Annotated in this window: 49 protein-coding genes and 3 tRNA genes (1 of these 52 running past the window's edge); 44 read left to right on the top strand and 8 right to left on the bottom strand. The window is 67.4% G+C overall.

Annotated elements, in window-relative coordinates; translation table 11 throughout:
* Window positions 1-670, top strand: the 3' portion of a protein-coding gene (gene rimO / locus FJU31_RS14265; protein ID WP_108769489.1) for a 30S ribosomal protein S12 methylthiotransferase RimO. 692 nt of this gene lie to the left of the window's left edge; 670 of the gene's 1,362 nt are visible here — the last part of the coding sequence; its start codon lies off the left edge, out of view; the stop codon is at window positions 668-670.
* Window positions 667-1,488 (top strand): DUF3025 domain-containing protein, encoded by an 822-nt coding sequence (locus tag FJU31_RS14260; RefSeq protein ID WP_150455336.1) that lies wholly within the window; start codon window positions 667-669, stop codon window positions 1,486-1,488. The genes rimO and FJU31_RS14260 overlap by 4 nt, the downstream gene beginning before the upstream one ends.
* An 85-nt stretch (window positions 1,489-1,573) precedes the next feature.
* Here the strand turns inward: FJU31_RS14260 and greB are convergent, their stop codons facing one another.
* Together greB and FJU31_RS14250 are read right to left on the bottom strand one after the other, a co-directional pair.
* Window positions 1,574-2,080, bottom strand: coding sequence for a transcription elongation factor GreB (gene greB / locus FJU31_RS14255; protein WP_079222642.1), 507 nt, complete (start codon window positions 2,078-2,080; stop codon window positions 1,574-1,576).
* A 51-nt stretch (window positions 2,081-2,131) separates the two neighbouring features.
* A complete protein-coding gene (locus tag FJU31_RS14250; RefSeq protein ID WP_150455335.1) occupies window positions 2,132-3,637 on the bottom strand; it encodes a helicase HerA-like domain-containing protein in 1,506 nt (501 codons plus the stop codon).
* Between the two features lie 123 nt (window positions 3,638-3,760).
* On the opposite strand from FJU31_RS14250, the gene FJU31_RS14245 reads away from it, so the two are divergent.
* Both FJU31_RS14245 and FJU31_RS14240 read left to right on the top strand, forming a co-directional pair.
* Window positions 3,761-5,368 carry a transglycosylase SLT domain-containing protein gene (locus FJU31_RS14245; protein ID WP_150455334.1) on the top strand — a complete coding sequence of 536 codons (1,608 nt, stop codon included), beginning with the start codon at window positions 3,761-3,763 and terminating at the stop codon, window positions 5,366-5,368.
* Between the two features lie 18 nt (window positions 5,369-5,386).
* The gene (locus FJU31_RS14240) at window positions 5,387-5,734 is read left to right on the top strand and encodes a ribonuclease E inhibitor RraB (protein ID WP_150455333.1); all 348 of its coding nucleotides are present in this window, start codon (window positions 5,387-5,389) and stop codon (window positions 5,732-5,734) included.
* A 94-nt stretch (window positions 5,735-5,828) separates the two neighbouring features.
* Here FJU31_RS14240 and asd read toward each other — a convergent pair whose 3' ends face one another.
* Together asd and FJU31_RS14230 are read right to left on the bottom strand one after the other, a co-directional pair.
* Window positions 5,829-6,671: an archaetidylserine decarboxylase gene (gene asd, locus FJU31_RS14235; RefSeq protein ID WP_150455332.1), complete on the bottom strand. Its 843-nt coding sequence runs from the start codon at window positions 6,669-6,671 to the stop codon at window positions 5,829-5,831.
* Window positions 6,668-7,318 carry an SCO family protein gene (locus FJU31_RS14230; RefSeq protein ID WP_150455331.1) on the bottom strand — a complete coding sequence of 217 codons (651 nt, stop codon included), beginning with the start codon at window positions 7,316-7,318 and terminating at the stop codon, window positions 6,668-6,670. The genes asd and FJU31_RS14230 overlap by 4 nt, the downstream gene beginning before the upstream one ends.
* A gap of 122 nt (window positions 7,319-7,440) precedes the next feature.
* On the opposite strand from FJU31_RS14230, the gene prmB reads away from it, so the two are divergent.
* From prmB to FJU31_RS14155, 15 genes are all read left to right on the top strand, one after another.
* Window positions 7,441-8,370, top strand: a complete 930-nt coding sequence (prmB, locus tag FJU31_RS14225; RefSeq protein ID WP_150455330.1) for a 50S ribosomal protein L3 N(5)-glutamine methyltransferase — start codon at window positions 7,441-7,443, stop codon at window positions 8,368-8,370.
* Window positions 8,367-9,470, top strand: a complete 1,104-nt coding sequence (aroC, locus tag FJU31_RS14220; RefSeq protein WP_150455329.1) for a chorismate synthase — start codon at window positions 8,367-8,369, stop codon at window positions 9,468-9,470. The genes prmB and aroC overlap by 4 nt, the downstream gene beginning before the upstream one ends.
* Complete coding sequence (locus FJU31_RS14215; RefSeq protein ID WP_150455328.1) at window positions 9,463-10,500, top strand: 2-hydroxyacid dehydrogenase; 1,038 nt, start codon at window positions 9,463-9,465, stop codon at window positions 10,498-10,500. The genes aroC and FJU31_RS14215 overlap by 8 nt, the downstream gene beginning before the upstream one ends.
* A 91-nt stretch (window positions 10,501-10,591) precedes the next feature.
* Window positions 10,592-11,620 (top strand): aspartate-semialdehyde dehydrogenase, encoded by a 1,029-nt coding sequence (locus tag FJU31_RS14210; protein ID WP_150455327.1) that lies wholly within the window; start codon window positions 10,592-10,594, stop codon window positions 11,618-11,620.
* Window positions 11,621-11,780: 160 nt separating this feature from the next.
* Complete coding sequence (locus FJU31_RS14205; protein ID WP_150455326.1) at window positions 11,781-13,808, top strand: FimV/HubP family polar landmark protein; 2,028 nt, start codon at window positions 11,781-11,783, stop codon at window positions 13,806-13,808.
* Between the two features lie 23 nt (window positions 13,809-13,831).
* Window positions 13,832-14,191 (top strand): VOC family protein, encoded by a 360-nt coding sequence (locus FJU31_RS14200; protein WP_150455325.1) that lies wholly within the window; start codon window positions 13,832-13,834, stop codon window positions 14,189-14,191.
* Between the two features lie 35 nt (window positions 14,192-14,226).
* Window positions 14,227-14,997, top strand: coding sequence for a tRNA pseudouridine(38-40) synthase TruA (gene truA / locus FJU31_RS14195; RefSeq protein ID WP_150455324.1), 771 nt, complete (start codon window positions 14,227-14,229; stop codon window positions 14,995-14,997).
* Window positions 14,994-15,650: a phosphoribosylanthranilate isomerase gene (locus FJU31_RS14190; RefSeq protein WP_108747095.1), complete on the top strand. Its 657-nt coding sequence runs from the start codon at window positions 14,994-14,996 to the stop codon at window positions 15,648-15,650. Before truA ends, FJU31_RS14190 begins: the two co-directional genes overlap by 4 nt.
* A gap of 187 nt (window positions 15,651-15,837) precedes the next feature.
* Complete coding sequence (locus tag FJU31_RS14185; RefSeq protein ID WP_150455323.1) at window positions 15,838-16,509, top strand: OB-fold-containig protein; 672 nt, start codon at window positions 15,838-15,840, stop codon at window positions 16,507-16,509.
* Window positions 16,509-18,527: a flotillin family protein gene (locus tag FJU31_RS14180; protein WP_150455322.1), complete on the top strand. Its 2,019-nt coding sequence runs from the start codon at window positions 16,509-16,511 to the stop codon at window positions 18,525-18,527. Before FJU31_RS14185 ends, FJU31_RS14180 begins: the two co-directional genes overlap by 1 nt.
* Window positions 18,528-18,612: 85 nt before the next feature.
* The gene (locus FJU31_RS14175) at window positions 18,613-24,033 is read left to right on the top strand and encodes a DNA repair ATPase (protein ID WP_150455321.1); all 5,421 of its coding nucleotides are present in this window, start codon (window positions 18,613-18,615) and stop codon (window positions 24,031-24,033) included.
* Entirely contained in the window at window positions 24,030-24,737 is a 708-nt protein-coding gene (locus FJU31_RS14170; protein WP_150455320.1) for a hypothetical protein, read from the top strand. Before FJU31_RS14175 ends, FJU31_RS14170 begins: the two co-directional genes overlap by 4 nt.
* Window positions 24,738-24,781: 44 nt before the next feature.
* Window positions 24,782-25,891, top strand: coding sequence for a toxic anion resistance protein (locus tag FJU31_RS14165; protein WP_150455319.1), 1,110 nt, complete (start codon window positions 24,782-24,784; stop codon window positions 25,889-25,891).
* Window positions 25,892-26,118: 227 nt separating this feature from the next.
* A complete protein-coding gene (locus tag FJU31_RS14160; RefSeq protein WP_188115508.1) occupies window positions 26,119-26,805 on the top strand; it encodes a hypothetical protein in 687 nt (228 codons plus the stop codon).
* Window positions 26,806-26,853: 48 nt separating this feature from the next.
* Window positions 26,854-28,707, top strand: a complete 1,854-nt coding sequence (locus FJU31_RS14155) for a C40 family peptidase (RefSeq protein ID WP_150455318.1) — start codon at window positions 26,854-26,856, stop codon at window positions 28,705-28,707.
* A gap of 40 nt (window positions 28,708-28,747) precedes the next feature.
* On the opposite strand, the gene FJU31_RS14150 is transcribed toward FJU31_RS14155, so the two are convergent.
* Window positions 28,748-29,641, bottom strand: a complete 894-nt coding sequence (locus tag FJU31_RS14150; RefSeq protein ID WP_150455317.1) for a LysR family transcriptional regulator — start codon at window positions 29,639-29,641, stop codon at window positions 28,748-28,750.
* Between the two features lie 97 nt (window positions 29,642-29,738).
* Here FJU31_RS14150 and trpB point away from each other — a divergent pair, with 97 nt between their 5' ends.
* From trpB to glmM, 5 genes are all read left to right on the top strand, one after another.
* Window positions 29,739-30,956 (top strand): tryptophan synthase subunit beta, encoded by a 1,218-nt coding sequence (trpB, locus tag FJU31_RS14145; protein WP_150455316.1) that lies wholly within the window; start codon window positions 29,739-29,741, stop codon window positions 30,954-30,956.
* A complete protein-coding gene (locus FJU31_RS14140; protein WP_150455315.1) occupies window positions 30,953-31,642 on the top strand; it encodes a hypothetical protein in 690 nt (229 codons plus the stop codon). Before trpB ends, FJU31_RS14140 begins: the two co-directional genes overlap by 4 nt.
* Window position 31,643: 1 nt before the next feature.
* Entirely contained in the window at window positions 31,644-32,453 is an 810-nt protein-coding gene (gene trpA / locus FJU31_RS14135) for a tryptophan synthase subunit alpha (protein WP_150455314.1), read from the top strand.
* A gap of 226 nt (window positions 32,454-32,679) precedes the next feature.
* Complete coding sequence (gene accD, locus FJU31_RS14130; RefSeq protein ID WP_150455313.1) at window positions 32,680-33,555, top strand: acetyl-CoA carboxylase, carboxyltransferase subunit beta; 876 nt, start codon at window positions 32,680-32,682, stop codon at window positions 33,553-33,555.
* Window positions 33,555-34,919: a phosphoglucosamine mutase gene (glmM, locus tag FJU31_RS14125; RefSeq protein ID WP_150455312.1), complete on the top strand. Its 1,365-nt coding sequence runs from the start codon at window positions 33,555-33,557 to the stop codon at window positions 34,917-34,919. Before accD ends, glmM begins: the two co-directional genes overlap by 1 nt.
* 89 nt (window positions 34,920-35,008) lie before the next feature.
* Here glmM and FJU31_RS14120 read toward each other — a convergent pair whose 3' ends face one another.
* From FJU31_RS14120 to FJU31_RS14110, 3 genes are read right to left on the bottom strand one after another with little or no spacing between them, the layout of a single operon-like run.
* Window positions 35,009-35,866: a polysaccharide deacetylase family protein gene (locus FJU31_RS14120; RefSeq protein WP_150455311.1), complete on the bottom strand. Its 858-nt coding sequence runs from the start codon at window positions 35,864-35,866 to the stop codon at window positions 35,009-35,011.
* Window positions 35,859-37,004 (bottom strand): glycosyltransferase family 4 protein, encoded by a 1,146-nt coding sequence (locus FJU31_RS14115; protein ID WP_150455310.1) that lies wholly within the window; start codon window positions 37,002-37,004, stop codon window positions 35,859-35,861. The genes FJU31_RS14120 and FJU31_RS14115 overlap by 8 nt, the downstream gene beginning before the upstream one ends.
* Before the next feature lie 19 nt (window positions 37,005-37,023).
* The gene (locus FJU31_RS14110) at window positions 37,024-38,907 is read right to left on the bottom strand and encodes a DUF3413 domain-containing protein (protein WP_150455309.1); all 1,884 of its coding nucleotides are present in this window, start codon (window positions 38,905-38,907) and stop codon (window positions 37,024-37,026) included.
* A gap of 198 nt (window positions 38,908-39,105) precedes the next feature.
* Between FJU31_RS14110 and FJU31_RS14105 the strand changes: the two genes are divergently transcribed.
* From FJU31_RS14105 to FJU31_RS14010, 20 genes are all read left to right on the top strand, one after another.
* Complete coding sequence (locus tag FJU31_RS14105) at window positions 39,106-40,041, top strand: isopenicillin N synthase family dioxygenase (protein WP_150455308.1); 936 nt, start codon at window positions 39,106-39,108, stop codon at window positions 40,039-40,041.
* A 717-nt stretch (window positions 40,042-40,758) separates the two neighbouring features.
* A complete protein-coding gene (gene tpiA, locus FJU31_RS14100) occupies window positions 40,759-41,514 on the top strand; it encodes a triose-phosphate isomerase (protein WP_150455307.1) in 756 nt (251 codons plus the stop codon).
* A 33-nt stretch (window positions 41,515-41,547) separates the two neighbouring features.
* Window positions 41,548-41,985 carry a preprotein translocase subunit SecG gene (gene secG / locus FJU31_RS14095; protein ID WP_108769459.1) on the top strand — a complete coding sequence of 146 codons (438 nt, stop codon included), beginning with the start codon at window positions 41,548-41,550 and terminating at the stop codon, window positions 41,983-41,985.
* Between the two features lie 51 nt (window positions 41,986-42,036).
* Window positions 42,037-42,121 (top strand) — tRNA-Leu (locus tag FJU31_RS14090).
* A 110-nt stretch (window positions 42,122-42,231) separates the two neighbouring features.
* Window positions 42,232-42,588: an NADH-quinone oxidoreductase subunit A gene (locus FJU31_RS14085; RefSeq protein ID WP_079222613.1), complete on the top strand. Its 357-nt coding sequence runs from the start codon at window positions 42,232-42,234 to the stop codon at window positions 42,586-42,588.
* On the top strand, window positions 42,579-43,133 hold the full coding sequence (locus FJU31_RS14080) for a NuoB/complex I 20 kDa subunit family protein (protein ID WP_079222612.1): 555 nt from the start codon (window positions 42,579-42,581) through the stop codon (window positions 43,131-43,133). Before FJU31_RS14085 ends, FJU31_RS14080 begins: the two co-directional genes overlap by 10 nt.
* A gap of 33 nt (window positions 43,134-43,166) precedes the next feature.
* Window positions 43,167-43,916: an NADH-quinone oxidoreductase subunit C gene (locus FJU31_RS14075; RefSeq protein WP_079222611.1), complete on the top strand. Its 750-nt coding sequence runs from the start codon at window positions 43,167-43,169 to the stop codon at window positions 43,914-43,916.
* Window positions 43,917-43,924: 8 nt separating this feature from the next.
* Window positions 43,925-45,235, top strand: a complete 1,311-nt coding sequence (locus FJU31_RS14070; RefSeq protein WP_150455306.1) for an NADH-quinone oxidoreductase subunit D — start codon at window positions 43,925-43,927, stop codon at window positions 45,233-45,235.
* A gap of 97 nt (window positions 45,236-45,332) precedes the next feature.
* Window positions 45,333-45,860, top strand: coding sequence for an NADH-quinone oxidoreductase subunit NuoE (gene nuoE, locus FJU31_RS14065; RefSeq protein WP_108769456.1), 528 nt, complete (start codon window positions 45,333-45,335; stop codon window positions 45,858-45,860).
* Between the two features lie 4 nt (window positions 45,861-45,864).
* The gene (gene nuoF / locus FJU31_RS14060) at window positions 45,865-47,205 is read left to right on the top strand and encodes an NADH-quinone oxidoreductase subunit NuoF (protein WP_150455305.1); all 1,341 of its coding nucleotides are present in this window, start codon (window positions 45,865-45,867) and stop codon (window positions 47,203-47,205) included.
* Complete coding sequence (nuoG, locus tag FJU31_RS14055) at window positions 47,202-49,448, top strand: NADH-quinone oxidoreductase subunit NuoG (protein ID WP_150455304.1); 2,247 nt, start codon at window positions 47,202-47,204, stop codon at window positions 49,446-49,448. The genes nuoF and nuoG overlap by 4 nt, the downstream gene beginning before the upstream one ends.
* The gene (nuoH, locus tag FJU31_RS14050; RefSeq protein WP_150455303.1) at window positions 49,445-50,539 is read left to right on the top strand and encodes an NADH-quinone oxidoreductase subunit NuoH; all 1,095 of its coding nucleotides are present in this window, start codon (window positions 49,445-49,447) and stop codon (window positions 50,537-50,539) included. The genes nuoG and nuoH overlap by 4 nt, the downstream gene beginning before the upstream one ends.
* Window positions 50,540-50,542: 3 nt before the next feature.
* A complete protein-coding gene (gene nuoI, locus FJU31_RS14045) occupies window positions 50,543-51,031 on the top strand; it encodes an NADH-quinone oxidoreductase subunit NuoI (RefSeq protein WP_005410456.1) in 489 nt (162 codons plus the stop codon).
* Window positions 51,032-51,040: 9 nt separating this feature from the next.
* Window positions 51,041-51,700, top strand: a complete 660-nt coding sequence (locus FJU31_RS14040) for an NADH-quinone oxidoreductase subunit J (RefSeq protein ID WP_079222605.1) — start codon at window positions 51,041-51,043, stop codon at window positions 51,698-51,700.
* Entirely contained in the window at window positions 51,697-52,002 is a 306-nt protein-coding gene (nuoK, locus tag FJU31_RS14035) for an NADH-quinone oxidoreductase subunit NuoK (RefSeq protein ID WP_053519917.1), read from the top strand. Before FJU31_RS14040 ends, nuoK begins: the two co-directional genes overlap by 4 nt.
* A gap of 7 nt (window positions 52,003-52,009) precedes the next feature.
* Window positions 52,010-54,181 (top strand): NADH-quinone oxidoreductase subunit L, encoded by a 2,172-nt coding sequence (gene nuoL / locus FJU31_RS14030; protein ID WP_150455302.1) that lies wholly within the window; start codon window positions 52,010-52,012, stop codon window positions 54,179-54,181.
* 23 nt (window positions 54,182-54,204) lie between these two features.
* Window positions 54,205-55,713, top strand: coding sequence for an NADH-quinone oxidoreductase subunit M (locus FJU31_RS14025; protein ID WP_108769450.1), 1,509 nt, complete (start codon window positions 54,205-54,207; stop codon window positions 55,711-55,713).
* A 15-nt stretch (window positions 55,714-55,728) separates the two neighbouring features.
* Window positions 55,729-57,189 carry an NADH-quinone oxidoreductase subunit NuoN gene (gene nuoN / locus FJU31_RS14020; RefSeq protein ID WP_079222602.1) on the top strand — a complete coding sequence of 487 codons (1,461 nt, stop codon included), beginning with the start codon at window positions 55,729-55,731 and terminating at the stop codon, window positions 57,187-57,189.
* A gap of 127 nt (window positions 57,190-57,316) precedes the next feature.
* A tRNA-Met gene (locus tag FJU31_RS14015) sits at window positions 57,317-57,393 on the top strand.
* A gap of 83 nt (window positions 57,394-57,476) precedes the next feature.
* Window positions 57,477-57,553 (top strand) — tRNA-Met (locus tag FJU31_RS14010).
* The last annotated feature ends 118 nt before the right edge of the window (window positions 57,554-57,671 follow it).

The following is a 57,671-nucleotide window of genomic DNA, read 5'->3' as shown; positions in this document are numbered from 1 at the left end:
CATGCACTACGTCTACCCGTACCCGCACGTGGACGAAGTGGTGCCGCTGATGGCGGAGAACCGCATCCTGCCGTACCTGGACATCCCGTTCCAGCACGCCAGCCCGCGCATCCTGCGCTTGATGAAGCGCCCCGGCGCGGTCGAGAAGACCCTCGAGCGCGTGCAGAACTGGCGCCGCATCGCCCCGGACATCACCGTGCGTTCGACCTTCATCGTCGGCTTCCCGGGCGAGACCGAGGCCGAGTTCGAAGAACTGTTGTCGTTCCTGGACGAGGCACAGCTGGACCGCGTGGGCGCGTTCGCCTATTCGCCGGTCGAGGGTGCCACCGCCAACGACCTGCCCGACGCCGTGCCGGAAGAAGTGAAGCAGGAACGCCTGGCCCGCTTCATGGAGAAGCAGGCGCAGATTTCCGCCGCGCGCCTGGAAGCCAAGATCGGCACCGTGCAGCAGTGCCTGGTCGATGCCATCGAAGGCGATATCGCGGTGGCCCGTTCCAAGGCCGATGCGCCGGAGATCGACGGCCTGGTGCACATCCAGAACGCCGACCAGGTGCCCCTGCGCGTGGGCGAGTTCGTCGACGTGGAGATCACCGAGAGCGACGAGCACGACCTGTACGGCGACGCACTGGCCAGTGCCACGCGTCCGGCGTTCGACCTCAAGGTGCTGTGACCGCAGCGACGGCCGCCGGCGGCCCTCGTCGTTTCATCCCGCCGCTGCGTGCGGCGGTCGATGCGCGGGTGTTCGAGCATCCGCTGTTCGATGGCGTGCGCGGCTTTGCCGATCTGCTGGCGGGACCGGGTTGGCCGACCATCGCCGCGCTCGATGCCCGGCTGGCCCTGCCTGGGCTGCAGCTGGTCGAGCAGGATCCGGCGCTGCTGGCCGATGGCCTGCACTATGAAACCCGCATCGCCCGCGGCCGCCTCGCGACCCGCGCGGACAACTGGCACGACCTGTTCAACGCGTTGGTCTGGGCCACACTGCTGCCGCTGAAGCGTGCGCTCAATCTGCAGCAGTGTCGGCACATTGCCGCGATGGCGCCCGGCCAGCGCAACCGCGCACAGGCCGCGTTGACCCAGTTCGATGAGACCGGCGTGGTCGTGCAGGTGCGCGATGCGGCCGTGCTGGCCGCCTGGGATGCGCATGACTGGTGCGCGCTGTTCGCTCCTTCGCACTGGCAGGGCGGTGGCATCGCTGTGGTGGCGGTGTTCGGCCATGCGCTGATGGAGCAGGCGCTGCTGCCGGGCCGGCTGCTGGTCGGCAAATGCGTGGTGGTGCAGGGCGATGGTGAAGCGGGCTGCATCGAGACGGTCAGCCGAGCCATCGACGAGGGCAGGGTGCTGCGCGATCCGCTGCAGCTGCGGCCGCTGCCGTTGGCCGGTATCCCCGATTGGCATGAGGCGCAGGATGCCGTCTTCTACGGCAACGCGGAGTACTTCCGCCCGCTGCGCGCCGGCCGCCAGTACCCCGCGCCCCTACCGCTCTTGTAGAGCCGAGCCCATGCTCGGCTGGCCGTACCGCAGCCGAGCATGGGCTCGGCTCTACAAGTGCGGCGCAGTCGACCGACCGTCGACGTTACGGGGCCGCGTATTCCACCCCGATCACCGCGAACGTGAACTGCCCGCCGGGCAGCTCGACCGCGAACTCGTCATCGATGCGCTTCTTCAGCAGCGCCCGCGCCAGCGGCGAGTCGATGCTGATCCAGCCCAGTCCTGCATCGGTCTCGTCCGGGCCGACGATGCGGTAGCGGCTGGTTTCGCCACTGTCCACGTTCTCCAGCTCCACCCACGCCCCGAAGAACACTGCCTGCGGGTCGGTCGGCGTGGTGTCGACCACGCGCAGCGATTCCAGGCGCTTGGTCAGGTAGCGCACGCGGCGGTCGATTTCGCCCAGCTGCTTCTTGCGGTAGGTGTACTCGGCATTCTCCGAGCGGTCGCCCTCGGCGGCGGCGGCAGCCAGCGCCTTCACCACCTCCGGGCGGCGCACGCGCCACAGGTCATCCAGTTCGGCTTTCAGCCGGGCGTGGCCGGCGGCAGTGATCAGGGCAGTACTTTTTTCTGCGGGGGGACGCCAGCGGGACATGCGGTACGACTTCTTTTCTGGATGACAAATGGGGAGCGGGGCAGTAGCAGATCAGCGCTTGCCGCCGAAGATGCTGCCGAGGATGCCACGCACGATCTGGTTGCCCAGCTTGGTGCCGACGGTGCGTGTGGTCTGCTTGGCCATGGTTTCGATCATGCCCTGGCGGCGCTTGGTGCCGAAAATCGCATCCTTGATCGACTGGCCGAAGCCGCCTTCCTGTGCATCATCCTGTTCGCGGCTGCGGGCGGCCGGGGCTGCGGCCTTCTCGGTGGCCTTCTGCGCGCGCTGGGCCAGTAGTTCGGCTGCCGATTCGCGGTTCACCGCGGTGTCGTAACGGGTGCCGACCGGGCTGCCCGCACGTACCTGTGCGCGCTCGGCCTCGGTGATCGGCCCCATCCGGCAGCGCGGCGGGGCGATCATCGTCTGCTGCACCGGCATCGGCACGCCCTTGTCCTGCAGCGTGGAGACCAGTGCCTCGCCGGTGCCGAGCTGGCTGAGCACCTTGGCCACGTCCAGCTTCGGGTTCGGTACGAAGGTCTCGGCGGCGGTCTTCACCGCCTTCTGGTCGCGCGGGGTGAAGGCGCGCAGCGCGTGCTGCACGCGGTTGCCGAGCTGGCCGAGGATGTTGCCCGGCACGTCGTCGGGGAACTGCGAGCAGAAGTACACGCCCACGCCCTTGGAGCGGATCAGCCGCACCACCTGCTCGATGCGCTGCACCAGCGAGGCCGGCGCGTCGTCGAACAGCAGGTGGGCCTCGTCGAAGATGAAGACCAGCTTGGGTTTTTCCAGGTCGCCCACTTCAGGCAGCTGCTCGAACAGTTCCGACAACAGCCACAGCAGGAAGGTGGAGTAGAGCCTGGGCTTGAGCACCAGCTGGTCGGCGGCGAGGATGCCGACCACGCCGCGGCCGTCGTGGTTGACCCGCATGAGGTCGGCCAGTTCCACCGCCGGTTCGCCGAAGAAGCCTTCGCCGCCGTCCTGGGCCAGGCGCAGCACCGCGCGCTGGATGGCGGCGATCGACTGCGCGCTGACCAGCCCGTACTCGGTGGAGATGTCCTTGCGCTCCTCGGCCACCAGGCCGAGCAGGGCGCGCAGGTCATCCATGTCCAGCAGCAGCAGGCCGCGGTCGTCGGCCAGCTTGAAGACGATGTCGAGCACGCCGGCCTGGGTGTCGTTCAATTCCAGGATGCGCGCCAGCAGGGTCGGGCCCATCTCGCTGATGGTGGTGCGCACAGGGTGGCCGAGCTTGCCGTACAGATCCCAGAACACGGTGGGGCTGGCGGCCGGGGCGTAGTCGGCCACGCCGATCTGGGCGGCGCGCTGCAGCAGGGCATCGGCACCGGTGCCGGGTACGGCCAGGCCGGACACATCGCCCTTCACATCGGCCAGGAACACCGGCACGCCCAGCCGCGAGAAGCCCTCGGCCAGGGTCATCAGGGTCACGGTCTTGCCGGTGCCGGTGGCCCCGGCCACCAGGCCATGGCGGTTGCCGAGTTTCGGCAGCAGGGTGACAGCCACATCGTCGGTGATGCCTTTGCCGAGCAGAATCGGATCCATGGTCCAGCCCTTGTGGTGAATGCGCCCAATGTTAACCGCCGACGGTGGCGGGCCGACGGCCGGGTTGCCCCGACCTCGGCGGCACCGCTACTCTGCCTGCCTGTTTCGCACACAGTGCCACCAATGCCCGTTCCTGTCCTGATTTCCCGTGGTTGGCCGCTGCTGGCGCTTGCCGGCCTGGTATCCCTGGCGCCCGACGCCCATGCGCAGCGTGTTTCGGCACGGGACCAGGCCAAGGCCGATGCGCTGCAGCAGCGCATGGCCACCGCCGAGAAACGCTACAGCGATGCCCTGCTTCTGGTCGCCAATGCCGACCCCAAGGGCAGCAACGAAGCCGACGCGGCGCTGGAGGACATGGAAGATGTCATCAGCGAATGCGTGAAGCAGAAGGGCTGCCAGATGAGCAACATGCTGGTCACCTACAAGCGCCTGCTGAAGCGTGATGCCGACGCGGCCGCCAGCGACGACGTGGCCGAAGAGGGCGGTGACCGCCTTGAGGCCGACCCCGACCACGTGGGCCCGCTGACCGCCGACGTGCCCGAGGCCGCCCGCGCCGCGGCCCTGCTCAATGACAAGCGCCATGCCTTTGACAACATGGTCGAGTACAACCCGGCCGTGCAGGCGGGCATCCGCCGCTGGCTGACTGACATGCGTCCGGCGCTGTTGACCAGCTACGAGAACTACCAGAACCTGCGCGCGGTGATGTGGCCCGAGTGGGAAAAGCGCGGCCTGCCCGAGGCGCTGCTGTTCGGCATCATGGCCAAGGAATCCAATGGCCGCGTGCATGCCTCTTCGCGCGCCGGTGCGGCTGGCTTGATGCAGTTCATGCCGGCCACCGGCCGCCGTTTCGGCCTGGGCCCGGACGGCACCGGCTTCGATACCCGCTTCGACGCGCGCAGCGCCGCCGAAGCCAGCGCCAGCTACCTCAACGAGCGCCTGCGCGAACTGAACAACAACGTGGAACTGTCGGTGGCCGCCTACAACGGCGGTGAAGGCCGCGCCGCGCGCGTGTTCAAGCAAAGCGGCGGGCAGAGCTTCTGGACCGACAGCGTCTACAACCAGTTCCCCGGCGAGACCAAGGACTACGTGCCGATGGTGATCGCCGCGGCGTGGATCTTCCTGCACCCGCAGCAGTACGGCGTGGAGTTCCCGAAGATCAGTGCGCAGCCGGCCACCCTGCGCCTGGCCAAGTCGACCACCATCTACGAGCTGACCATCTGCCTGGGCAGCCACGGCACGCGTGACGGCTACATGCGCGCGCTGCGCAACCTCAACCCGCGCTATGAAGCCGATGGCTGGATTCCGGCCGGCACGCTGATCAACGCCACCACCCGCATCGCCGGCCTGTACCAGCGCAACTGCGTCAGCGGCCCGCGCGCGGACCTGGCCCGTACCCTGATCACCGCCGATCTGAACGCGGCCATCGTGCGCCCGACCGCCGCCAGCTACACCGGCAGCGTGGCCGTGGGCGGCGTGGTGCCGCTGGCCGACCCGAACGCCAGCGCCACGGTGCCGACCGCACCGACCGCGCCGGTTGCCGCACCGCGCCCGGCGGCGCCCAAGGCCAAGCCTGCCAAGACCTACAAGGTCGGCAAGGGCGATACCCTTGGCCGCATCGCGGCGAAGTTCCAGTGCGCCGTGCCGACCCTGGCGCGCGCCAACGGCCTGAAGGCCCCCAGCTACAGCCTGCGCCCCGGCCAGGTGCTGAAGCTGCAGGGCTGCGACAAGTAACCGAACCGGAAGAGAGCCATGGACCTGGAAGCAACCCGCGATCTGTTCGCCAACCTGCGCGAGAACACCGACTGGGATCTCGCCACGCCCCTGCTGTGGGGCTACTACTTCGTGCATTCCACCCCGGACCGCCTGCAGGCGCTGGCGGCCACCCTGGAAGCCCAGGGCTATGCGGTGGTGGAGCTGTTCGAACAGGAGCCGGAGGAGGGCGATGCGCCCTTCCACGTGCTGCACGTGGAACGCGTGGAGATCCACGACGAAGCCTCGCTGGACCTGCGCAACCAGGAACTGGCCGCCCTGGCCAGCCAGACCGGCGTGGAAGACTACGACGGCGTCGACGTCGGCCCGGCCCCGACCCTGCAATAACGCACCGCTTTCTGCAGAGCCGAGCCCATGCTCGGCTGTTTTTCCCGGCAGCCGAGCATGGGCTCGGCTCTACAGACCCGGTATTGGCGCTTCCTCAGCGCAGCTTTGCCAACGCCTGACCGAGTTGCACAGGGTGCTCGGCATCCAGATGCGGGGCGAACTCGGCCACGCCCGGCGGCAGCAGCACGATCACGGTCGAGCCGTAGTTGAAGCGCGCCATTTCGGCGAAACGCTCCAGCCTGATGCCCTGGCCGCGGTAATCCTTGCGGGTGATGCGGTCGCCATAATGCGGAATCTCTTCGCCGCTCCACACCGTTTCCACGCCGGACACCAGCAGCGCGCCGACCATCACGCTGGCCATCGGGCCGAAGCTGGTATCGAAATGGCAGACCAGGCGCTCGTTGCGGGCGAACAGGCGCGGCACGCCGTTCACCGCAGCCGGGCCGACGCTGAACAGGCGGCCCGGCACGTGCACGGTCTCGCGCAGGGTGCCGGTCCACGGCATGTGCACGCGGTGGTAGTCACGCGGGGACAGGTACACCGTGGCATACAGGCCGTCGTTGTACGGCTTGGCGTCCTCTTCGCTGCCCAGCAGCTCGGCGGCGGTGAAGGACTGGCCCTTGGCCTGGAAGATGCGGCCGGCCTCGATCTTGCCCAGCTGGCTGATGCGGCCGTCGGCCGGCATCACCAGGCTGCGCGGATCGGCATCGGCCACGCGCGCGCCCGGCTTCAGCGCGCGGGTGAAGAACTGGTTGAAGGTCGGGTAGCTGCGCGGGTCCGGATTGGCCGCTTCGTCCAGATTGACGTTGAACTTGCGGGTGACGGTGTCGATCAGCCAGCGCGACACGCGCGGGTCGTCCGAGTACGCCAGCGAGCGCGCCATCGAGGACAGCAGGCGGTGGGGCAGGGCGTACGTCAGGGCGGTGATCAGGCTCATGGGGCGGATTTCTCGGTCAGCTTCTGCAGGTCGCGGGCGATGGCCGGCGCGTTGAACGGGGGCCGCACCAGGCCGGCAAGGCGGCCCTGCGGGTCGAGCACGGCCAGGCTGGCCGAGTGCTCGACGGTGTAATCCTCGGGATTCTCGTCGAAATGCTTGCCCGGCACCTTCTGGAACACGAAGCCCAGTGAAGTGGCGAAGCGCTCCAGCGAGGGAATGTCGGCGGTGGCGGCCAGGGTGTCCTTGTGGAAGCCGTGCACGTACTCGCCCAGGCGGGTGGCGTTGTCACGGTCCGGGTCCACTGAAACGAACAGCACGCGCGGGCGCAGCGTGTCGGGCAGGGCTTCCCACTGCTTCTGCGCGCCGGCCAGCTCGGCCAGGGTGGTCGGGCAGACGTCCGGGCAGAAGGTGAAACCGAGGAACACCAGGGTCCAGTGGCCCTTCAGTTCACCGGGGATGAGCCGGGTGCCGTCGGACTGGGCCAGGTTGAAATCGGGCAGCTCGCGGGTGTGCGGGTACAGGGTGATCGCTTCGGTGGCCGGCTGCTTGGCCGGCGGCTTCGGCGCGAACACCTGCTGCGCGGCCAGCAGGCCCAGGCCCGCCGCCAGGGCGATCAGCAGGATGATGCCGACGTTGCGATTGAACATGGGAGCCCCCGCAGGAAGTAATCCCCATCATACCGGCTGCAGCCTGATCGTTTCCGTCGCAACGGATGCCGCCGCGGGCGCCAGCCTCTATAATCGTGGGCCACTTTGCCCGCAGTACCGCCATGACCGCTGAAACGGCCGCCGAACTCCACACGATCATCGACCTGATCCGCTACGGCACCAGCCGTTTCAACGAAGCCGGGCTGACCTTCGGGCACAGCTACGACAACGCCCTGGACGAGGCCACCCAGCTGGTGCTGCACAGCCTGCACCTGCCGCACGACCTCGGCCCGGCCTACGGCCAGGCCCGCCTGCTGCAGGCCGAGAAGGTCCGCGTGCTGGAACTGTTCCAGCGCCGCATCGACGAGCGCGTCCCGGCCGCCTACCTGAGCGGTGAAGCCTGGTTCGCCGGCCTCAGCTTCAAGAGCGATTCGCGCGCCCTGGTGCCGCGTTCGCCGATCGCCGAGCTGATCGAGTGCGGCTTCGAGCCGTGGCTGGCAGGCCGCGACGTCAGCCGTGCGCTGGACCTGTGCACCGGTTCGGGCTGCATCGCCATCGCCATGGGCCACTACTACCCGAACTGGGAAGTGGACGGCGTCGACCTGAGCGATGACGCGCTGTCGCTGGCCGAAGAGAACAAGGAACGCCTGCAGGCGCACAACGTGACCCTGCTGAAGTCGGACCTGTTCAACGGCCTGACCGGTCGCCACTACGACCTGATCGTCACCAACCCGCCGTACGTCACCAACGACGAGACCGATGCCCTGCCGCAGGAATACTCCTACGAGCCGGAAATGGGCCTGCGCGCCGGCGACGACGGGTTGGACCTGGTGCTGAAGATCCTGCGCGACGCCCCGCTGCACCTGAGCGAGGACGGCCTGCTGATCTGCGAAGTGGGTGACTCCGAGCAGCACCTGATCAAGCTGCTGCCGGAAGTCGATTTCGCATGGGTTGAATTCAAGGTCGGCCAGATGGGCATCTTCGCGGTCGAATGCCGCGAGCTGATCGCCCACAGCGCACGCATCACCGAACTGGCGGCGCAGCGCCCGTGAGCTCCAATTCGTTCGGCAAGCTGTTCACCGTCACCACGTTCGGCGAGTCGCACGGGCCGGCCATCGGCTGCGTGATCGACGGTTGCCCGCCGGGGCTGGCGCTGGACGCGGCCGAATTCGCCCACGACCTGCAGCGTCGCGCCACCGGCAAGAGCCGGCACACCTCGGCGCGCCGCGAGGCCGATGAGGTCGAGATCCTGTCCGGCGTGTACGAGGGCCTGACCACCGGCACCCCGATCGCGCTGCTGATCCGCAACACCGACCAGCGCAGCAAGGATTACGCGAACATCGGCCAGCAGTTCCGGCCGGGCCACGCCGACTACAGCTACTGGCACAAGTACGGCATCCGCGACCCGCGCGGTGGCGGCCGTTCCTCGGCTCGCGAGACCACCATGCGCGTGGCCGCCGGCGTGGTCGCCAAGAAGTGGCTGGCCGAGCGCTTCGGCGTGACCGTGCGCGGCTACCTGTCGCAGCTGGGCGAGATCCGTCCGGCCGGCTTCGACTGGTCGGCGGTGGAAGACAACCCGTTCTTCTGGCCGCACGCCGAACAGGTGCCCGAGCTGGAGGCGTACATGGATGCGCTGCGCAAGTCCGGTGATTCGGTCGGTGCGCGCGTGGACGTGGTGGCCGACAACGTGCCGCCGGGCTGGGGCGAGCCGATCTACGGCAAGCTCGACGGCGACCTCGCCGCCGCGCTGATGAGCATCAATGCTGTGAAGGGTGTGGAGATCGGCGATGGTTTCGCCAGTGCCGCGCAGACGGGCACCGAACATCGTGACCTGCTGACCCCGCAGGGCTTCGCCAGCAACCATGCCGGCGGCATTCTCGGTGGCATTTCCACCGGCCAGCCGGTGGTCGCGTCCATCGTCCTCAAGCCGACCTCCAGCCTGCGCCTGCCGGGCCCGTCGCTGGATACCGAGGGCAACGTGATCGAAGTGGTCACCACCGGCCGCCACGACCCGTGCGTCGGCATCCGCGCCACCCCCATCGCCGAGGCGATGATGGCGCTGGTGCTGATGGATCAGGCCCTGCGCCACCGCGCCCAGTGTGGTGACGTCGGCACCATCACCCCGCGCATTCCCGGGCAGATCGATGGCTGATACCCGGCCGACGGTGTGGGTGAGCCAGCCGTTGATCGACGCGGCCATCGCGCCGCTGCGCGATCGCGTGCAGCTGCTGGCCACCGACTCCGTCACCGCCTGGTCGCCGCAGCAGATCGCCGAGCGCCTGGCCTCGGTCGACGGCGCGATCATCACCCTCAACGAGCGCATTGGCGCGGCCCAGGTGGCCGAGGCCACGCAGCTGCAGGTGATCGCCAACGTCGGCGTCGGCTACAACAATCTGGATGTCGACGCGCTGAGCGCGGCCGGCATCCTCGCCAGCAACACCCCGGACGTGCTCACCGAGACCACGGCCGACCTCGGTTTCGCCCTGCTGATGGCCACCGCGCGCCGCATCACCGAATCCGAGCGCTGGCTGCGTGAAGGGCAGTGGGGGCAGTGGTCGTTCCAGACCATGCTCGGTGCCGACATCCACGGCAGCACGCTGGGCATCCTCGGCATGGGCCGCATCGGCCAGGGCATTGCCGGCCGTGGCGCGCTCGGTTTCGGCATGAAGGTGCTGTACCACAACCGTTCGCGCCTGCCGGCCGAGACCGAAGCCGCACTGGGTGCCACCTACGTGGACCTGGACACGCTGCTGGCGCAGTCCGACCACCTGGTCACCGTGCTGCCCTACACCCCGGGCTCGCACCACATCATCGATGCGGCCGCGCTGGCGAAGATGAAGCCGTCGGCCACCCTGGTGAACATCGCCCGCGGCGGCATCGTCGACGAGCTGGCACTGGCCGAAGCGCTGGCCCATGGCCGCCTGGCCGCCGCCGGCCTGGATGTCTACGAAGGCGAACCGAAGGTGCGCCCGGAACTGCTGGCGCTGCGCAACGTGGTGCTGACTCCGCATATCGGCAGCGCCTCGCTGGGCACCCGTACCGCCATGGTGCAGCTGGCCGTGGACAACCTGCTGGCCGGCCTCGGCCTGGCTGGCGAAGCGGCGCGCATGCCGAGCGCGATCAACGCCGACGCGGCCCTCGCCGCGCGTGCCGTGCTGGGTAAAAAAACCGGGAAACGATAGGGAACCTCTGCGCGCCCCGCCTGAGGAGGTTCCCCGAACCCAGCTGTCGTGCGTGAGTTTTCCCCCTTCCCGTTTTCGTGAGAGTTCCCCCATGAGCAATGCACAACGCAGCGTCCACGTCGCCATCGTCGGTGCCACCGGCGCCGTCGGCGAAACCATGCTGGCCATCCTGGCCGAGCGCAACTTCCCGGTCGGTACCCTGAGCCTGCTCGCTTCCGAGCGCTCGGCCGGCGGCGAAGTCGAGTTCGAAGGCCAGAAGGTGAAGATCCAGGACCTCGCCACCTTCGACCCCAGCGGCGTGGAAATCGCCCTGTTCTCGGCCGGTGGCAGCGTGTCCAAGGAATACGCGCCGAAGTTCGCCGCCGCCGGTGCGGTGGTGATCGACAACTCCTCGGCCTTCCGTTACGACGATGACGTGCCGCTGGTGGTGTCCGAGGTCAACCCGGACCAGGTCGGCAACCGTCCGCGCGGCATCATCGCAAACCCGAACTGCTCGACCATGCAGATGCTGGTGGCGCTGGCGCCGCTGCACCGCAAGTACGGCATCGAGCGCATCAACGTGTCCACCTACCAGTCGGTGTCCGGCGGCGGCCGTTCGGCGATGGAAGAGCTGGGCAAGCAGACCGGCCAGCTGCTGAGCTTCCAGGAGATCGATCCGCAGCGCTTCCCGGTGCAGATCGCCTTCAACCTGATCCCGCACATCGACGACTTCCAGGACAACGGCTTCACCAAGGAAGAAATGAAGCTGGTCTGGGAAACCCGCAAGATCCTCGGCGACGACAGCATCCTGGTGAACCCGACCGCCGTGCGCGTGCCGGTGTTCTACGGCCACTCCGAATCGGTGGCGATCGAAACCCGCGACAAGGTGACCGTGGCCGAAGCGCGCGCGCTGCTGGAACAGTCGCCGGGCGTGGAAGTGGTGGACCGCCATGAAGCCGGTGGCTACCCGACCCCGGTCACCCACGCCTCGGGCACCGATGCGGTGTACGTCGGTCGCATCCGCGAAGACCTGTCGCACCCGCGCGGCCTGAACCTGTGGATCGTCTCGGACAACGTGCGCAAGGGCGCGGCACTGAATGCCGTGCAGCTGGCCGAGCTGGTGGCCGCCGAACAGCGCTGATCCCAGCTTCCGTAGAGTCGAGCCATGCTCGACCGCGTCTGTCCTTCGTAGAGTCGAGCTTGCTCGACTGTTTTGAAGGCAGTGGAGCAAGCTCGACTCGACCGGGTGCCGCCCCCAGGGTGGGTGCGGACCGTGGTCCGCACGCTTTATAGTGTCGCCCATGAATAAACGGGCCAAGGGCGCCTCGCGCCCGCTCCTCTATCTGTCTGCCGCGCTGCTGGCATTGGCCAGCAGTTCGGCCATGGCCCTGGGCCTGGGCGACATCCGCGTGCTGTCGCGCCCCGGCCAGCCGCTTCTGGCCGAAATTCCGGTGGTGTCCGCCGATCCTTCCGAACTGCAGAACCTGCGCGTGGCGCTGGCCTCGGCCGTCACCTTCGAGCGGGTCGGCCTGCAGCGGCCGACCGGGCTGGTCAGCGAACTGCAGTTCGAGCTGACCACCAACAGTCAGGGCAGGGCGGTGGTGCGGGTGACCTCGCAGGCACCGGTGGAAACCCCGTCGCTGAGCTTCCTGATCGAGGCCGACTGGGGCCAGGGCCGCCTGGTCCGCGAATACTCCGCGCTGGTCGATACGCCGGCCAGTGCGCTGGCCGTGGCCGAGCCGGAGATCGTCGCCCCGGCCAGCGTGCTGGGCAACACGATCACCCGCGACACGCCTGCCAAACCGGCCGCACAGGCTGCAGCCAACACAGCACCGGCCGCACCCGCCAGCGCCGCCCGTCCGGCCGCGTCGCGCCCGCGTGCCGCTGCGCCGGCGGCCGCCGATGGCAGCATCACCGTGCAGCAGGGCCAGACCCTGTCGCAGATTGCCGGCGCGCTGGCCCGTGGCAATCAGATCAGCCGCGAGCGGGCGATGATCGCCCTGCTGCGCGCCAATCCGGAGGCCTTCATCCGCGGCAACGTCAACCTGCTCAAGCAGGGCGCGGTGCTGCGCGTGCCAGGCAGCGAGGCCCTGGCCGCGATCGATGGCAACGAAGCCGCCGCGCTGGTCCGCGAGCATGCCGCGCAGTGGCGGCAGGCGCGCACCGTGCCGCAGCCGGCCGGTGCGCCGACGCCGGCCGCGCCCGTGGCCGCTGCAGCCACCGCCGCTGCCGCCACGGCCGGGGCACGTCTTGAGATCGCTCCGGCGCTGGCGTCCGATGCCATGCACGCGGGCACAACCACCGGCACCGCTGCCGGCAGCGAGGGTGACATGCTGGGCAATGAACAACTGCGGCAGGCCAGAGAAGACGTTGCCACCCGCGATGCCGAGATCGGCGAGCTGAAGCAGCGCGTGGCCGAGCTGGAAAAGCTGAAGGAGCAGCAGCAGTCGTTGATCGCGATGAAGGACAACGATCTGGCTGCCGCCCAGCAGCGCCTGGCGCCGCCGCCCGGGGCACCCGCCGGTGGCACGCCCTGGTACTGGCTGGGCCTGCCGCTGCTGTTGCTGGTGGCCGGTGCCGCCTGGCTGCTACGCCGGCGCAAGCCGTCGCCGCTGCCGCCGCTGCGCGAGGAGGGCGATGCCGTGGCGCTGGCCGCTGCGGTGCCTGCCGGTGCCGCGCTGGATTCGCTGGCCGAACAATCGCCCTGGGTCACCGGCCACGAAGACGACGGCCGCCAGGAACCGTCGATGCCGGCCTGGGCGATCGAAAAGGATCATGTCGTCCACGCGCAGCATGACGACCAAGCGCGGGCCGATGAGGCGCCCTCTGCACTGGTCGAGCCGGAAGTAGAGCCGGTACCGCAGCCTGCTGCCGATGTCGAGGCCTCCTGGCAGGTCGGGGCGCTGGTGACCGACGAGGGCGACGAACTGCCGCCGGCGGTGAGCGACGCACCGCGCTGGGGCGAGCCCGAGGCAGTGGCGCCGGAACCGGCCGACGCGGCCCCCGTGCCCGCCGATGAGATCGGCGTGCCCGACTACGCCCTGCACGCCGAGCAGCAGCCGGAATTCCGTGGCGTGTTCGATCTGCCGGCCGAGCAGAGCGAGCAGTCGCAGCCCGTGCAGGCAGCCAGCGAAGACCTGGACCCGGCCGCAGGATCCAGCAGCAACGACTGGGCCCCGCGCGCGGGCCAGGAGCGCCTGGAACTGGCCATCGCCTACCTGGACCTCGGCGATGCGCAGACCGCACGGACCCTGCTGGAAGAAGTCGCCACCGATGGCGATATGCACTGCCAGGCCCAGGCGCGCGAACTGCTCGCCCGCCTGGACTGACCACTGGACCACAGGGGCCACCCATGAGCCGCGAAAACCGCATCGACTACGTTGAGTTCGCCTCGGCCGACCCGGCCGCCAGCCGTGCCTTCTTCGAGGCCGTGTTCGGCTGGTCGTTCGTCGACTACGGCGAGGACTACACCGCCTTCGACGATTGCCGCCTGCAGGGCGGCTTCTTCCGCGGCCAGCCGCAGCGTGCCGAGTCCGGCGCACCGCTGCTGGTGCTGTATGCCGACCTGCTGTCACCGGTCGAAGCCGCGGTGCGTGCGGCCGGCGGGCAGGTCGTCCGGCCCGTTTTCTCTTTCCCCGGTGGCAGCCGCTTCCAGTTCGTCGAGCCTGGTGGCAACGAACTGGCGGTCTGGTCCGAACGCGACCCGGCCTGAGCGCCGTCCCACCCGCAATATCGAGGTAGCAGCACATGCGTTACGCGCTCGGCGTCGAGTACGACGGCAGCGATTTCAGGGGCTGGCAGAACCTGGGCGAGGGCGGACCCAGTGTCCAGGCCAGCCTGGAGAAGGCCCTGTCCTCGGTGGCCGACGCGCCGCTGCAGGTGGTCTGCGCCGGCCGCACCGATGCGGGCGTGCACGGCCAGTGCCAGGTCGTGCATTTCGATACCGACGTGGTGCGCGACCCGCGCGCCTGGATGCTGGGAACCACCACCCGCCTGCCGCGTTCAATCGCGGTGCGCTGGTGCGTGCCGGTGGCCGATGATTTCCACGCCCGCTTCTCGGCGCGTGCGCGCCGCTATCGCTACCGCCTGCTCAACCGCGAGGTGCGCCCGGCGCTGGACCGGCAGACCCTCAGCTGGGAACGACGGGCGCTGGACGAGACCCTCATGCATGCCGCAGGCCAGGCGCTGCTCGGCGAGAACGACTTCAGTGCGTTCCGCTCGGTGCACTGCCAGGCTCTGCATGCGCGGCGTGAGCTGCAGTCGCTGCAGGTCAGCCGCCAGGGCGAGGTCATCGAGGTGGCGGTGCGCGGTAATGCATTCCTTCATCACATGGTCCGCAATATCGTCGGTTCGCTGATCCTGGTCGGCAGCGGCGAGAAACCGGTGGAGTGGATCGCCGAGCTGCTGGCCGGACGCGACCGAACCGTTGCCGGCCCTACCGCACCTCCGCAGGGGCTGGTGTTCCTGGGGCCGCTGTACCCCGACAACTGGCATCTGCCTGCCGAGGTCACCTTATGAGCCGCTCCTACTACCGTACCCGCATCAAGTTCTGTGGCATGACCCGCGCCGGCGATGTGCGCCTGGCCGGCGAACTGGGCGTGGACGCGGTGGGCTTCATCTTTGCCCGTGAAAGCAGCCGCCGGGTCGCCCCGGCCGAAGCCCGGGCAATGCGCCAGGCGATCGCACCGATGGTCGACGTGGTGGCGCTGTTCCGCAACAACAGCAAGGAAGAGGTGCGTGAAGTGCTGCGCACCGTGCGTCCGACCCTGCTGCAGTTCCATGGCGAGGAAGACGAGAGCTTCTGCCGCAGTTTCAACATGCCCTACCTGAAAGCCATCGCCATGGGCGGCCGCGAGGACGTCAACGCACGCACGCTGCAGCTGCGTTACCCGAGCGCGGCCGGCTTCCTGTTCGACAGCCACGCCCCGGGCGGCGGTGGCGGCACCGGCGTGGCCTTCGACTGGGCGCGCATTCCGACCGGCCTGCACCGCCCGTTCCTGCTGGCCGGCGGGCTCAACCCGGAAAACGTGAAGGACGCCATCCTCGCCACCCTGCCGTGGGGCGTGGATGTGTCCAGCGGCATCGAGGTCGAGCCGGGCATCAAGGACGGCTACAAGATGCGCACGTTCGTCGAGGAAGTGCGCAGCGCCGACTGCACCGTGCTGGAGTAATCCCGGCGCGCACCCCGCGCGTGGCCGCCTGCGGGCGGCTCGCGCCTTCACATTTGTCCCTGCACGCCCTCTTCACATAGGATGAAGGGGAAGCCATGGCCATGAGGGCCGTGGTGGGATCGACGGAACCGCCCCCGGCGGATTCCGAACGGGGCGTCACGCGCCCACAGCCCGGGAAGGCAAAGCGATGCAGGAATTCCTCACCGTCGTGTTCGGTTACCCGACCCTGCCGTACAGCGTCCTGCTGGCGGTCTCGCTGGTCTATTGGGGGCTTGCCGCATTTGGGCTGGTTGATGACGGCTTCGGCGACCTCGGCGCCGACGGTGCGCTGGACGGCGGCACCGACCTCAGCGGCCTGTCGGCCCTGCTGCAGCGCTTCGGCCTCGGCGGCGTGCCGGTCATGGTCGTGGTCACCCTGCTGGGGTTCTTCGGCTGGGCGCTGACCTATTTCATCCATCTTTTCATCCTGCTGCCGCTGCCGGACGTGCTGCGCTGGGGCTTCGGCACGCTCGTGGCCGTGCTCGCGCCGCTGCCGGCGGTGCCGATCACCGCACTGCTGCTGCGGCCCATCCGCAGTTTCCTGCAGCGCCTGCAGCCGGTCGCGCAGGCCTCCCTGCTGGGCCGGGTGGGCGTGGTCGCCTCGCCGCGGGTGGACGCCCGCAGCGGCCATGCCAATGTCGATGATGGCGGCGCCGGGCTGATCCTGCAGGTGCGCAGCGACATCGAACTGCAGCGTGGCGAGCGCATCGTGCTGGTCGAGCACGTGGCCGAACAGCACTACTACCGGGTGGTCCGCGCCGACGCGGTCGCCCTCGATTTCCAGGACAACCTGCTTCCGGGCAACAAGGAGAATCACTGATGAGTTTCGCTGGCGCGGCCCCCTTCCTGATCGGGATCATCGTCGTCGTAGGCCTGCTGCTGGGCCTGGCCGGACTGTTCAAGGCGTTCTACCGCAAGGTCGACCAGGGCGTGGCCCTGATCGTCAACGACATGAGCGCCACGCCCAAGGTGCACTTCACCGGTGCGCTGATCATCCCGGTGCTGTACCGCGCCGAGCTGATGCGCATCAGCCTGATCACCCTGCAGATCGACCGCCGCGGCAAGGAAGGCCTGATCTGCCGCGACAACATGCGCGCCGACATCGCCGTGGCCTTCTACCTGCGGGTGAACGAAACCCAGGCCGACGTGCTGCGCGTGGCCAAGGCCATCGGTGCCGACCGTGCGTCGGACAAGCACGCGGTCGATGAGCTGTTCAACGCCAAGTTCTCCGAGGCGCTGAAGACGGTCGGCAAGAAGTTCGACTTCACCGAACTGTTCGAGAAGCGCCAGGAATTCCGCGATGAGATCATCGCGGTCATCGGCAACGACCTGAACGGCTATGTGCTGGAAGACGTGGCCATCGATTACCTGGAACAGACCCCGAAGTCGCTGCTGGACCAGTTCAACATCCTCGACGCGCAGGGCATCCGCAAGATCACCGAGCTGACCGCCGCGCAGAACGTGGTGACCAACGAGTTGGAGCAGAACGAGAAGCTCGCCATCACTAAGAAGAACGTGGAAGCACGCGAAGCGCTGCTGGCCCTGGAACGCCAGCAGGCCGAGGCCGAGGCGCGGCAGAAGCGCGAGATCGAGACCATCCGCGCCCGCGAGGAAGCCGAGACTGCCAAGGTGCAGGAAGAGCAGCGCCAGCTGTCCGAGAACGCTCGCATCGAAGCACAGCAGCTGATCGAGATCCGCGACCAGAACCGCCTGCGCGAAGTGGAAGTGGCCGAACAGAACCGCCAGCGTGCGGTGGCCATCGAAGCCGAGCGCGTGGAGCGTGCGCGCCAGCTGGAGCAGGTCACCACCGACCGCGAAGTGCAGCTGCAGGGCGTGGAGCGCGACAAGGTGGTCGAGCAGGGCAAGATGGACGTGGCCAACATTACCCGCGAACGCATCTCCATCGACAAGACCGTGGCCCAGGAAGAAGAGCGCATCAAGGAAGTGCGCGAGGTCTCCGAGGCCGACCGCCAGAAGCAGGTGCTGATCCTGGAAGCCGAAGCCAAGGCGCAGGAATCGCTGGTGCGCGAAGTGAAGGAAGCGCAGGCCCGCGAGACCGCCTCCAAACACCGCGCGGTGGAGCTGACCACCCTGGCCCAGGCCGAGCACGAAGCGGCCGGCAAGCAGGCCGAGGCAAAGCGCCTGCTGGCCGATGCGTTCCGTGCCGAACAGGCCGCGCCGGGCCTGGCCGAAGCGCAGGTGCGTGAAGCTTCCGCGCTGGCCATCGAAAAGGTCGGCATCGCCGAAGCCCGCGTGATCGAAGCCAAGGCCGAAGCCAACCTGAAGCAGGGCAGCAACGAAGCCCGCGTGCTGGCCGAGACCCTGCAGGCCCAGGCCCAGGGCGAGGAGAAGATGGGCCTGGCCCGTGCCACAGCCACCGAATCGCTGGGCAACGCCGAAGCCGGCGTGGTGCAGAAGAAGCTGCTGGCCGAAGCCGAGGGCCTGGTGCGCAAGTTCGAGGCGATCGCTTCGCTGAGCGACCAGGCGCGTGGCCACGAAGAGTTCCGAATGATGCTGGACAACAGCCTGAAGCAGGCGCTGGCCTCCATCGAAGCGGGCAAGGAAGTGTCGCGCGAGAACGCCAACGTCATCGCCAGCGCACTGCGCAACGCCGACATCGACCTGGTCGGTGGCGACGGTGGCATGTTCGAGAACCTGGTCAAGGCGGTGTCGCTGGGCAAGTCGATCGAAGGCTTCGCTGGCAAGAGCCCGATCGTGCAGGAGCTGATGCAGCGCTACCTGGGCGTGGCCGTGGCCGATCCGTCACCGCGGCAGATCGCCGGCGACGCCGAGGTGGCGCCGAGCGTGTCGCCCGCCCTGGTCGACAGCGACCGTTGATGCACCGGGCGATGGCCGCTGCGGCCATCGTCCGCCCGCGCCGGCCGCGACCATGGCCGGCCGTCCGTGAGCCGGAAGCCTGCTGATGTCTGAAACCCATCCGTCCGCCGAAACCCCCGCGCCGGAGGCCGGCGGCAGCACCGTCGACCTGGCCGTCGCCCAGGGCGGTGCCTACGAAGTCCTGCGCCGCCGCCTCAGCGAGCAGGGCCAGCGCCTGCAGGCCCTGGCCGAGACCCTCAACCGCCAGCGCCTGGCCGAATTCGGTGACAGCCGGCTGGAGGTGATCGGCCGCTTCCGCATCCGCAGCGAGAACAACTGCGTTGGCCGGGACATCGTCCAGGTCGGGCCTGACCGCCTGCTGTTCGGCTACAACGTCTACATCGGGCTCAAGACCCATACCCGCATCGAGGATGTGTTCGGCCTGTACCGGCTGGTGCAGGGCAAGGACGGCTACGATGTGGCCGCGCTGGAGCTGAAGGGCAGCTTCCTCGACCAGCCCGGCTTCGTGCACGACTTCAACGAGCTGTACGCCTACTACAAGCATGCGCGCCTGCTGCAGCTGATCGTGGTCGGCGACAAGCTGCTGGCCTCGTTCCAGATCGGCGAGCGCAGCAGCGACGTGCGCGTGTTCCGCTGGGCGCTGTCGCGCGAAGGCGAGCTGACCTATCTCGATGCGCGCGGCGAACGCGATATCGCCCTGCCGCCGCCGTTCGACTTCGAATGGACCAAGGCCACCCGCGACCTCGCGGTCAACGGCCGCCATTCGCACCTGAACATCCTCGACACCCTGTTCGTGGAGACCACCGGTGGCGACCTGACCATCAAGGTCGAGAACAACACCGAGACCGGGCAGGGCATCTACAGCGAACCGGTGGAGGACAGCACGCAGTCGCTGGACGACGCCCAGTTCGAGTTCGCCCGTGTCGGCTCGCTGCTGCTGCTGAAGGTGCTGCCGTACCGCGAGACCGTCTGGCGCGGGCTGATCTACAACACGCTCACCGGCGACATCGTGCGCAACGACGCCATCGTCCAGGCCTGCGTGCAGCTGCCCGAAGACCATGGCGTCATCTTCCCCGGTGGCTATTACCTGCAGGGCGGCGAGCACAAGGCCTTCGATGCCTCGATGGCCGGCATGCAGTTCAAGCGCAGCATCCGTTCGCCCAATGGCGAGGACGTGCTGTACATCTTCTACGAGCGCGAAGGCGGGCGCTCGGCGCTGTTCGTCTACAACACCATCCAGCGCGTGCTGCAGAACCCGGTGTTCGGCCACGGCTATGCGTTCATGCAGGATGGGCGCATGGTGCTGTTCCATGCCGAGGGCACCGAGCCCACGCGCATCCACCCGATGCAGGTCTGGCAGACGCCGTTCAGCAGCGACGAGTTCGCCGCGAGTCGTCCGCCCGGCAACACCTTCATGGGTCGCATCGGCAATGCCGAGCTGGTGCGCGGCATCTCCAACCTGTTCAACCTGGCCCGCGAGATCGACGGCCAGGATGTCTCGGTGCAGCGCTACCAGCGCCTGGTGGCCGACACCCGCCGCCTGTTCGACGCCCACCACTGGCTGGGCGACGAGGCCTGCGACGGCGCCGAGGCGCTGCTGCGGCAGATCAGCGCCACCGGCGAATCGGTGCTGGACGAATACGAGAAGGTCCAGTCCATCCGCGAGCAGTCGGCGCAGGCGATGGTCGAGGCGGAGGCCAGCTTCAAGGCCCTGCTGGGCCGGCTGCAGCCGCAGAACTGGAACGAGATACAGGCCTTCGTCGAGGCACTGAACGAGATCACCGCGCTGCGCGGGCGCCTGCTGACCATCCGCGAGCTGCGTTACATCGACACCGCGCGCATCGAAGCGATGGCCGCCGAACTGGTGCAGGCGCAGGACCGCGTCGGCGCCGCCACCGGCGAATTCCTCGCCGGCGATGCCGCGCTGGCGCCGCTGGGCAGCCGCCTGCAGGTGCTGGACGAAGCCGCCCAGCAGGCAGCCAGTGCGCGCCAGCTGGACGAGCAGCTGGACGGCATGCGTGGCATGGCCGGCGATCTGGACATGCTGTCCGAACTGATGGCCGGGCTGAAGGTGGACGATGCCACCGCGCGTACCCGCGTGGTCGAATCGATTTCCGCGCTGTACGGCCGCCTGAACCAATCGCGCACGCGTGCCGAGCAGCGACGCCGCACCCTCGGTTCGGCCGAGGCCGTGGCCCAGTTCGCCGCGCAGTTCGCCCTGTTCTCGCAGTCCATCACCAGTGCGCTGGCGATGGCCAGCGACCCGGAAAAGGCCGACGAGCAGCTGTCGCGCCTGCTGGTGCAGCTGGAAGAGCTGGAAAGCCAGTTCGGCGAGCACGAGCAGTTCCTCGGCGACATCCTCAGCAAGCGCGAGGAGCTGGTCGAGGCCTTCGAGACGCACAAGCAGGCTCTGCTGGATGACCGCCAGCGCAAGGCGCGTTCGGTGCTCGACGCGGCCAACCGCATTCTCGATGGCCTGGCCAAGCGCACCGAGCGCTTCGCCACGGCCGATGAACTCAACGCGTTCTTCGCCGGCGATCCGCTGATCCTCAAGCTGCGCGAACTGGCCGAGCGCCTGCGCACGCTGCGTGACAACGTCAAGGCCGATGACATCGAGGCGCGCCTGAAGGGCGTGCGCGACCAAGCGGTGCGTCAGCTGCGCGACCGCAGTGATCTGTACGAGGCCGGTGGCAACGTGGTCCGGCTCGGTCCGCGCCATCGTTTCAGCGTCAACACGCAGGCGCTGGACCTGACCTTGTTGCCGCGTGGCGACACGCTGGCCATCCACCTCACCGGCACCGATTTCCTGGAAACCCTGCACGATCCGCAACTGGATGCGCTTAAGCCGTTCTGGCCGGTGACCCTGGATTCGGAATCCGATGCGATCTACCGCGGCGAGTACCTGGCCGGCAGCCTGCTGCTGGCCGCGCAGGCCGGCCGCGACGGCCTGGATCTGGCCCAGCTGCAGCAGGACGTCGCCAGCCCCGAGGCGCTGGACCAGCGCGTGCGCACGTTCGCCGCACCGCGTTACCGCGAAGGCTACGAACGTGGCATCCACGACCATGACGCCGCGCTGATCCTGCGCGCGCTGCTGCCGTTGCAGCAGTCGGCCGGCGCGCTGCGGCATGAACCGCGCGTGCGCGCACTGGCCCTGCTGTTCTGGGCCGCGCAGCAGCGCGAGGACGCGGTGAAGCAGTGGCCCAGCCGCCAGGCGGGTGCGGAGACCATCGCCCGTCTGTTCGGCTCCGACGAAGGACGCAGCGCCCTGCGCACGGAAATGGCGGCAGCCATCGCCGCGTTCGCGCAGGCCGAAGCCCTGCCGTTCGACGATGAGGCTGCCGAGGCGGGGGCCGCCTATCTGGGCGAAGAACTGATCAACGGCGAGCCGGTGTTCAGCACCAGCAAGCATGCACAGGCGCTGCTGGATGCGCTGGCCCAGCAGCTGGAACAGGCCGGGCAGCGCGAGGCGCTGGAACGCGCCCTGCAGCGTGCACAGGAGCCGCTGGCCGCGCGCTGGGCGCTGGCCGGGCAATGGCTGCGCGCACTGGCCGGTCTGCCGGCCCAGGCCGCACATGCCGGCTATGCCGACGAGGCCGCGGCGCTGCTGCTGGTGCAGCGCCAGCTGCGCACGCGCGGCAGCGACGCACCGCTGCGGGTCGACGTGGCGGGCCTGCTGGGCGAACACCCGCGCATCCACGGCGGCACGCTGTCGCTGTCACTGGATGATTTCCTGGCACGCCTGCAGCACCACCTGAAGCGCTTCGTGCCCGATTTCCATGCCTACCAGGCGGTACGCCAGGGCATCATCAACCGCGAGCGGCAGACCCTGCGCCTGTCCGAATTCAAGGCACGGCCGCTGTCCTCGTTCGTGCGCAACAAGCTCATCAACGATGTCTACCTGGGCGTGATCGGCGACAACCTGGCCAAGCAGATGGGCACGGTGGGCGAGAACAAGCGCAGCGACCTGATGGGCCTGCTGATGATGATCTCGCCGCCGGGCTACGGTAAGACCACGCTGATGGAATACGTGGCGCACCGGCTCGGCCTGGTCTTCATGAAGATCAACGGCCCGGCGCTGGGCCACGAGGTGCGCTCGCTGGATCCGGAACAGGCGCCCGACGCGACCTCGCGGCAGGAGCTGGAAAAGCTCAACCTGGCCCTGGAGATGGGCAACAACACCATGCTGTATGTCGATGACATCCAGCACACCCATCCGGAGTTCCTGCAGAAATTCATCTCGCTCTGCGACGGTACCCGCCGTATCGAAGGCGTCTGGCGCGGAAAGACACGTACCTACGACATGCGCGGCAAGAAGTTCTGCGTGGTCATGGCCGGCAACCCGTACACCGAGTCGGGCGAGGTGTTCAAGATTCCGGACATGCTGGCCAACCGTGCCGACATCTACAACCTCGGCGACGTGCTGGGCGGCATGGAGGCGGCGTTCACCCTCAGCTACATCGAAAACAGCCTGACCTCCAACCCGGTGCTGGCACCGCTGGCCACCCGTGACATGGCCGACCTGTACCTGCTGGTCGACCGTGCGATGGGCAAGGACGTGTCGACCAACGGGCTCAGCCACGCCTACAGCGGCGCGGAGGTCAACGAGATCACCGCCACCCTGCAGCGCATGCTGCGCGTGCGCGACGTGGTCTACCGGGTCAACCAGCAGTACATCGCCAGCGCCGCGCAGGATGACCGCTACCGCACCGAGCCGCCGTTCCGCCTGCAGGGCAGCTACCGCAACATGAACAAGCTGGCCGAGAAGATCTCGCCGGTGATGAACGAGGACGAGTTGCAGCAGCTGATTTCCGACCACTACCTGGGCGAAGCGCAGCTGCTGACCACCGGTGCCGAAGAGAACCTGCTGAAGCTGGGCGAGCTGCGTGGCGTGCTGGATGAGGCACAGGTGCAGCGCTGGGCGCAGATCAAGCGTGATTTCCTGCGCAACAAGGCCATGGGTGCCGACGACAGTGATGTCGGTGGGCGCGTGGTCGCGCAGCTGGCCGATATCGCCAGTGCCCTGCAGCTGCCGCCGGCCGCGCCGGTGCTGGCCGCGGATCCGGCGCCGTGGCCGGCACTGCTGGACGCGCTGCAGCGCCTGGCCGACGTGCGCCCGGCAGAACGTGCACCGTCAGAGCCTGCACCGTCAGAGCCTGCACCCGCGGCGGCAACGGAGCCGGTGCAGACCGCTGCGTCCAGCGCACCGGCCACGCCGCTGGCTGATGACCTGCAGGCCGGGCTGGCGCCACTGGTGCAGCTTCTGGTCGCTTCGCAGGCACGGCAGGAACAGGTGTCGCAGACCCTGGCCGCATTCGCCGCGTGGGCCCGGCAGCAGGTCGAGGGCGCGGCCGGCAGCAACGCTGCGGCGGTGCGCCGTCCGCGCGTGCGCCGCGCCAGCACGCCGGAGGAACGCGCACTGGATGAGGCGCTGATGCGCCACTTCTATGGCGAGTCGTTGCCCGCCGATGCCACTGACGGCACACCGATGCCGCCGCCGCTGCCGTGACCGACGCAGCGCCCCTGCCAACGCCGCAACGGCTGGACACGGCCGATGTCGCGCGCGTGGGCGAGTACGGCGCGCCGTTGCTGCAGGCGCTGGCCGCACGCGAAGCTGCGCTGCCGGCGACGGCTGGCGACGGCCTGGTGGCGGCGCTGGCGCGCATCGCGCTGGCCCTGCAGTCGGCCGATCCGGCCCGCCTGCGTCGGCAGGAAAGCTGGTGGGGCCGCCTGCTCGGCCGCGATGTCGAGCGCGAAGCCGAGGGCCGCGGGCTGCAGTCGCAGCTCGGCGTGCTTGCCCTGCAGGCACGCGAGCAGGCCCAGCAGCTGCAGCAGCACATGGACCTGCGGGCTGCCGCGATCAGCGCCGCAGGGCAGGCCGCCGAGGCACTGGACGCCTGGGCGGATGCCGGCGCCGCGTGGCGCCCTACGCTGGACGGCGCTGGCCAGGACGCGCTGGCGCCGCGCCTTGACCACCTGCAGCGACTGGCGGCACTGCGCCGCATTGAAGCCGGCCAATGGCAGCTGCTGCAGGAACAGGACGCGGTGCTGCTGCAGCGCTTCGCCCGCATCCATGATGTCCTGCTGCCGGCCTGGCGGCAGGCCGCACTGGCCGCGCAGGCCGCCACCGGCGCGGTCCGCGCCGGGCAGGCGGCCACGCTGCACGCACAGATCGATGACGAGGTCGCGGCGGCTCAGGCTAGACTGCGCTGAGCCGGCCGCCGCTGCCGCTAACCCACCTGCAAGGAGACTGCCCGATGACCCAGGACAGCCAGCACCCCGGCACCCTCGTGCCCACCCCGGCCACCCCTTCCGCACTGGACGAGGGCGCGCTGCAGGCCCTGGGCCTGGTCCGCGAGGATCTTCCCCGCATCGCCGAGATCCGCAAGGAGCTGGACGACCTGCGCCCGGGCAACCTGCAGGTGTTCGGCCGCGAAGCCGCGTCGCGCACCGCCGCGTTTTCCAGCCAGCTGCTGGACCAGGTGCGCAACCGCGACCTCGATACCAGCGGCGACAAGCTCGGCGAAGTGGTGCGCATCGCGCGCAGCTTGAAACTGGATGGCTTCGCCCAGCGTTCCAAGGTGCCGGTCATCGGTGGCCTGATCGATCGCCTGCGCGTGTCCAAGGGCGAGCTGGTGCAGAAATTCAGCGATACCAATGCGCAGATCGAGCAGCTGCTGGGCGATGTTGGCGTGCAGCAGGCGCTGATGGGCAAGCGCGTGGGCGAGTTCGACCGCATGCACGAGATCGTGCGTGAGGAGCGCCACGCGCTGGGCCTGTATGCCGCCGCCGGCAAGCAGCGCCTGGCTGAACTGCAGGCCGAGCAGCTGGCGGGGCAGGGCAGTGATGACCCGCAGCAGCGCATCCGCCAGAGCGAGGTCGACAATGCGATCCGCCTGATCGAAAAGCGCGTGTCCGACCTGCAGTTGATGCAGCACGCCGCCGACCAGTCGCTGCCGATGATCCGCCTGATCCAGGCCAATGCGCTGCAGCTGATCGAGAAGTTCAACACGGTGCGCGAGATCACCATCCCGTCGTGGAAGCGCCAGTTCGCCATCCAGCTCTCGCTGGGCGAGCAGAAGGCAGCGGCGGAACTGTCCACCGCCATCGACGATGCCACCAACGAGATGATGCGCCGCAATGCCGATCTGCTGCGCCAGGCCTCGGTGGATACCGCGCGCAGCAACCAGCGCGGCGTGATCGACGTGGCCACGCTGCGCCACGTCCACGACCAGCTGATCGCCACGGTCGAGGAAGTGCGCAGCATCCATCGCGAGGGAATGCAGCAGCGGCAGCAGGCCGAAGTCGAGCTGTCGCGCCTGCGCGAGGACCTGCAGCAACGGCTCGCCGCACCCACCGCCCCCTGATTGACCCGGCGGATGCTCCCCGGGTGAAGGCGAGGTGATTGCTGAATGTGACCGATGTCTTGGTTTGATGTGCCTCTGAACCCGTCATCGCCGAGTCGACATCGACACAACATCTGATCAATGACAATGCGCCCAGCCGGACCATGGCCGGGCGCTTTGCTGTGCGCGCCCGCCGTCGATGGAATCCTGCAGATACGTTCAATCTTTCCAACGAGGACGCAACGGATATGCCCCATTTCTCTTCCCGCCGCACGCGCATGACCGGCCTCGCGATCATTCCGGGCCTGCTGCTTGCCTTGGGCGCTTGTGCGGCAGGTGATTCATCGAGTCCGGCCGCACCGGCCGCTGCGCCCGCTGCCACCGCACCGCCTGCCATGGCTGCCTCCGCACCGGCGGCAACGACGCCGACCGCTGCGGCCGGTGACGGTCTGGCTGCACTGATCCAATCCAGTGGCGTGACGTGCACCGACGCCAGCGCGGGCCGCGGCTGCACCGCCGGCGATGTCGACAGCGGTGATTTCTACGATGTGGAACTGTCGCCGGGCTGTGGCGACCAGGGCTTCTTCGCCGGCGTCGCTGATGCCAAGGGCGCGGAAACCCTGGACACGGTGCCGACCACCGGCAGCAAGGCCGCGGCCACCGCGCGCTTGTCGAAGGGGCAGCTGGTGTGCGTCCAGGGCATCGGCCGCGCGGGGCAGAACCCGATGTTCTATTACGTCGTTGCCGTTCCCGCGGCGACGGTCGACAAGTGCAAGGGCAACGCGTTGTGTGACACCTACGGCGACCGTCCGATCACTGGCCTGGCCAGCAGTGGCGAAGCCTGCCACGCGGCAGCGCCGGGACAGTATGCCGGCAACTGCGCACGCGGCTGGGTCAGCGCCGACGTGCTCGACGTGTTCTCCAACGGAATGTAAGCACCGCCAACGCAGCGGCCCAATCAACCATCGGCAAAGGAACAGCTCATGTCGGACCCCAAGATCACCCGCCTGGTCAGCAGCGTCGGCACGACGCGTACGCTGGAAATGGATGATGGCAGCATCATCGAACGCTCCGGCGGCAGCGTCTCATGGCGCAACAACAATCCAGGCAATCTCAAGTTCGAGTTCGCGGGCAGCGCGGACAAGACCGTCACCAATACCCGTACCCGCGAACAGGCACTGGAATCTGCACAGGGGCGCTATGACGGCGTCGTCGGCCTGGACCAGTGGGGCAATGCCGTATTCGAAAGCTATGAAGCAGGGCGCGTAGCAAAGATCCAGCTGCTCGAACGTCGGTTCGGCGACAAGACCGTCGAGGAGATGCTGCCGAGCTATTCCAAGGCCGATTACAGCGGCAGCACCCATCACAGGGAACAGGCCGCGGCCATCTATGCCGAGGGTGATCGCAACGGTGTCGATCTGCGCTCGAAGAAGGTGGGCGAGATGAGCGTGCGCGAGCGCGAAGTCCTGGCCGATGGCATCCGCCGTTTCGAAGGATGGAACCCCGGCGAGGTCACGACGCAGCAGGCGCCGACGCGCACCCAGGCGGCGGCACCCGTGCAGACCCAGACGCCGTCACAGGCTCCGACCGCCACTGCGACGGCACCTTCCGCGGCCGCGGCCGCCACCGGTAGTGCCGCCGTCTACAACGAGGCCTACCAGCACTTCATGGCGTCGGGCCGGCAGTACGAGTATGGCCGCCCGGATCACCCGCGTCCGGGCCGCGACAGCAGCCGGCTGGAGCGCGACCTCGATGGTGACGGGCGCCTCGGCGTGGACTGCTCCGCCTTCGTCTGGCGCGGTCTGAAAAACGCCGGCTATGACGTGCGCGGCGAGAACGCTGCTGCCTTCACCACGTCCACGCTGTTCAACGGCGCCAACACCACGGCGTACGCACGCGAGCACTTCGACGTGACGTCGGCGGCCGAAGCGCGCAAGCCGAACGGCTCGTTGAAGCAGGGCGACATCCTGATGTTCTCTTCGTCGCAGGGCCAGCACGTCGGCATCTTCAAGGGCTACGACGCGCAGGGCAACATCCAGTTCATCGGTTCGCAGGGCAGCACGGGTCCGGCCGAAGTGACCATCCGCCCGGGCGGCTACTGGGATGGAGGCAGCACGCGGATCGTCGGCGCACTGACACCGAAGCCCGAATTCCAAGTGCGCGCGCCGTTGCATGGCGGTGCCGAGCCCGCACCCGCGCGCACGGCCGCACAGCCGGCACCCGCGGCGGCGGCACCGGCGGTGTCGGCTGATCTGCTCAAGCACGGCCAGCGCGGCACCGATGTGCAGGCGCTGCAGCACAGTCTCAACCAGCTGGGTGTGCGCGATGGCAACGGCAATCGCCTGGCCGAGGACGGCCGCTTCGGCGATCACACCCGCGAGGCGGTGATCGCCTTCCAGAAGCAGCAGGGCCTCGCCGCCGACGGCATCGTCGGCCGCCATACGCGCACCGCGCTGGCGGCCGAACAGACCCCGCGCCATGAGGCGCCGGCCGTGGCAGCGAAGGGGCCATCGCTCAACGATGCCTCGCACCCGGACAACGCGCTGCACAACGCGGTCCGCGGCAAGCTGCCCAGCATGATCTCCGAGGACGCCGCGGCCCACATCACCCAGCAGGCCAAGCAGAACGGCATCGACTCGCCGGAAAAACTGCAGAGCATCACCCTGCAGGACGGGAAGGCCTTCGTGATGGGGACGACGCCGGGCTTCCGCGCTGCGGTGGACCTGAATCAGCCGCCGCCGTCGCTGGAACAGACCAGTGCGAAGCTGCTGGATGACCAGCCGCGCCAGCAGCAGGTGCAGGACGAACAGCAGAAGATCGCGGTCGGCGCACGCTGAGTCCGGGCCCTGACGATGCCGGCCGCGCTGGCGGTCGGCATTACCCGCCGCGTAGTCGTGCCGTGGCCCAGTCGGCCAACGCGTCCACGCGCGGGTCGGCCGGGCCATCCGGCCGCGCCAGCACCCAGAAACCGCCGGTCGCGGCGAAGCCCCACGGTGCGACCAGTCGCCCCGCGGCCAGGTCCTCGGCCACCAGCGGCTCCGGCGCGATCGCCGGCCCCAGTCCGGCAACGGCCGCTTCCAGCAGGTAGTACAGGTGCTCGAAGCCGGTGCCGAGCTGCAACCGCGCCGGGTCCAGCCCGTGCGCCTGCGCCCATGCCGGCCACGCCTGCGGGCGTGAGCTGGTGTGCAGCAGCGTCTCCTGCAGCAGCGCGTCCGGCGGTACATGGCGCAGGCGCTGCGCGGCCGGATGCGAGGGCGCCACCACCACGCCCACCCGTTCCGGTGCCAGCTCGCGCACCTGCCAGCCCCGCGGCCACGGCCCCTGTGCCAGCAGCAGCACCGCATCCAGCGCCGCCTGTGCTTCGGTGAAGGCGCCATCCAGCGCCGACCACTGCAGGTTCACCCCCGGCAGGGCCGCCTGCAGCGCGGGCAGGCGGGGAATCATCCAGCGCGCCAGCACGCTGCCGCTGCAGCCGAGCACCAGAGCAGGGGAACGCGCCGGCTGGCGCAGTTCGCGCACGCAGTCTTCGATGCCGGCGAAGGCCTCGCCGCAGGCCGCGTGCAGGCGCTGCCCGGCCTCGGTCAGGCGCAGCCCGCGGCCGGCGCGCTGGAACAGCGGCAACCCCAGATGGTCCTCCAGCAGCTTCAGCTGCCGGCTCACCGCACCGTGGGTCACGTGCAGGGCCTGGGCGGCGCGGCCCACGCCCCCCAGGCGGGCGGTGGCCTCGAAGGCGCGCAGGGCGTTGAGCGGGGGCAGCAGGGAGGTGCTCATGTGAGATTTCCTGACGATATACGCCAGATAATATCGATATTCCGGTCAGGATCCGTGCGCTAGAGTATCAATCTGTCTCGAACCAGCGGTCGCTTCCATGTCTGCCTCCCCCATTGCCGACTACCACGCCTTCCCGGACGCCCAGGGCCACTTCGGCCGCTACGGCGGCAGTTTCGTCGCCGAAACCCTGGTCGGCCCGCTGCAGGAACTGGCCCAGGCCTATGACCAGGCCCGCCAGGACCCGGCGTTCCAGCTGGCCTACGACAAGGACCTGGCCCATTACGTCGGCCGGCCGAGCCCGATCTATCACGCCCAGCGCCTGAGCGACCATGTCGGCGGTGCGCAGATCCTGCTCAAGCGCGAGGACCTGAACCACACCGGCGCGCACAAGATCAACAACACCATCGGCCAGGCCCTGCTGGCCGCGCGGATGGGCAAGAAGCGCATCATCGCGGAGACCGGTGCGGGCCAGCACGGCGTGGCCAGTGCCACCGTCGCCGCGCGCCTGGGGCTGGAATGCGTGGTCTACATGGGCGCCACCGACATCGAGCGGCAGAAGATCAACGTCTACCGGATGAAGCTGCTGGGCGCGACGGTGGTGCCGGTCACCTCCGGCTCGGCCACCCTGAAGGACGCGCTCAACGAAGCGATGCGCGACTGGGTGACCAACGTGCAGGACACCTTCTACATCATCGGCACCGTGGCCGGCCCGGACCCGTACCCGCGCATGGTGCGTGACTTCAACGCCATCGTCGGCCGCGAAGCGCGCGAGCAGATGCTGGCCGAGTACGGCCGCCTGCCCGATGCGATCACCGCCTGCGTCGGCGGTGGCAGCAATGCCATCGGCCTGTTCCATGCCTTCCTCAACGACCGTGAGGTCGAGATATTCGGCGCCGAAGCGGCCGGCGACGGCATCCACACCGGTCGCCACGCCGCGTCGATTGCCGCCGGCCGCCCCGGCGTGCTGCACGGCAACCGCACCTACGTGCTGTGCGATGACGATGGCCAGATCATCGAGACCCACTCGGTGTCGGCCGGCCTGGACTACCCCGGCGTCGGTCCGGAACACGCCTTCCTGTCCGACAGCGGCCGTGCCACCTACCTCGGCATCACCGATGAGGAGGCGCTGCAGGCCTTCCACCTGCTGGCGCATGTCGAGGGCATCCTGCCGGCGCTGGAATCCAGCCACGCGCTGGCCCAGGCCATCAAGCTGGCGCGTGAGCGCCCGCGCGACCAGATGGTGCTGTGCAACCTGTCCGGCCGTGGTGACAAGGACGTGCACACCATCGCCGCGCGCGAAGGCCTGGTGCTGTGAACTACGTGCTGCGCCACGGTGGCGCGCTGGTGCTGGCGGTCGGTCTGGGCGGCTGCACGCCCCCGGATCCGCCGGTGCTGGCACCCGCGCCGGCGTCGCCCGCAGCCATCGCTCCGGCCCGCCAGCCGGCCAGCAATGATGATGACGCCGCGCATCGCCCGATCGAGGATGCGCCGGCGGCTACCCGCGCCGACAGCGTCGAGGACGAGACCGCCCCGGCAGTCGTGTCGGTGGCGCTGGACCATGCCGGCGACGTGCTGATCGGCCAGCCCTTCAGCGAACTGCAGGGCGAGGCGCAGTGGCACTCGGCCGGGCTGGGCGAGGCCACCGCCGGGCGCTGTGAGTATTACGAGCGCGGCACGCTGCCCGAAGGCGTGGCGATGATGGTGCAGGAGGGCGACGTGGTGCGCTTTGACCTGGCCCCCATCGACGACTCGGGCCAGGTGGTGGTGCAGCTCGGGCCGTTCGGCCTGCGCCTGGACATGCCGCGTGCGCAGGCCCAGCAGCTGTTGCCCCGGGGCGCCGTCGCGCGTCCTTATGGCGAAGATGCCGAGGCCGGCGAGACCCTGCTCTGGCAGGACCCCGGTTCCGACCTGGCGATCCGCGTGGAGATCGTCGACGGCACCGTTTCCCGAATGTACTGGGGCGCCAGCGGCGCCGTTGACCTGATCGAAGGATGTACCTGACATGTCCGTATCCCGACTCGATGCCTGTTTCCAGCGCCTTCGCGAGCAGCAGCGCAAGGCGCTGATCCCCTTCATCACCGCTGGCGACCCGTCGCTGGAGGCCACCGTGCCGGTCATGCATGCGCTGGTCGAGGCCGGTGCCGATGTGATCGAACTGGGCGTGCCGTTCTCCGATCCGATGGCCGATGGCCCGACCATCCAGCGCAGTTCCGAGCGCGCGCTGGGCCGCGGTGCCGGCAGCCGCTACGTGCTGCAGGCGGTGGCGCAGTTCCGCCAGCGCGATGCGCAGACCCCGGTGGTGCTGATGGGCTACCTCAACCCGGTGGAGATCCACGGCTACGCGGCCTTCGCCGAGGCTGCAGTGGGCGCTGGCGTGGACGGCGTGCTGCTGGTGGACCTGCCGCCGGAAGAAGCCGGTGAAGCCCAGCAGGCCTTCGATGCGGCCGGCCTGGCGCTGGTCCTGCTGGCTTCGCCGACCACCAGCGAAGCACGCGCCGACAAGCTGCTCGCGCTGGCCCGCGGTTACCTCTACTACGTCAGCTTCGCCGGCGTCACCGGTGCCTCCGAGCGCCTGGACAGCGATGCCGCCAGCGCACGCCTGCAGGCCCTGCGTGCACGCGCCAGCGTGCCGGTGGTGGCCGGCTTCGGCATCAAGGATGCGGCCAGTGCCGCAGCCATGGCCCGCCAGGCCGATGGCGTGGTGGTCGGCAGCGCCCTGGTGGCGGCGCTGGCCGATGCCGGATCGACCGAGGAGGCTGCCCAGCGCGCCGGTGTCTTCCTGGCCCCGCTGCGGCAGGCGCTGGACGCCTGACCCACGCGTGCGCCACGGGTTGCCGGCCAGCGGCCGGCACTACCGGCGATGCGCTGGACGCCTTGAAGGTAGCGCCGGGCCATGCCCGGCGACGCTAAACGTACGTCCCAGCATGGTTTTTTACCGCCGGCCCGTTCCCCGCAAGGGGTGCACGGGCGGGCGCAGCAGAGCTAGACTGTCCGCCTTTGCGGCCCTCGGGCCGCCCTGAACGGAAGTGTCCTCCCGCATGAGTTGGCTCAGCAAGTTGATGCCGTCTGGCATCCGCACCGACAACACCCCCAGCAAGAAGCGCAGCGTCCCCGAGGGCCTGTGGGAAAAGTGCAGCAACTGCGGCAGCGCGCTGTACCGCCCCGAGCTGGAAGAGAACCTGGAGGTCTGCCCGAAGTGCGGCCACCACATGGCGATCCGCGCCCGCGCGCGCCTGGCGGCCCTGTTCGACGCCGACAGCACCACCGAGATCGGTGCCCGCCTGGGCCCGACCGACCTGCTGAAGTTCAAGGACCAGAAGAAGTACAGCGAGCGCATCAAGATCGCGCAGAAGAACACTGGCGAGTACGACGCGCTGATCGCCATGCGCGGCCTGCTCAAGGGTCGTCCACTGGTCGCCTCGTCCTTCGATTTCGCCTTCATGGGCGGCTCGATGGGTTCGGTGGTCGGTGAGCGCTTCGCGCTGGCCGCTGAAACCGCCGTCGAGATCGGTGCGCCCTACGTGTGCTTCTCCGCCAGCGGCGGCGCGCGCATGCAGGAAGGCCTGTTCTCGCTGATGCAGATGGCCAAGACCTCGGCCGCGCTGGGCAAGCTGCGCGAAGCCGGCCTGCCGTACATCTCGGTGCTGACCCATCCGACCACCGGTGGCGTGTCGGCCTCGTTCGCCATGCTGGGTGACATCAACATCGCCGAGCCGCAGGCGCTGATCGGCTTCGCCGGTCCGCGCGTGATCGAGCAGACCGTGCGCGAGAAGCTGCCTGAAGGCTTCCAGCGCTCCGAGTTCCTGCTGGAACACGGTGCCATCGACCAGATCTGTGACCGCCGTGAAATGCGTAACCGCCTGTCCGACCTGCTGGCCATGCTCGGCCGCCAGCCGGCGCCGGAGGTGGCGTGATGTCGGGCCGCAGGTACTTCGGTACTGACGGCATCCGCGGCCGCGTCGGGCAGAGCCCGATCTCGGCCGACTTCGTGCTGCGCCTGGGCAATGCGCTGGGCCGCGTGCTGGTCGAGCAGCGCGGCCCCGGTGGCCGCCGCCCGATCGTGGTGATCGGCAAGGACACGCGCATTTCCGGCTACATGTTTGAAGCCGCACTGGAAGCCGGCCTGGTGGCCGCCGGTGCCGACGTGCAGCTGCTGGGGCCGATGCCGACCCCGGCGGTGGCTTTCCTCACCCGCACCCTGGGCGTGGATGCCGGCGTCGTCATCAGTGCCTCGCACAACCCGCACTACGACAACGGCATCAAGTTCTTCTCCGCCCAGGGCGAGAAGCTCGACGATGCCACCGAACTGGCGCTGGAAGCCGCGCTGGACGTGCCGTTCGTGACGGCCGAATCGGAAAAGCTGGGCAAGGCCGCGCGTGCGCGCGAAGCGGTCGGCCGCTACATCGAATTCTGCAAGGCCAGCGTGCCGCGCACCTTCGACCTGCGCGGCGTGCGCTTGGTGCTCGACTGCGCGCACGGCGCCACCTACCAGATCGCACCGCTGCTGTTCCGCGAGCTGGGTGCCGAGGTGATCGGCATCGGTGCCGAGCCCAACGGCGTCAACATCAATGACGGCGTGGGCTCGACCCACATCGACAACCTGGCCGCCAAGGTGCGCGAGACCGGCGCGGACCTCGGAATCGCCTTCGACGGCGACGGCGACCGCGTGCTGATGGCCGACGACCAGGGCAACCCGGTCGACGGCGACGACCTGCTCTACATCCTGGCCCGCGCGTGGCAGGCCGACGGCCGCCTGCGTGGCCCCGTGGTCGGCACGCTGATGAGCAACTACGGCCTGGAAAAGGCGCTGGGCGAGCTGCAGATCCCGTTCGTGCGCAGCAACGTAGGCGATCGCTATGTCCACCAGGCGCTGATCGAAGGCGGCGGCGTGCTCGGTGGCGAAGCCTCCGGCCACCTGCTGTGCCTGGACCGGGCAACCACCGGCGATGGCATCGTCAGCGCCCTGCAGGTGCTGGTCGCGCTGCGCAGCACTGGCCAGACCCTGCGGCAGGCGCTGCAGCCGCTGGCCAAGGTGCCGCAGAAGACCGTCAACGTGCGCCTGGGCGATGTCTCGGCCAAGGCCACCGTGCAGGCCGACAGTGTGCAGTCGGCGCTGGCTGATGCGCAGCAGGCCGTGGCCGGCCGCGGCCGCGCGTTCCTGCGTCCGTCCGGCACCGAGCCGGTGGTGCGCGTCACCGTCGAGGCCGACGAAGCCACGCTGATGCAGGACACGCTGGATCGCCTGTCCGCTGCAGTGAAGTCGGCAGCCTCGGCCTGAGCCACCTGCTGCAGGTCCAGACTGAAAACGCCCCGGGAGACCGGGGCGTTTTTTTTGTTCCGCAGCGATGGGATGACGGCCAGGGCCGCTCAGGGCCCCGGCACCATCTTCTTCTGGCGCGCCTTGAAACCGTTGAAGAACGGCGCGATCAACGGGTTGTAGCTCTGCGCGATGCGCTTGCGCAGCCAGCTGGCCGGACGGTTGCGGATCGCAAAGCGGTAGATGCGTTCCGGATCGCCGCCGACCACGTTGCGGCCGAACGGATGGGTGGTGTGCAGGTAACGGAAGCCGTGCTCGCGCGCGACCTCGACGTGGTCCTGGTCGAAATCGCCATAGGGCCAGCACAGGGTGTCGGACACTTCGCCCAGCCTGTCCTGCAGCACCTGCCGCGAGATCGCCAGATCCTGGCTGATGCCGGCGCGGCGCTGTGCGCGGTCCAGGTCGTCGCGGCGCAGCCAGCGGGTGTGCGTGTGGGTGTGGCAATGCACTTCGAAGGTGCCCGCCTCGATTGCCTCGCGTGCCTCGCTCCAGCGCATCATCACGTCGTCGCTGCGGTCGTGCTCGAAGATCGCCGCTTCGCAGCCACGGTGGTCCGGCGTCGCAGGCAGCGTCGCACCGGCGATACCCGCATGCGGGCGCACCTCGCCTTCACCCATCCAGCCGGTCACCACGAACACCACCGCGTGCATGCCGTACTTCTGCAGGATCGGGTGCGCGTACACCCAGTTGTCCAGGTAGCCATCATCGAAGGTGATGACGATGGAACGGCGCGGCACCGGCTTGCCGGCCAGGAAGCCGGCGTACTGGTCCAGGGTCAGCGAGGTCCAGCCGTTGTTGGCCAGCCAGGCGATCTGGCTCTCGAAGTTTTCCGGCGAGACGGTGATCATCCCCGGCGAGGGGCTGACGTGATGGTGCATCAGCACCGGAACGGTTCGCGCATCAGCCATGTCCCAGCTCCTTCAGCCACTGGTGGTAATAGTGTTCGGTGGTTTCGCCATGCCCGGCGGGGCTGAAATCGTGCGCAGTGCGCATCCAGTCCCAGCCGGCACGGCCCATCATCTGCCGGCGCTGCGGATCATCCACCAGCAGGCGCAGGGCGGCGGTCAACGCGCCATTGTCGCCCAAGCGGGTGAGGATGGCATTGCTGCCTTCGGCCACCATCTCCGGCACACCGCCGACCCGCGTGGCGACGATCGGCACCGCCACGTAGGCCGCCTCCAGGAACACCGTGCCGGCGGCCTCCTTGTGCGAGGCGAGGGCGAAGATGTCGAAGCCGGTCATCAGCCGGCAGGCGTTGTCACGGTAGCCGAGCAGGTGCACCTGCCGTTGCAGGCCCTGTTCCTCGCGCATCTCCAGCAGGCGCTGCATGACGGCCTCGCCGTGGCCGACCACGACCAGGTGCAGGCGCGGGTTGGCCTTGCACAGCGGCGTGATCGCACGCAGCAGGTCGGCATGGCCCTTCGGTTCGCGCAGCACCGCCACGCAGCCGACCACGATGTCCTCATCGCTGAAGCCAAGCTCGGCGCGGACCTCGGCGCGGACGTCCTGCAGGCACTGCCACGGATCATCCTTGCGGATGTCGGTCCAGCGTGGCGGTACCGCGATGGGCGGCACGATGCCGATGGTGTCGCTGGCAATGCCACGCTCGGCCAGCAGCTGCTTCACGAAGCGGCTCACGGTGATTACCCGGTGCGGCAACCCGGTATAGGTCAGCAGCGAGTTGACCGGACTCATCAGGTGCCGCGAGCGCACCACCAGCGGCGTGCGCCCCAGGCGCGCACCGGCCGCGGCGATCAGCGTGTCGCGGCGGCTGGTGGTGTTGACCACGTCGTAGCGCTCGCGGCGCACCAGCCGCGACACCGACCAGATGCCGCGCATCAGCCGCGCCATGCCGCCCATGCGCAGGGTGTGCACGGTGAAGCCATCATCGCGGGCCAGCGTGCCCAGCCGCGCGTCGGGCTGGCACAGCAGCGCGACCTCGTGGCCGCGCGCACGCATCACCTGCATGTGGCGAAGGATGTAGATCTCCTGGCCACCCATTCCTTTGGCGGCTTCGGTGTGGAGAATGCGCAGCGGGCGGTTCATCGCGAATCAGTCCTGTAATTCAACGGTTGCGGAAGCGGGTAAGGGCATCCCACGCGGTACGCAGGCTGGCCGGGTCCGGCGTCTGCTGCGGAAGAGGCAGGTAGTTCTGGTCCAGTGCGGTCGCGTTGCCGAACTTGTCGAACACGTAGATCGCGTCGCCGTGGCGGACCGCGCGCTGCGACCAGCTCTCCACCACCAGTGAGCGCGGGCCCTGCGGCACGGCGAGCAGGTCCTGGCCGGTGCTGAAATCGCCCAGCGCGTTCTCGCAGCCCAGGGCATGCCGCATCAGCGTCGGCACCCAGTCCTCGTGGGAGCTGGTGCGCGCGTCGTGGCCGCTGCCTTCGCCCGGCCAGCGCAGCACGAACGGCACCTGCAGCTGGTGGTTGGAGAAGTTGCCGTTGTGGCCCCAGTAGTTGAGCTTGAGGTCGTTGAATTCCTCGGCGTGGTCACCGGTCACCAGCACGATGGTGTCCTGCTCCAGGCCCTGCGCACGCAGCTGTTCAAGCAGCTCGCCGACCAAGCTGTCGGCGTAGTGCACGGCGGTGTGGTAGCGGTTGAGCTCCGGCGTCGGATCATGGTCCGGGCCGAGTTTGAGGAAGTCGATGTCGGCCGCCATCGGCGTGGCCACCGGCGGGTAGCCGGCCGGCATGTGGTATGGCGCGTGGGTGGAATCGAGGAACACGAAGCCGAACCACGGGCGCTGCGCGTCCTGGCTGCGGGTGATGTCCTGCTGCAGCGAGACCACGATGCTGCGGTCGCGCCCGGATGAATCCAGTTCCGCCGGCCCCTGGTGCAGCTGGTCGCGCACGTCGGCAAAGGCGGTGCGGTCGAACTCGGGGCTGTACAGCGGCGCGCTGCCATAGAGGTGCAGGTCGTAGCCCTGCTGCTGCAGCACCTTGAACAGCTGCGATCCGCGCTGCTCATCCAGCATGCTCGGCCAGTAGCCACCGGGCAGGCCGTAGAGCAGGCCGAACAGGCCGTAACGGGTCGCGTTGCCGGTGCTGAAATGGTGGTCGTAAACGCGCGCCGAGTCCGCCAGCGCCGCGGTGTGCGGCATGTACTGCGGGGTCAGTGCATCGTGCCGCAGCGATTCCAGCACCACCATCAGCACGTTGGGCCGGCGATGGCTCTGGCAGCGCAGTGGCTGCAGCGGGTACTGCAGCTGGGCGTGGCGCGGGTCGGGCAGGCCGGCCTGCTGCTGGCTGTGCACGCCGAGCCGGCGCATGAAGCTTTTGGCGGTGATCGGCTGCGCCCAGGGCAGGTAGTTCCACTGGCCGATCACGGCGCGCTCGCCGAGCGCGTCGTAGTAGGCGGTGGCGGCCTGGCCGCCGCCCATCAGCAGGGCGATGGCGGTCCAGGCCTGCAGTACGCGGCGGCGGTGCGGTGCGGGCGACAGCAGCTTCCAGCAGGCCCAGGCCAGCAGCGCCTGCGCGGCGAAGATGGCCGCCACCAGGCCGCTCGCCTGCAGCCAGGTCTTCCATGACAGGCTGACCTGGTCGTGCAGCGCGCCGCCGAACACCATGTTGGCGACCATCGCATTGAGGTGGAAGCGGTACAGGGCGAACACCTTGGCATCGACCAGCAGCAGGCAGATCCACAGCCCCTGCACCGTGATGGCTGAAAGCGTCAATGTGCGCGCGCTGCGCGGCCACAGGCCGATCACCAGCGGCAGCGCGCCGGCCAGCGCGCCCATGGCCAGCAGGTGGCCGGGCAGGGCGACCGCCAGGTAGGCCAGGCCGAGGCCGCCGCCGGGGTTGTCGCCCAGCGGCACGTTGCCCAGCGTGATCAGCAGGGCCAGCGCTGCGTTGGCGGCGACGAACAGCGACCACCAGGCCAGCCGGCGCCAGCGGCGGTCAGGTGCGGAAAGCGGGGCAGGGGCGGAATCGGGCGAGGCGGCGGACATGGTGCAGGCGCGGGCGGGCAGGGGGCGGAGGGGCGTGCTGCATGGGCGCCCGGAGGGGCCGCCTGCTCGCGCGGGTGGCGCATTGTATCGGTTTGTTTCATTGTATCGATGGCGTACTTCGGCCGATCTGTCACAATGTTCAGGCTGGCCGGCAGACAGCTGCCGGCCCTTTGACCCAACGACAAGCCAGGAACCGCTGTGAGCCAGATCCCGACCCTCGACATCACCCGTTTTGACAGCGACCGCGAGGCCTTCGTGGCCGAGCTGGGCGCGGCCTACCGCCAATGGGGATTCGCGGGCATCCGCAACCACGGCATCCCGCAGGCCGACATCGACGCGGCCTACGATGTCTTCAAGGCCTTCTTCGCCCTGCCGGACGAGGTCAAGCGCCAGTACCACGTGGCCGGCAGCGGCGGCGCCCGCGGCTATACCCCGTTCGGCGTGGAGACCGCCAAGGGCTCCAAGCACTTCGACCTGAAGGAGTTCTGGCACATCGGCCGCGAGATCGCCGACGACTCCAGGTACCGTGACGTGATGGCGCCGAACCTGTGGCCGACCGAGGTCGAAGGTTTCCGTGAGCGCGGCTACGGCCTGTACCAGGCGCTGGACAACCTGGGCTCGCGCGTCCTGTCGGCCCTGGCCCTGCACATCGGCCTGCCGGAAGACTTCTTCGCCGACAAGACCAACTTCGGCAATTCGATCCTGCGCCCGATCCACTACCCGCCGATCACCACCGACGACATTCCGAACGTGCGTGCCGGTGCCCATGGCGACATCAACTTCATCACCCTGCTGGTCGGCGCCAGCGCCGCGGGCCTGGAAGTGCAGTCGCATGATGGGAAGTGGGTGCCGTTCACCTCCGATGCCGACACCATCGTGGTCAACATCGGCGACATGCTGCAGCGCCTGACCAACCACGTGTACCCGTCGACCATCCACCGCGTGGTCAATCCCCCGGGCGAGCTGGCCCGCCAGCCACGCTACTCGGTGCCGTTCTTCCTGCACCCGAACCCGGATTTCCTGATCGACGTGCTGCCTTCGTGCATCACCCCGGAAAACCCGAGCCGGTACCCGGAGCCGATCACCGCCCACGGCTTCCTCGAGGAGCGCCTGCGCGAGATCAAGCTGAAGTAATGAAGAAGCCGCCGAAAGGCGGCTTTTTCATTACAGGTAGCGACGGGCCGTGCCCGGCGAGCGCAGCGGAGGGTATTCGGCAGGGCTCCGCCCTGCACCTGCAGAGGCCAAAGCCAAAGCCAAAGCGGCTCTGGGTTTCTGCGTGCGGAGGCGGGGAGGTGTGGGGGGGGGGGGGGGGGGGGGGGGGGGGGCCCCCCCCCCCCCCCCCCCCCACCTCCCCGCCTTCGACAGTTTCCCGGTGACGGTGGGTACGGGCGGCTCCTGGTAGGTGTCGACCTTGGTCGACACATCTGTCAGATCGACGTGGAGCCGGGGTCAGGTCCCTTTTCCTGCGGAAAAGGGATCTGACCCCGGAACAGCCCGGAATGCTGCTCCTGCTTTTGCCCTTGCTCCTGCTCTTGCTCTTCTTTTTTCTTTCCGTGGCGGCGGAACCGCCGGAATGTGTCAGAGGCCGGGCGGGTGGGTTGCGCAGGGGCGTGAGCCGCATGGATGCGGCGACCGAGCTTACATGGACGTACTTGCAGCGTCCCCTGCGCAGCCCAGATGCCCGGCCAATCACCCAACCCAACCGGGCGTTCCGCAACCCACCCAACCCAATCGACCCGCCACGAGGCGCTGCGCCGTTCGCTGAAAACCCATGTAACCGCTTACAAGCAAACGGGTTTTTTCCGTAACGGGTATCATGGGCGGCTGACTTCATACAGGAGCCACCCGCTCATGCGCCGCAAGATCGTCGCCGGAAACTGGAAGCTGCACGGCAGCCGTCAATTCGCCACTGACCTGCTGGGCCAGGTGGCTGCCGGGCTGCCCAAGGCCGGGGTCGAGGTGGTGATCCTGCCGCCGCTGCCCTACCTGGGGGAGCTGGTCGAGGACTTTGGCGAGACCGGCCTGGTGTTCGGTGCCCAGGACGTCAGCAGCAACGAGAAGGGTGCCTATACCGGTGAGGTCTGCGCCGCCATGCTGCATGAGGTCGGTGCCCGCTACGGCCTGGTCGGTCACTCCGAGCGCCGCCAGTACCATCATGAAAGCAGCGAGCTGGTCGCGCGCAAATTTGCCGCCGCCCTGCATGCCGGCCTGGTGCCGGTGCTGTGCGTCGGCGAGACCCTGGAACAGCGCGAGGCGGGGCAGACCGAGGCGGTCATCGCCGGCCAGCTGGCCCCGGTGCTGGCCCTGGTCGGGGGCGAGGGCTTCGCCACTGCCGTGGTCGCCTACGAGCCGGTATGGGCCATCGGTACCGGCAAGACCGCCAGCAAGGAACAGGCGCAGCAGGTCCACGCGTTCATCCGTGGCGAAGTGGCGTGCATCGATGCTAGAATCGCTGATTCACTGCCCATTCTTTACGGCGGCAGCGTGAAGCCCGACAATGCCGGGGAACTGTTCGCGCAGCCGGATGTCGATGGTGGGCTGGTCGGCGGCGCCTCCCTGGTGGCCGCGGACTTCCTGGCCATCGCGGAGGCGGCGGTCGCGAACTAATCCTTGTAAGTATTGTCCGAGGGCGGATTCCCAATGCTGATGTTGATCCTCAATGTCGTCTACGTGCTCGTGGCCGTGGCCATGATCGCGCTCATCCTGATGCAGCGTGGTTCGGGTGCGGCGGCTGGTTCGGGCTTCGGCGCTGGCGCCTCGGGCACCGTGTTCGGCGCGCGCGGCGCGTCCAACTTCCTGTCCAAGTCGACCAAGTGGCTGGCCGTCGTGTTCTTCGGCATCAGCCTCTTCATGGCCTGGTATGCCGGCCACGGCAGCCGTCCGGCGGCCGACCAGGATCTGGGCCTGATGTCCGCCCCGGCGGCCAGCGCTCCGGCCGCTCCGGCAGGTGAACTCCCGGCCGTTCCGAAGGCCGATGCGGTCCCGGTCGCCCCGGTTCCGGCTGCGAATGTGCCGGCTCAGGCGGAATCTTCGGTTTCTGGTGAAGAAAAGCCCTCGGAAGGCTCCCAGAAAGACTGAAGACGGTTACAATATGCGGCGCATCGGGTTATCTGACTGATGTGATCGTTTGCCCAGGTGGCGGAATTGGTAGACGCACTACCTTGAGGTGGTAGCGACTTAGGTCGTAGGGGTTCGAGTCCCCTCTTGGGCACCATTTGTAAGTAAAGCGGGTTCTCCTGGCGCGCAATGCGCCAGCCGTTTCCCGTCCACTCCCCCATGCCAAAGCGCCTGCAGGCGCGGCGGCAGAGGCAAGAGAGAATCGCTGTGCTGGCCGAATATTTGCCGTCTCTGCTGTTTCTGATCGTCGCGACCGGTATCGGCATCACGCTGATGCTGATCGGTCGATTCCTCGGTCCCCGCCGCCCCGATCTGGAAAAGCTCTCGCCGTACGAGTGCGGCTTCGAGGCCTTCGAAGACGCGCGCATGAAGTTCGACGTGCGCTACTACCTGATCGCGATCCAGTTCATCGTCTTCGACCTGGAAATCATCTTCATCGTGCCGTGGACCCAGGTCTTCATGGAGCTGGGCGCCCGTTCGCTCGTCACCATGGGCCTGTTCGTCGGCATGCTGTTCCTCGGTTTCATTTACGTCTGGAAGAAGGGAGCGCTGGAATGGGAGTGATTCAGACTCTCGATGGCCTCATGAACAATCCGGTCCCGGAAGGGCGGGTTGATGACATCCTGCGGCCGGAGGGCGACAACCCGCTGCTGGAGAAGGGCTTCGTCACCACCAGCGTCGACGCACTGCTGAACTGGGCGCGTACCGGCTCGATGTGGCCGATGACCTTCGGTCTGGCCTGCTGCGCGGTCGAGATGATGCACGCCGGCGCCGCGCGCCTGGACCTTGACCGCTACGGCGTGGTGTTCCGCCCGTCGCCGCGCCAGTCCGACGTGATGATCGTGGCCGGTACCCTGGTCAACAAGATGGCCCCGGCGCTGCGCAAGGTCTACGACCAGATGCCGGACCCGAAGTGGGTCATCTCGATGGGCAGCTGCGCCAACGGCGGCGGCTACTACCATTACTCCTATTCTGTCGTGCGCGGCTGTGATCGCGTGGTGCCGGTGGACGTCTACGTCCCGGGCTGCCCGCCGACCGCCGAGGCGCTGGTGTACGGGATCCTGCAGCTGCAGAAGAAGATCTGGCGTACACAGACCATCGCCCGCTGACCCTTCCACACTACAAGAGCGCGCCAAGCCCCCATGGCAGAGCAAGCATCCTTCATCGACCGACTCTCCGCACGTTTCGCTGGTGCGAAGGTCATCGTGGTCGAACCCCGCGGCGAAGTGACGCTGGAGGTGCCTGCCGCCGAGTGGCATGCCACCGCGCTGGCGCTGCGTGACGAGTTTGGTTTCGAGCAGGCCGTGGATCTCTGCGGCGTCGATTACCTCGGTTATGGCTCCGACGAATGGGACACCGCTGACGTGTCCTCGCAGGGCTTCAGCCGTGGCGTAGAAGGCAAGGCCCAGGGCCGTTTCGCGTGGGGCGAGTTCCCCACCGAAGAGAACGGTGCCGACGGCGCGAGCCCGCAGCACATGCCGACCCAGCGTTTCGCCGTGGTCGCCCAGCTGCGCTCCTACCAGCACAACCTGATGTTGCACCTGCGCTGCTTCGCCCCTGACGAAGCACTGCCGGTGGTGTCCTCGCTGACCGGCATCTGGCCGGGCCTGAACTGGTTCGAGCGCGAAGCGTTCGACCTGTACGGCGTGATCTTCGAAGGTCACCCGGACCTGCGCCGGATCCTGACCGACTACGGTTTCGTCGGCCATCCGTTCCGCAAGGACTTCCCGCTGATCGGCAACGTCGAAGTCCGCTACGACGAAGAAAAGAAGCGCGTGATCTACGAACCGGTCACCTCGGTGGAGCCGCGCGTCGGCGTGCCGCGTGTGATCCGCGACGACGCCCGTCTGCAGACCGCAGAAGGTGAGCGCGCGCAGGAGGCAGTGAAGTGAGCCCGGAAATGAGTAGGCATGTTCACCAGGCCGGCGAAGCCTTCGCCAGCAACGCCGCCGAAAGCCGGCAGGAAATCCGCAACTACACCATGAACTTCGGCCCGCAGCATCCGGCCGCTCACGGTGTGCTGCGCCTGATCCTGGAAATGGACGGCGAAACCATCATGCGCGCCGACCCGCACGTCGGCCTGCTGCACCGTGGTACTGAAAAACTGGCCGAGTCCAAGCCCTTCAACCAGTCGATCGGCTACATGGATCGCCTGGATTACGTGTCGATGATGTGCAACGAGCACGCCTACGTGCGCTCGATCGAGACCCTGATGGGGATCGAGGCGCCGGAACGCGCGCAGTACATCCGCACGATGTACGACGAAATCACCCGCATCCTGAACCACCTGATGTGGCTGGGCTCCAACGCCCTCGATCTGGGTGCGATGGCGGTCATGCTGTACGCCTTCCGTGAGCGCGAAGAGTTGATGGACTGCTACGAAGCAGTCTCCGGCGCGCGCATGCACGCGGCCTACTACCGTCCGGGCGGCGTCTACCGCGACCTGCCGGACCACATGCCGAAGTACAAGGAATCGCGCTGGCACAAGGGCAAGGCGCTGAAGCAGCTCAATGCTTCGCGTGAAGGTTCGCTGCTGGACTTCCTGGAGAACTTCACCAATGAGTTCCCGGGTCGCGTCGACGAATACGAAACCCTGCTGACCGACAACCGTATCTGGAAGCAGCGTACGGTCGGCATCGGCGTGGTCAGCCCGGAGCTGGCCCACCAGTGGGGCATGACCGGCGTGATGCTGCGCGGCTCGGGCGTTGCCTGGGACCTGCGCAAAAAGCGTCCGTACGCCAAGTACGATGCCGTCGATTTCGACATCCCGCTGGGCAAGGAAGGCGACTGCTACGACCGCTACCTGTGCCGCGTGGCGGAAATGCGTGAGTCCAACCGCATCATCAAGCAGTGCGTGGCGTGGCTGAAGGCCAACCCGGGCCCGGTGATGGTGAAGAACTTCAAGGTCGCGCCGCCCAGCCGCGAGGACATGAAGGACGACATGGAAGCGCTGATCCATCACTTCAAGCTGTTCAGCGAAGGCTATTGCGTGCCGGCCGGCGAAACCTATTCGGCGGTGGAAGCCCCGAAGGGTGAGTTCGGCTGCTACCTGGTCTCCGATGGCGCCAACAAGCCTTTCCGCGTGCACCTGCGCGCACCGGGCTTCGCCCACCTGTCCTCGATCGATTCGATCGTGCGCGGCCACATGCTGGCCGACGTGGTGGCGATGATCGGCACCTACGATCTGGTGTTCGGCGAGGTTGACCGGTAATGACGTCTGCCAAGCCAACGCCTGCTGCAGGCAGCCGGCGCAAGCCGGCGCCGCAGTTTCTGCAATTTCACGTTATGCATTTCGCTGAGGTCGGCCGATGAAGGCGACAGGTAATTTCGAGACGGCGCGCGACGTCGACCCGATGGTGGTGTTGAGCGACAAGACGCGCGCTCACATCGATCACTGGCTGTCCAAGTTCCCGCCGGACCGCAAGCGCTCCGCCGTGCTGCAGGGCCTGCATGCGGCCCAGGAGCAGAACCAGGGCTGGCTGACCGACGAGCTGATCGCCGGCGTCGCCAAGTACCTGGATCTGCCGCCGGTGTGGGCCTACGAGGTCGCCAGCTTCTACTCGATGTTCGAGACCGAGAAGGTGGGCCGCAACAACGTGGCCATCTGCACCAACATCAGCTGCTGGCTCAATGGCGCCGAGGACATCGTGCGCCATTGCGAGAAGAAGCTGGGCATCAAGCACGGCCAGTCCACCCCGGACGGCCGCGTCTACCTCAAGCGCGAGGAAGAGTGCCTGGCAGGCTGCGGTGGTGCACCGATGATGGTCATCAACGGTCATTACCATGAGCGTCTGACCCTGGAAAAGGTCGACGAGCTGCTGGACGGGCTGGAGTAAGGGCATGGCACATCACCACGAATCCAAGGGTCCGGTCGGCCCCGCGCCGCTGCCGCACCAGGTGGTCTACACCACCCTGCATTACGACACCCCGTGGTCGTACGAAAGCTACCTGAAGACCGGTGGCTACGCCGCCCTGCGCAAGATCCTCGAAGAGAAGATCCCGCCGGAGCAGGTCATCGAGATGGTCAAGGCCTCGGGCCTGCGCGGCCGCGGTGGCGCTGGCTTCCCGACGGGCCTGAAGTGGTCTTTCATGCCCAAGGGCAACATGCAGAAGTACATCCTCTGCAACTCGGATGAATCCGAGCCGGGCACCTGCAAGGACCGCGACATCCTGCGCTACAACCCGCATTCGGTCGTGGAAGGCATGGCGATCGCCTGCTACGCCACCGGCTCGACCGTGGGCTACAACTACCTGCGCGGTGAGTTCCACCACGAGCCGTTCGAGAACTTCGAACAGGCCCTGGCCGATGCCTATGCAAATGGCTGGCTGGGCAAGAACGTGATGGGCTCGGGCGTGGACATCGACATCTATGGTGCCCTGGGCGCCGGCGCCTACATCTGCGGCGAAGAAACCGCGCTGATGGAATCGCTGGAAGGCAAGAAGGGCCAGCCGCGCTACAAGCCGCCGTTCCCGGCCAACTTCGGCCTGTACGGCAAGCCGTCGACGATCAACAACACCGAAACCTACGGTTCGGTGCCGGCGATCATCCGCAACGGCCCGGAGTGGTTCAAGGGCCTGAGCCTGACCGCCAACGGCGGCCCGAAGTGCTTCTCGGTCTCCGGCTGCGTGCAGAACGGCGGCAACTTCGAAGTGCCGCTGGGCACTACCTTCGACGACCTGCTGGAAATGGCCGGTGGCCTGCGTCCGGGCCGCACCCTGAAGGGCGCGATCCCGGGTGGCGTGTCGATGCCGGTGCTGACCGCGGCCGAGCTGAAGGGCCTGCCGATGGACTACGACACGATCCGTGCACTGGGCTCCGGCCTGGGTTCTGGCGCCGTCGTAGTGCTGGATGACAGCGTCTGCTGCGTCAAGTTCGCCTGCCGCATCAGCCAGTTCTTCCACAAGGAATCCTGCGGGCAGTGCACCCCGTGCCGTGAAGGCACCGGCTGGATGCACCGCGTGCTGGAGCGCATCGTCGCCGGCAAGGCCACGATGGAAGACCTGCACCAGCTGAAGGCGGTGGCCGGCCAGATCGAAGGCCACACCATCTGTGCGTTCGGCGAAGCGGCTGCATGGCCCATCCAGGGCTTCCTGCGCCAGTTCTGGGACGAGTTCGAGTACTACATCGTCAACGGTCATTCGATGGTTGACGGCAAGAAGGTGGAGGCAGCCGCTGCATGAGCGCGCAACCCAATAATCCGGGTGGGAATCCGAGCGTCCCACCCGATCACGTCACCATCGAGATCGATGGCAAGTCGCTGGTCGTGCCCAAGGGCTCGATGATCATCCAGGCCGCCGACAAGGCCGGCATCTCCATTCCGCGCTTCTGCTACCACGAGAAGCTGCCGATCGCCGCCAACTGCCGCATGTGCCTGGTGGACGTGGAGAAGTCGCCGAAGCCGGCGCCGGCCTGCGCCACCCCGGTGATGGACGGCATGAAGGTCGCCACCCGTAGCGAGAAGGCGCTCAAGTTCCAGCGTTCGGTGATGGAGTTCCTGCTCATCAACCATCCGCTGGACTGTCCGATCTGCGACCAGGGCGGCGAGTGCGAGCTGCAGGACGTTTCGCTGGGCTATGGCCGTTCGGTCAGCCGCTTCAACGAGCGCAAGCGCGTGGTGCCGGACGAGGACATGGGTCCGCTGGTCGCCACCGAGATGACCCGCTGCATCCAGTGCACCCGCTGCGTGCGCTTCACCGCCGACGTGGCAGGCACCTATGAACTGGGTGGCATGTACCGCGGCGAGAACCTGCAGATCGGTACCTACGACGGCAAGCCGCTGACCACCGAGCTGTCCGGCAACGTCGTCGACGTCTGCCCGGTCGGCGCGCTGACCAACAAGGTGTTCCAGTTCCGCGCCCGTCCGTGGGAACTGACCGCGCGCGAATCGCTGGGCTACCACGACGCCATGGGTTCGAACCTGTTCCTGCACGTGCGTCGCGGCGAAGTGCTGCGTACCGTGCCGCGCGACAACGAAGCCGTGAACGAGTGCTGGCTGTCCGACCGTGACCGCTACTCGCACCAGGGCCTGTACAGCGAAGACCGTGCGGTCAAGCCGCTGCGCAAGGTCAACGGCGAGTGGAAGGAAGTGAGCTGGACCGAAGGCCTGGCCGCGGCCGCCGAGATCCTCAAGGCCCACCAGGGTGACCATCTGGGCGTGCTGGTGCACCCGTCGACCTCCAACGAGGAAGGCGCGCTGCTGGCCCGCCTGGCCAAGGGCCTGGGCTCGAACAACATCGACCACCGCATCAACAACCGCGATTTCTCCGACGCCGCAACCGCCGAAGTGTTCGGCCTGCCGCTGGCCGAGATCGAAGGCGCCGACCGCATCGTCGTTCTGGGCAGCAACATCCGCCACGAACTGCCGCTGCTGCACGCCCGGCTGCGCAAGGCGCAGACCACCAAGGGCGCGAAGATCCACGTCGTCAACCCGGTGGACTTCGACTTCGCCTTCAGCATCGCCGGCAAGCAGATCGTCGCCCCGTCGAAGTTCGTCGACGCGCTGGCCAGCGAAGAACTGCGTTCGGCGGTGCAGGGCGGTACCAACACCGTGCTGATCGTCGGTGGCATCGCCGAGAACCACCCGCAGGCTGCCGCGATCCGCGCCGCTGCGCGTGACTTCGCTGCCGCCACCGGTGCCAAGCTGTGCCGCATCCCGCAGGGCGCCAATGCCGTGGGCCTGACCCGCGCCGGTGTGTTGCCGGCCGGCAAGGACGTGGCCACCATGCTGGCGCAGCCGCGCCAGGCCTACGTGGTCTACGGCCTCGAGCCGGGCCTGGACTTCGCCGATGCCCCGGCCGCGCGCAAGGCGCTGGTCGGTGCCAAGGTGGTGGCCTTCAGCCAGTTCGCCTGCGTCTCCACCCGTGACGTTGCCGACGTCATCCTGCCGATCGGCGCGCTGCCGGAAATCGACGCCACCCTGACCAATCTCGATGGTCGCGAGCAGTCGGCCCGTGCCGGCGGCAAGCTGCCGGGCGAGGCCCGCGAGGGCTGGCGCGTGCTGCGCGCACTGGGCGGCGAGATGGCGCTGGCCGGTTTCGACTTCACCGACCTGGCCGGCCTGCGTGCCAGCATGGCGCCGGTGTCGGTCGCCGTGGCGGCCTCGGCCCAGCCGGCCGTTGCCGGCGAAGGCCTGGAAGTGGCTTCGACCGCCGCGATCTACCGCACCGATGCGGTGGTCCGTCGCGCGCCGGCGCTGCAGTCGCATCCGCTGAACAACGCCCCGCGCATCGTGCTGAACGCTGACGATGCCGCGCGCCTGCAGCTGCAGGAAGGGCAGATGGCCAAGGTCGGCACCGATGCCGGCAAGGCCACCCTGCCGGTGGTGGTCGACGCCCGCGTCGCTGTGGGTTCGGTCTGGATTGAATCGGGCCACGGCGCGACCGCGCCGCTGGGTGCCGCTCGCGTATCGGTGGTGGCTGCATGAACGAATTGCTGTTGAACGCGGTCGACCCGCTGCACCAGTGGCTGCTTGCCCTTGGTGATATCGGCGCGCTGGTCTGGATCATCCTGAAGATCCTGGTGATCACCGTGCCGGTGATCGTCTCGGTGGCCTTCTACGTGGTCTGGGAACGCAAGCTGATCGGCTGGATGCACGTCCGCCACGGCCCGATGTACGTGGGCATGGGCATCTTCCAGGCCTTCGCCGACGTCTTCAAGCTGCTGTTCAAGGAAGTCCTGCAGCCGAGCAGCGCCAACAAGGCGATCTTCCTGCTCGCGCCGCTGATTACCCTGGCCCCGGCGTTTGCCGCCTGGTCGGTGGTGCCCTTCGACTCGCAGATCGTGCTGTCCAACGCCAACGCCGGTCTGCTGTACCTGCTGGCGATGACCTCGCTGGGCATCTACGGCATCATCCTGGCCGGTTGGGCCTCCAACTCGAAGTACGCGTTCCTGGGGGCCATGCGCGCCTCGGCGCAGATGATCAGCTACGAAATCGCGATGGGCTTCGCCCTGGTCGGCGTGATGATCGCTTCGGGCAGCCTGAACCTGAGCAGCATCGTGATGGCCCAGGCCGGCAGCTCCGGCTTCTTCGACTGGTTCCTGATCCCGCTGTTCCCGCTGTTCGTCATCTACTGGGTGTCGGGCGTGGCTGAAACCAACCGCGCGCCGTTCGATGTGGTGGAAGGCGAATCGGAAATCGTCGCCGGCCACATGGTCGAATACTCCGGCGGTGCCTTCGCCCTGTTCTTCCTGGCCGAATACGCGAACATGATCCTGATCAGCTTCCTGATCTCGATCTTCTTCCTCGGCGGCTGGCTGAGCCCGATCCAGGGCTGGGTGAACTTCGGTGATGTCTCGCCGCTGGTCGACTGGATCTGGAAGGGCGGTGCACCGTGGCTGTTCGTCAAGGTGTTCTTCTTCGCCAGTGCCTACATCTGGTTCCGTGCCAGCTTCCCGCGCTTCCGCTATGACCAGATCATGCGGCTGGGCTGGAAGGTCTTCATCCCGCTGGCCATTCTGTGGATCGCGGTTACCGCCGTCATGGTGTTCTTCGGCGTGATTCAAAAGGGCGTCTAAGTGATGAACAGGATTACCCATTACTTCAAGAGCCTGCTGCTGCTCGAACTGCTGGCCGGTCTCTGGCTGACGCTGAAGTACAGCTTCAAGCCGAAGTACACGATGATGTACCCGATGGAGAAGTTCCCGCAGTCGCCGCGCTTCCGTGGCCTGCACGCCCTGCGCCGTTACCCCAACGGTGAAGAGCGCTGCATCGCCTGCAAGCTGTGCGAAGCGGTGTGCCCGGCACTGGCCATCACCATCGACTCGGCCAAGCGCGAGGACGGCACCCGCCGTACCACCCGCTACGACATCGATCTGTTCAAGTGCATCTTCTGCGGCTTCTGCGAAGAAAGCTGCCCGGTGGACTCGATCGTCGAAACCCACATCCTCGAGTACCACTTCGAGAACCGTGGCGAAAACATCGTTACCAAGCCGCAGCTGCTGGCCCTTGGCGATCGTCTCGAAAACGAGATCGCCGAGCGTCGTGCCGCCGATGCCGCTTACCGCTGAGGTCGAGAGATGGATTGGGTAAATATCGCTTTCTGGGTGTTCGCCATCGCGGCAACGGTTTCGGCCGGTGCGGTGATCAGCGTGCGCAACCCGGTTCACGCCGTGCTCTGCCTGGTGCTGACCTTCTTCTCCATTGCCTGCGTGTGGCTGCTGGTGGGTGCCGAGTTCCTCGGTGTCGCCCTGGTGCTGGTCTACGTCGGCGCGGTGATGGTGCTGTTCCTGTTCGTGGTGATGATGCTCGACATCGACCCCACGAACCTGCGTGAGGGCTGGGTGCGCTACCTGCCGGTCGGCCTGATCGTGGCCGTCGCCATGCTGGTGCAGATGCTGATCCTGATCGGGGTGAAGGGCAGGGCGGTCAACGCCTTCCCGGCGGACAACGCTGCGGCCCTGGCCGCGGACACGTCCAACATCACCTGGCTGGCCCGCAGCCTGTTCACCGAATACCTGCTGCCGTTCGAGTTCGCCGCCGTCATCCTGACCGTGGCCGTGGTTGCCGCCGTCATGCTGACCCTGCGTCGCCGTACCGGTGTCAAGGTCCAGAACCCGGGCGACCAGACCATGGTCAAGGCCTCGCAGCGTCTGCGCGTGGTCAAGATGGACGCTGAGAAGCCGCTGGTCCACAGCAACACCAAGCCGGTCGCGGGCGACGAGGAGACCCAGGCATGATCACTCTCGGCCATATCCTGGCGCTGGGCGCGGTGCTGTTCTGCATCAGCCTTGCCGGCATCTTCCTCAACCGCAAGAACATCATCGTCCTGCTGATGTCCATCGAGTTGATGCTGCTGTCGGTGAACATCAACTTCGTCGGGTTCTCGCGCCAGCTGGGCGATCCGTCCGGCCAGCTGTTCGTGTTCTTCATCCTGACCGTCGCCGCTGCCGAGGCCGCCATCGGCCTGGCGATCCTGGTGACCCTGTTCCGTACACGCCGCACAATCAATGTCGGCGAAGTCGATTCGCTGAAGGGCTGATCCACAGATGGAAATCACTCTCTCCAAGAGTCTGTTGATCGCAGTGGTGCTTGCACCGCTGTTCGGCAGCATCATCGCCGGCCTGTTCGGTCGCCAGGTCAAGCGCTTCGGCGCGCAGACCGTCACCATCCTCGGCGTGGCCATCAGCTGCGCCCTGTCGATGTTCACCCTGTACCAGCTGGTCTGGGGCGGTGCGCAGCCGTTCAACCAGAACCTGTACACCTTCTTCGAAGTGGGCCAGTACTCGGCCCATGTCGGCTTCATGGTCGACAAGCTGACCGCGATGATGATGGTGGTGGTGACCTTCGTGTCGCTGCTGGTCCACATCTACACCATCGGCTACATGGAAGAAGACCCGGGCTACCAGCGCTTCTTCAGCTACATCTCGCTGTTCACCTTCTCGATGCTCACCCTGGTGATGAGCAACAACTTCCTGCAGCTGTTCTTCGGCTGGGAAGCGGTGGGCCTGGTGTCGTACCTGCTGATCGGCTTCTGGTTCAAGCGCCCGACCGCGATCTTCGCCAACATGAAGGCGTTCCTGGTCAACCGCGTCGGTGACTTCGGCTTCCTGCTGGGCATCGCCGGCGTGCTGTGGGTGTTCGGCACCCTGGACTACTCGCAGGTCTTCTCGCAGGCCGGCGCACTGGCCAGCCCCGAAGCCAAGATGCAGATCTGGGATGGCACCGTGTTCGGCATGCAGCTGCTGAGCGAGCCGGTCGTCTGGTCGATCGCCACGGTCATCTGCATCTGCCTGTTCATCGGCGCCATGGGCAAGTCGGCCCAGGTCCCGCTGCACGTGTGGCTGCCGGATTCGATGGAAGGCCCGACCCCGATCTCGGCACTGATCCACGCCGCGACCATGGTGACCGCCGGTATCTTCATGGTCACCCGCATGTCGCCGCTGTTCGAGCTGTCGCAGACCGCGCTGAACTTCATTCTCTTCATCGGTGCCACCACCGCGTTCTTCACCGGCCTGATCGGCATCGTGCAGAACGACATCAAGCGCGTGGTCGCGTACTCGACGCTGTCCCAGCTCGGTTACATGACCGTGGCGCTGGGCGTGTCGGCCTACTCGGCGGCCGTGTTCCACCTGATGACCCACGCCTTCTTCAAGGCGCTGCTGTTCCTGGGTGCCGGCTCGGTCATCATCGCGATGCACCACGAGCAGGACATGCGCAAGATGGGCGGCCTGCGCAAGTACATGCCGATCACCTTCATCACCATGTGGATCGGTACGCTGGCCCTGGTCGGTACGCCGTTCTTCTCCGGCTTCTACTCGAAGGACACCATCATCGAGGCCGCCGAGATCCACGCCCACATGCAGAACACCTGGGTGGCCACCTACGGCTACTGGGCAGTGCTGGGTGGCGTGCTGGTGACCAGCTTCTACAGCTTCCGCCTGCTGTTCCTGACCTTCCATGGTCCGGAGCGCTTCCGTGACGCGCACCACGATGACCACGGCCATGACGACCATCATGCCGCCGATGCCCATCACGCCGATGCGCACCACGGCGATGCCCATGACGACCACGGCCATGGCCACGGTCCGCATGAGCCGCACGAGACCCCGTGGGTGGTGACGCTGCCGCTGATCCTGCTGGCCATCCCCTCGATCGCCATCGGTTTCTTCAGCATCGGTCCGATGCTGCACGGCACCGACTGGGCCGGCCACCACGCCCACGAGGCGATCAAGGGCCAGGCGACCACGTTCTTCACCGGCATCGTCGATTTCTACGATCCGGCCAAGAACACCGTAGCCTTCCTCGGCGAGGAGTTCCATGGTCCGGTCAGGTTCGCCCTGCACGGCATGATGCTGCCGCCGTTCTGGCTGACCCTGGCGGGCTTCCTGCTGGCCGCGCTGTTCTACCTGTGGAAGCCGGACCTGTCGGGCAAGGCCCGCAAGACCTTCGCTCCGCTGGTCTCGGTGCTGGAAAACAAGTACGGCTTCGACAAGCTGTGGATCGACGGTTTTGCGGGTGGCAGCGTCAAGCTCGGCAAGGTCGCTCGCTGGATCGACAGCAACATCGTCGACGGCGTGGTCAATCTCTCGGCACGTGTTGTGGACGTCGCAGCCGGCGTGCTGCGTCGTACCCAATCCGGTTTCCTCTATCACTACGCCTTCGCGATGATCATCGGCCTGATTGCCCTCCTGGGCGTGCTGATGCATTACCTGCGTTGATGACCTGTACGGAATAAGAAGACGTGTCGAACTGGCCCCTACTCAGTGTCCTCATCTGGCTGCCGATCCTCGGCGGTGCCCTGATCCTTGCGATCCGTGATGCGCAGACCGCCCGCTGGGCGTCGATCGGCGTGGCGCTGCTGACCTTCGTTGCGAGTCTCTCGCTGCTCGGCGGCTACAACCCGGCTGCCGATGGCATGCAGTTCGTCGAGACCCATGCGTGGATCCCGGCGTACAAGATCGGCTACAACCTGGGCGTGGATGGCATCGCCATCGCGCTGATCCTGCTGACCACCCTGGTCGGCGTGCTGGCCCTGCTGGGTGCCTGGAGCGCGATCGACAAGCGCGTGAACCAGTACGTGGCGGCCTTCCTGATCCTGGAAGGCGTCACCGTCGGCATCTTCTCGGCCACGGACGCAATGCTGTTCTACGTGTTCTTCGAGGCGATGCTGATCCCGATGTTCCTCATCATCGGTGTCTGGGGCGGCCCGCGCCGCATCTACGCCGCGATGAAGTTCTTCCTGTACACCTTCCTCGGCTCGGTGCTGATGCTGGTGGCGCTGATCTACCTGTACATGAAGGGTGGCAGCTTCCAGCTGGCCGACCTGTACGCGCTGCCGCTGAGCGCCAAGGAACAGACCTGGATCTTCTTCGCCTTCCTGATCGCCTTCGCGGTCAAGGTGCCGATGTTCCCGGTGCACACCTGGCTGCCGGACGCCCACGTGGAAGCGCCGACGGCCGGTTCGGTGATCCTGGCCGCCATCGCCCTGAAGATCGGTGGCTATGGCTTCCTGCGCTTCAACCTGCCGATCGTTCCGGATGCGTCCAACGAATGGGCCTGGCTGGTGATCGCACTGTCGCTGATCGCGGTGATCTACGTCGGCCTGGTCGCCCTGGTGCAGGACGACATGAAGAAGCTGATCGCCTATTCGTCGATCGCGCACATGGGCTTCGTCACCCTGGGTACCTTCATCGCCCTGTGGCTGGTGCGTGAAGCCGGCAACGCCGATGCAGCTCGCCTGGGCCTGCAGGGCGCCATGGTGCAGATGATCTCGCACGGCTTCGTGTCCGGTGCGATGTTCTCCTGCGTCGGCGTGCTGTACGACCGCATGCACAGCCGCCGCATCGCCGATTACGGCGGCGTGGTCAACGTGATGCCGTGGTTCGCCACCTTCGCCATGCTGTTCTTCATGGCCAATGCCGGCCTGCCGGGCACCAGTGGTTTTGCCGGTGAATTCATGGTCATCCTGGCTGCGTTCCAGCGCAATCCGTGGATCGCCCTGGGCGCCGCCACCACCCTGATCATCGGTGCGGCCTACACCCTGTGGCTGTACAAGCGCATCTTCTTCGGCGAAGTGGCCAACAGCCATGTGGCCGAACTGAAGGACATCAACGGCCGCGAATGGGCGCTGCTGAGCGTGTTCGCCATCGGCGTGCTGGCGCTGGGCATCTACCCCAAGCCGCTGACCGACCTGATGGAGCCCTCGATCGCGAAGCTGGCGATGCAGATCGCATCCAGCAAGCTGCTGTAATTCCAGGATTTGATGATGACCACCTCGCCGCTGCTGCCATTGACCGCCGCTGACCTGCCACCGCTCGCTCCCGAGCTGGTGCTGATCGGCAGCGCCTTCGCCCTGATGATCCTCGACCTGTTCGTCAGCAACCGGAACAAGATCGTCACCCACCTGTTCTCGGTCGCTGCACTGGCCGTGGTGCTGTTCATGCTCGCCACCGGCGTGGGCGGGCAGGGTGAGGTCTTCCACGGCATGTTCGTGCGCGATACCGCCGCGGACGTGATGAAGACCGGGATCGTGCTGCTCAGCGGCCTTACCCTCGTCTACGGCTGGCGCTACCTGCGCGACCGCAACCTGTTCCAGGGCGAGATCCCGGTGCTGATCCTGTTCGGCACCGCCGGCATGATGATCCTGGTCTCGGCCGGCAGCCTGCTGATGGTCTACCTGGGCCTGGAACTGCTGGCCCTATGCTCCTACGCACTGGTCGCCAGCAACCGCGACAGCGGCCTGGCCTCGGAAGCGGCGATGAAGTACATCGTCCTCGGTTCGCTGGCCTCGGGCCTGCTGCTGTACGGCATGTCGCTGATCTACGGCGCCACCGGCAGCCTGCACCTGGATGCCATCCAGGCCGCCATCCCGCATTCGGATGAGCGCGTGCTGCTGATCACCGGCGCGGTCTTCATGATCGCCGGCGTGGCCTTCAAGCTGGGTGCCGCTCCGTTCCACATGTGGCTGCCTGACGTGTACCAAGGTGCCCCGGCGCCGATCGCGCTGTTCATCAGCTCGGCACCGAAGCTGGCCGCCTTCGGCATGGCCTACCGCCTGCTGGAAATGGGCGTGGGCCCGCTGTCGACCGAACTGCAGCTGCTGATCGCCGGCCTGGCCGCCGTGTCGCTGGTCATCGGCAACCTGATGGCCATCGCGCAGAGCAACCTCAAGCGCATGCTGGCGTTCTCCACGGTGTCGCACATCGGCTTCCTGCTGATGGGCATCGCCGGTGGTGGCGCGCAGGGCTATGCCGCCGCGCTGTTCTACGCACTGGCTTACGCCATCATGTCCACCGCCGCCTTCGGTGCGATCATCGCCCTGTCGCGCGCCGGTTTTGAAGCCGAGAACATCGAGGACTTCAAGGGCCTGAACGCCCGCAACCCGTGGATGGCCGGCCTCGTGCTGTGCATCATGGCGTCGCTGGCCGGCATCCCGCCGTTCCTGGGCTTCTGGACCAAGCTGGCTGTGCTCGGCGCTGCCGTCAACGGCGGCCTGCTGTGGCTGGCCATCCTCGGCGTCCTGTGCGCCGTGGTCGGCTGCTTCTACTACCTGCGCGTCATCAAGGTCATGTACTTCGATGAGCCGGTGGGCGAGGCCATGCCGCGCAACAACGACCGCGTGCTGGGCGTGGTGCTGGGCGTGAACGCCCTGGCGCTGCTGGCCCTGGGCCTGGCCTGGAATCCGATCATGGTCTGGTGCCAGCAGGCATTTGCGCATCTTGCATAAAAGTTGACACAAAGCTGCGCGATTCGTGTAATATGCGCAGCCTGAGTTGTCACTGCAGCGGTTCAGCCAGAACATCGTTGCGGTAGCCCTCCTCGAAAGAGCAGGGCAGCAGTTCAAACGCTTCCGGTGCGGGGTGGAGCAGTCTGGCAGCTCGTCGGGCTCATAACCCGAAGGTCGCAGGTTCAAATCCTGCCCCCGCTACCAAACTTCAGATCGGCGCCAACCGGTTTGATGAATGAGGGAAAGCTTGCATGTTTTGAAGTTATCACTCATAATTCCGCTTCTGATGCGGGGTGGAGCAGTCTGGCAGCTCGTCGGGCTCATAACCCGAAGGTCGCAGGTTCAAATCCTGCCCCCGCTACCAAGTAAAGAGATCGCCTTCGAAGTGCTGCTTCGAGGGCGTTTTTCTTTGGGGTTCCGCTGGATCCGCCGGGCATGGCCCGGCGCTACCAGGTCGCGCGTTGTCCCGGTAGCGCCGGGCC

This window comes from Stenotrophomonas cyclobalanopsidis (assembly GCF_008710035.1).
In the GTDB taxonomy this organism is placed as follows: Bacteria; Pseudomonadota; Gammaproteobacteria; order Xanthomonadales; family Xanthomonadaceae; genus Stenotrophomonas; species Stenotrophomonas cyclobalanopsidis.
The sequence above is the reverse complement of the archived record's forward strand: the minus strand, read 5'-3'. Positions and strand labels throughout refer to the sequence as shown.

Coding starts and splice junctions, on each gene's coding strand:
- nuoN (WP_079222602.1), top strand. CDS start 55,729: ATGACCACCTCGCCGCTGCTGCCATTGACCGCCGCTGACCTGCCACCG.
- truA (WP_150455324.1), top strand. CDS start 14,227: ATGCGTTACGCGCTCGGCGTCGAGTACGACGGCAGCGATTTCAGGGGC.
- FJU31_RS14175 (WP_150455321.1), top strand. CDS start 18,613: ATGTCTGAAACCCATCCGTCCGCCGAAACCCCCGCGCCGGAGGCCGGC.
- glmM (WP_150455312.1), top strand. CDS start 33,555: ATGTCGGGCCGCAGGTACTTCGGTACTGACGGCATCCGCGGCCGCGTC.
- FJU31_RS14250 (WP_150455335.1), bottom strand. CDS start 3,637: ATGGATCCGATTCTGCTCGGCAAAGGCATCACCGACGATGTGGCTGTC.
- tpiA (WP_150455307.1), top strand. CDS start 40,759: ATGCGCCGCAAGATCGTCGCCGGAAACTGGAAGCTGCACGGCAGCCGT.
- FJU31_RS14120 (WP_150455311.1), bottom strand. CDS start 35,866: ATGGCTGATGCGCGAACCGTTCCGGTGCTGATGCACCATCACGTCAGC.
- asd (WP_150455332.1), bottom strand. CDS start 6,671: ATGAGCCTGATCACCGCCCTGACGTACGCCCTGCCCCACCGCCTGCTG.
- secG (WP_108769459.1), top strand. CDS start 41,548: ATGCTGATGTTGATCCTCAATGTCGTCTACGTGCTCGTGGCCGTGGCC.
- FJU31_RS14245 (WP_150455334.1), top strand. CDS start 3,761: ATGCCCGTTCCTGTCCTGATTTCCCGTGGTTGGCCGCTGCTGGCGCTT.
- FJU31_RS14110 (WP_150455309.1), bottom strand. CDS start 38,907: ATGTCCGCCGCCTCGCCCGATTCCGCCCCTGCCCCGCTTTCCGCACCT.
- FJU31_RS14240 (WP_150455333.1), top strand. CDS start 5,387: ATGGACCTGGAAGCAACCCGCGATCTGTTCGCCAACCTGCGCGAGAAC.
- FJU31_RS14215 (WP_150455328.1), top strand. CDS start 9,463: ATGGCTGATACCCGGCCGACGGTGTGGGTGAGCCAGCCGTTGATCGAC.
- greB (WP_079222642.1), bottom strand. CDS start 2,080: ATGTCCCGCTGGCGTCCCCCCGCAGAAAAAAGTACTGCCCTGATCACT.
- FJU31_RS14205 (WP_150455326.1), top strand. CDS start 11,781: ATGAATAAACGGGCCAAGGGCGCCTCGCGCCCGCTCCTCTATCTGTCT.
- FJU31_RS14040 (WP_079222605.1), top strand. CDS start 51,041: ATGGATTGGGTAAATATCGCTTTCTGGGTGTTCGCCATCGCGGCAACG.
- nuoG (WP_150455304.1), top strand. CDS start 47,202: ATGAGCGCGCAACCCAATAATCCGGGTGGGAATCCGAGCGTCCCACCC.
- FJU31_RS14080 (WP_079222612.1), top strand. CDS start 42,579: ATGGGAGTGATTCAGACTCTCGATGGCCTCATGAACAATCCGGTCCCG.
- FJU31_RS14155 (WP_150455318.1), top strand. CDS start 26,854: ATGTCGGACCCCAAGATCACCCGCCTGGTCAGCAGCGTCGGCACGACG.
- FJU31_RS14115 (WP_150455310.1), bottom strand. CDS start 37,004: ATGAACCGCCCGCTGCGCATTCTCCACACCGAAGCCGCCAAAGGAATG.
- FJU31_RS14150 (WP_150455317.1), bottom strand. CDS start 29,641: ATGAGCACCTCCCTGCTGCCCCCGCTCAACGCCCTGCGCGCCTTCGAG.
- FJU31_RS14190 (WP_108747095.1), top strand. CDS start 14,994: ATGAGCCGCTCCTACTACCGTACCCGCATCAAGTTCTGTGGCATGACC.
- nuoK (WP_053519917.1), top strand. CDS start 51,697: ATGATCACTCTCGGCCATATCCTGGCGCTGGGCGCGGTGCTGTTCTGC.
- FJU31_RS14165 (WP_150455319.1), top strand. CDS start 24,782: ATGACCCAGGACAGCCAGCACCCCGGCACCCTCGTGCCCACCCCGGCC.
- nuoH (WP_150455303.1), top strand. CDS start 49,445: ATGAACGAATTGCTGTTGAACGCGGTCGACCCGCTGCACCAGTGGCTG.
- trpA (WP_150455314.1), top strand. CDS start 31,644: ATGTCCGTATCCCGACTCGATGCCTGTTTCCAGCGCCTTCGCGAGCAG.
- nuoL (WP_150455302.1), top strand. CDS start 52,010: ATGGAAATCACTCTCTCCAAGAGTCTGTTGATCGCAGTGGTGCTTGCA.
- FJU31_RS14160 (WP_188115508.1), top strand. CDS start 26,119: ATGCCCCATTTCTCTTCCCGCCGCACGCGCATGACCGGCCTCGCGATC.
- FJU31_RS14185 (WP_150455323.1), top strand. CDS start 15,838: ATGCAGGAATTCCTCACCGTCGTGTTCGGTTACCCGACCCTGCCGTAC.
- trpB (WP_150455316.1), top strand. CDS start 29,739: ATGTCTGCCTCCCCCATTGCCGACTACCACGCCTTCCCGGACGCCCAG.
- FJU31_RS14230 (WP_150455331.1), bottom strand. CDS start 7,318: ATGTTCAATCGCAACGTCGGCATCATCCTGCTGATCGCCCTGGCGGCG.
- accD (WP_150455313.1), top strand. CDS start 32,680: ATGAGTTGGCTCAGCAAGTTGATGCCGTCTGGCATCCGCACCGACAAC.
- FJU31_RS14070 (WP_150455306.1), top strand. CDS start 43,925: ATGAGTAGGCATGTTCACCAGGCCGGCGAAGCCTTCGCCAGCAACGCC.
- prmB (WP_150455330.1), top strand. CDS start 7,441: ATGACCGCTGAAACGGCCGCCGAACTCCACACGATCATCGACCTGATC.
- FJU31_RS14180 (WP_150455322.1), top strand. CDS start 16,509: ATGAGTTTCGCTGGCGCGGCCCCCTTCCTGATCGGGATCATCGTCGTC.
- nuoI (WP_005410456.1), top strand. CDS start 50,543: ATGAACAGGATTACCCATTACTTCAAGAGCCTGCTGCTGCTCGAACTG.
- FJU31_RS14075 (WP_079222611.1), top strand. CDS start 43,167: ATGGCAGAGCAAGCATCCTTCATCGACCGACTCTCCGCACGTTTCGCT.
- nuoF (WP_150455305.1), top strand. CDS start 45,865: ATGGCACATCACCACGAATCCAAGGGTCCGGTCGGCCCCGCGCCGCTG.
- FJU31_RS14200 (WP_150455325.1), top strand. CDS start 13,832: ATGAGCCGCGAAAACCGCATCGACTACGTTGAGTTCGCCTCGGCCGAC.
- FJU31_RS14210 (WP_150455327.1), top strand. CDS start 10,592: ATGAGCAATGCACAACGCAGCGTCCACGTCGCCATCGTCGGTGCCACC.
- nuoE (WP_108769456.1), top strand. CDS start 45,333: ATGAAGGCGACAGGTAATTTCGAGACGGCGCGCGACGTCGACCCGATG.